Origin of the sequence: uncultured Mucilaginibacter sp., from assembly GCF_903893715.1 — a bacterium.
GTDB lineage: Bacteria > Bacteroidota > Bacteroidia > Sphingobacteriales > Sphingobacteriaceae > Mucilaginibacter.
Window position 1 is genome coordinate 1 of the sequence record NZ_CAITNG010000023.1, and the last position, 50,756, is coordinate 50,756.

Here is a 50,756-nt window from a genome sequence, read left to right on the forward strand (position 1 = left end):
GCTTACACCTAAACAAATGCACATGCAAAAAAACATCAAAATAAAAACTTATAAAAGAGAAGTAAAACCTTTAATAAATAGTCAACTTAATTAACAATAATTGTATCACCAAATCAGTCAACTTTTTTCAGGACGTGACATGATCGTTGCTTGCGAGGCTATCGCACTGCGATTTAATTGCAACCGACATAGCGGGATGGGATGGGATTAACGGCCGCGCTTTGAAACGCGGAAGCGTTTGGGGCTGGTGGTTTGTTCTTTTGAGTCGTCGGGTTCGTATTGGCGGGCCATTTTGGCAACGCGTTCTTCGAGGGTTTCGGTAGTGAGCCTTTCGCGGCCCATACTGTCGACGAGGATGGGGAAGGCAAATGGTGAGGGTTTGTCGATCTGTTTGATGACGAGTTTTTGGCCACTGATGCGTTGCAGGGCCTCCCGCAGCCTGAACTCTTCCAACTGGTAAGCCAGGGCTTCGTTATAAGCCTGCCGAACGAGGAGGTTATTGGGTTCGTACTCGGTAAACACATCGAACAAGAGCGATGACGAGGCTTGCAAATGCCGGCTTTTTACCGGTGCGCCGGGATAGCCCGTAAAGATGAGTCCGCCGATATGGGCGATATCGCGGAAGCGGCGCCGGGCCATCTCGTTGGCGTTGAGGCTCTGCTGGATATCGGAAAGCAGGTTATCGATGGTAAAGAGGTTGTTTTGGAGGGCTTCAAGCAGGGGGATATCGTCCTCGGTAAGCAGTTCGAAACCGTAATCGTTCATGGCGATGGAGAAACTGGCGCTCCTGATCCTGGCGATACGGTAGGCCAGCAAGGATGCCATGCCTTCGTGCACCAAACGGCCTTCGAAGGGGTAAAACAACAGGTGGTGCCCTTCGCGGGAATGGAGCGACTCGATGAGGAACTCGTTGCTGCGCGGCAGGTGGGACCCTTCAGCCTGAATGTTGAACAGGGGTTGTAATGCCTTTACTTCGACATCGGTAGCGGCGTTCCTCGCCACTTCGTCGAGCTTTTGGCGCAAGACAGCGGAGAGTTGAGACGAGAGGGGCATACGGCCGCCCATCCAACTGGGGATGAGGCCCTTTTTCTTGTTGGACTTTTTGACATAGGCCGACATCTCTTTCATCTGGATGAACTCGAGGCTGCGGCCCGCAAACCAGAAGTTGTCGCCCGGCTTTAGTTTGGAGATGAAGGACTCTTCGATGGTGCCCAGGCTGCCGCCGCTTAACCAGCGTACGCGGATGCTGACATCGCTGGTGATGGTACCGATACTGAGACGGTGGCGCATAGCCACGCGACGATTGTTCACCTTGTAGAGACCGTCGACGATCTCGACCTTGAGGAACTCATCATAGCTGGCCAATGTTTTGCCGCCATGGGTGATGAAGTCGAGCAGTTCGTTAAACTCGGGCAGGGTCAAATCCGCGTAGGCGAAGGTGGTTTTTACCTCCTTAAACAGTTGGGCGGGATAGAAGCCATCGGATACCGCGAGGGTAACCATATACTGGATGAGTACGTCGAGCGCCAGCAGCACCGGGTCGCGGCTTTCGTATATACCGGCCTTCATGGCTTGTTTAAGGGCCGCGCCTTCCAATAGCTCCAGCGAATGGGTAGGCACAAAGTAAGCCTTAGATACGGCTCCCGGATGGTGGCCGCTACGCCCGGCACGCTGCATAAAGCGGGCCACGCCTTTGGGGCTGCCAATTTGCACCACAGTATCGACGGGGCGGAAATCGACACCGAGGTCGAGGCTGGAGGTGCAGACTACTACTTTGAGAGAGCCGTTGTGCAGGGCCTGCTCCACCCAGGCACGCAGGTCGTTGTCCAACGAGCCGTGATGCATGGCCATGATACCGGCGTATTCGGGGTACTTGTCGAGTATGGCATGGTACCAAATTTCGGACATGGAGCGGGTATTGGTGAAGATGAGGGTGGTTTTGCTGCGGGCCACAATATCCATTACCTGCGGCAGCAGCTTGATGCCGATATGGCCTGCCCATGAATAGGTTTCGACGCTTTCGGGGATGACGGATTCGATGACGATCTTCTTCTCCACGTCGGCAAGTATCATCCGGGTTTGGGATGGTGGGGTATCCAAACCTAAGAGTACCTGCGCGGCTTGTTCCAGGTTACCGATGGTGGCGCTGATGCCCCAGATTTTGAGCCGTAAGTCTTGGGTTTGAAGTCCTAAGTCGGAGGATGAGGAGATATGTTCTTTGACATATTGTTGTTTGAGCGCCTTGAGACGGGACAGGCCCAGTTCGACCTGTACGCCGCGTTTGGTGCCTAAGAGTTCGTGCCACTCGTCGGTAACCAGTACCTGCAGGTTTTGGAACAGTTTAGGGTATTCTTTTTGGGCCAGCATGAGGTGCAGGCTTTCGGGGGTGGTGAGCAGTACCTCGGGCAGCTTTTTGCGCAGCGCTTGTTTCTCGGATGCGGGGGTGTCACCGGTGCGGGTGGCTATTTTCCAGGGTAGTTCGAGGTCGTCGCAAACCTGTTGCATGGCTTTGCGGATGTCGTTGGTAAGTGCCCGCAACGGGGTTATCCAGAGCATCATCAGGCCGTTGTTTTGACGGGTTTTGTAATCGGTTGGGTAGCGGTTGATGTATTCGGCCAGGAATGGCAAAAACATGGCAAAGGTTTTACCGCTGCCGGTAGGTGCATTGAGCAAACCCGAATATCCCGAAAGGTAGGCCTCTTCCATTTGCAACTGAAAAGCGAATTGCTCCCAGTTTTTGGTTTGGAACCATTGCCTTATGATTTGTTGCCCGGGTGTTTGCATTTGGTTTACGAAGGTGGTTTAAAAAGTATAAGGTACAAAAAAAGTCCTGCCGATGAGGGCAGGACTTCTATATTTTAAATTTGTATTTGCTACAAATTATTTTTTGAACTCAACGCGACGGTTTAATTCGCGACCAGCTTCAGTAGAGTTATCAGCTACAGGGTTAGTTTCGCCGTAACCTTTAACTTTAATGTGTTTAGCTTCAACACCAGAGTTAACCAAGTAAGTTTTTACTGCGTTAGCACGGTCTTTAGATAAACGTAAGTTGTGAGCAGCAGTACCTTCTGAAGAAGCATAACCAGCTACGGTGATAGTCTTTTTAGAAGACCTCAAATCAGCTGAAGTAGCATCCAAAATAGGGAATGCAGTTGGACGTAAGCCCGAGCTATCAAATTCAAATTGGATGTTAGCATAAGCAGTTGGAACGGCAGCGCCTTGAACCACAGCACCTTTCCTCATGAACACTGAAGTATCAATAGGAGCAGGTATTTTCAACGGGCAACCTGAACCATCAACTACAGTACCTGCAGGAGTGTTAGGGCATTTGTCGAATTGATCGGCAACGCCATCACCGTCAGAATCTTTCTTCAGGTCATCAACTGCTTTTTCAACATTGCTTACACGGCCTTTTAATGCTTGAACTTCCTGACGTAAAGTTGGATCGTTCAATTCATCATACATCATGGCAACAGGGTTAACCCAATCTAAGTTAGGTTTAGCAGATGAGCCTAAAGAAACCTCTAAACCACCATATGCATAGGAATATTTATCCTTGTGTAATGGAGTCGCCGGGTTTTTAATACCGTCGAAGTAATCACCGTCAACAAAATTTTCAGTATACCCAAAGTTAAGAGCAACGCGGTCGGATAAACGAAACTTAACACCTAAGCCTACTGGTACAAACATTTCTTTGGCATAAGTATTGCTACCATTGTGTTTGTTTTTGTTGTCAATAGTTGTACCATTTGCCAGGGTAAGAACAGGATTATAAGCAACTAAGCCTAAACCACCTGTAAAGTAAAAATTAATTGCATTTTTACGACGTAAGTAATCAATAGTAGCAACGTTTACAACTGCATCCAAAGAGCCTGCATAGGCAATAGTTGTTGTGAAAGATGATACGCCGGCACGAGGTGTAGAATTAGTACCACCTACCTGGCTACCATAACCCATGATGTCGGCTTGTAAACCAAATGAATGAGCAAGTTGCTTCCTGATAGTTAAATCATAACCAAAGTTAGCAGTGTAATCAGTAGTACCGTTGGTACCGCCAGTTGCCAAAAACGGAGAAGTTACACCAGCATTGATACCAATGTTCCAAGTCCTGTACTGTGCCCTGCCACCAAATATCTTGGCAGCAGTTGTAGACGCATGTGATGTATCAGACGACGATTGTGCAATTGCTGCACCTGCTGCCACCAAAGATACAAATGACAAAGCGACTGTTTTCTTTAATGTAGAATAATTCATAATTTTAAGATTAAACAATTTAATTGTGATTTTTTTTTCAAATTTAGTTAATATGTTTGAAACGTTTACCAAACACCGTTCCAAATTTTATTATTATTTGTAAAAAAAAATAAAAAAAAAGGTACGGATTAATTTTAAATACCCCCCAAATAATGAAATACTTACTTATTAGTCCTGATTTATTTACAAATAATAGAAATAATTTCTCAGAACGATTAAAGCCCCAATCTATCGCCATTTTCAATTCAAGTGATGAATTTCCAAGAAGTGGCGATCAGGCCTTCATTTTTAAGCAAAATGCCGACTTTTTTTACCTAACGGGTATCGATCAGGAGCAATGTGCCCTCATTTTATTCCCGGATTGTCCTAATCCGCTGTACAAACAAGTACTATTTTTAAGACAAACCAACGAAAACATCGCCGTTTGGGAAGGACATAAGTATACCAAAGAGGAAGCTACTGCCACGTCAGGCATTACTGCCGTTTATTGGATCGACGATTTTGACAATATCCTCCACAGTATCATCCATTACGCCACCAATATCTACCTCAATACCAACGAGAACGACCGCTATACCCATACCGTTGTATACAAAGACCTACGCTTTGTAAAACAAATGCAGGAACAATACCCTTTGCATACCTACCTCCGTTCGGCGACAATTTTACGTGAACTCCGTGCCATAAAGTCAGCCACCGAGGTGGAGTTGACCCAAAAGGCCTGTTCTATCACCCGCGACGCCTTTATCCGTGTCCTCAAATTCGTTAAGCCCGGCGTTGGCGAGTGGGAGATCGAGGCCGAGATCATCCACGAGTTCATCAAACAACGGGCTACCGGCCATGCTTATACCCCAATTATCGCATCCGGGCCTAACGCCATTGTGCTCCACTACATCGAGAACAACGCCGTTTGTAAGGATGGCGACGTTATCCTGTTCGACTTTGGCGCCGAATACGCCAACTACAACGCCGACATGAGCCGCTCCGTACCCGTTAACGGCCGCTTTACCAAACGCCAGCGCGACGTGTACAATGCTGTGCTGCGCGTAATGAACGAGGCCAAAAAGATGCTCGTTGCAGGCACCATCTGGAACGAATACCACGACGAAGTAGGCAAGATCATGACCTCCGAACTCATAGGTCTCGGTTTACTCACCAAACACGACGTCGAAAAGCAGGACCCTTTGCTGCCCGCCTATAAAAAGTACTTCATGCATGGCACCTCGCACCATTTAGGTATCGACGTGCACGACTTTGCCAGCCGCTACCAGCCCTTTGCTGAAGGCAACATCTTGACCTGCGAACCCGGCATCTATATCCCGGCCGAAGGTTTGGGCATCCGCCTCGAAAACGATATCCTTATCACCAGGGGCGGCAATATCGACCTGATGGCCAATATCCCCATCGAAGCCAACGAGATTGAGCATATCATGAACTCATAGCGTTATAGGTATCGGCAAAACTGTAGATGTTGAACCCCTCTTTATCCAAAGCTCCGGCAATTGTTTGTTGGAGCTTTGCTTTATCTACCGTAGCCATTCTCTTTTGTTGTATCCGTCTGTATACTTTTTCAGACAGTAGGAAAACCTTCTTGTCGTTCGGCCCGGTTTTGCCTGCCAGCAGGTAAGCCGCCACATCGGCAACGCCCGTATTGTTCAGGGCGCTGGTTTTGAATACCGGTATATCGGCATGTTTTTGGCTCACCATCTTCTTCACATTGGCGGCAAAGGCATCAGCCCCCTCGCGGTCGGCTTTGTTGATGACGAAGGCATCCGCAATCTCCATCAGGCCCGATTTAATATGCTGTATCTCGTCCCCCGCCTCCGGCACCAGCACCACAATGCACCTGTCGGCCAGGCCGGCAATATCGATCTCGCTCTGGCCCACCCCTACCGTCTCCACAAACACATAGTCAAAGCCGCTTGCCCGCAGCACATCCGCCATCTCGATGGTCTTTACGCTCAGGCCCCCAACCGCACCTCGGGTAGCTATCGACCGGATAAAAATGTCCGGGTGGTTAAAATGCGCCGACATCCTGATCCTGTCGCCCAACAGCGAACCTAAGTTAAAGGGCGAAGTCGGGTCCACCGCCAGCACGGCTATCTTTTTGCCATGCTGCAGCAGCTCGGCTATCAGGGCGTTCACCAGCGTGCTCTTGCCCGCCCCGGGCGGCCCGGTTACCCCCACAACAGGCACCTCCCGCTCAAACCGCAGGCCCTTCAATATGGCCTCCGCCCCCGGCAGGTCGTTCTCCACCACCGTCAGCAGCCTGGCCACCCGCTTAAAATCAATCCTATCTGCTAAAATCATCCAATCGATACCTTATATATAGCACTATTCCTCTTTATCCTTTCACCCGCCAACCCAATGACTAATGACCCTTTTAACCGCCGAAGCTTTAGCGTAGGAGGTAATGACCAATGACCACATAGGGGGGAAAAAGTAGGAAATATTTCAGACCTCTCCTCTTCCTGCCACTTATTACCCCGCCAAACAATGACCCAATGACCAATGACGGAACAAAGGGGGGAAAAAGTAGGATTTAAAAATATATTTTCCATTACTGCCACTCGCCACTGCAACTGCCACTCTTCCCACAGGGGGGAAAAAGTAAGAAATATTTCAACTTTCATTTCTCCCTGTTCTTTCATCATTGTTCCTTGCTCTAAACCCTACAAGATACGAGTTTTTAATGACTTCTACAAAAAACAATGTTTTATATAGCTAAAACTGTTAGTAACTTTTGTTGCCTTTATCCATTGACTTTTTCAGCGACATAGTTATTTTTGACATAATTTGTCAACAACCACTATGTCAACCTATTCATTTGGCGAAAAACTACGGCAATTGCGCGAAGATGGTGCTTTGCCATTGCGTAAGGTTGCCGTTTTGGCTGATATCGACCCCGCCATTTTAAGCAAGATAGAACGCGGCCAGCGCCGTGCCACCCGCGAACAGGTTACAAAACTGAGCGAAGTTTTTAATGTTATGGATAACGACCTGGTGATAGCCTGGCTGTCGGACAAAATAGTTTACGAGGTTGAGGACGAGGACACGGCTTTAACGGCCTTGCTGGTTGCCGAAGAAAAAGTACGATACATCACTAAAAACAAGGCGAAATAATATGCCCACTTTATACTTTAAAGGTAAAACATTTGTGCAAAACCACCACTTAGCGGTTAAGTACCATCAATTGGTGCCTAAAAAGGAGCTGAGTTTAACCGACAAGGTGTCCCTGCACGATAACCTGATCATACAGGGCGATAACCTCAAGGCACTTAAAGCTTTGTTGCCTACCTACGCAGGCAAAATAAAGTGCATCTATATCGATCCTCCGTACAATACCGGAAACGAGAATTGGGTCTACAACGACAATGTGAATAGCCCGATGTTACAAGAATGGTTGGGTACTGTAGTGGATAAAGAAGACCTAACGCGGCACGACAAATGGCTGTGTATGATGATGCCACGTTTGAAGCTTTTAAAAGAATTGATGAGTGAGTACGGTGCAATCTTTATATCTATTGATGATAATGCGTTGGGGAATCTACTTAATATTTGCAATGAAATATTGGAGAAGAAAACTTTATAGCCACACTACCAAGAATAACAAAGAAGGCTGGTAAAACAACTGGTAGTATCGCAAAAAATACAGATTATGTTGTGGCGTACAAGGGATATGCAAACATTGAGTTGGCTCCAAATATTTTGGATGTAGAAGATTATGAAGAAGAAGATGAATTTGTCGACGAAAGAGGGAAATATAAATTAAGTCAAACACTTGATTATGGTTCTATTCAGTACAGTCGTTCATTGGACTATGAAATAACTTTAGGGGGCCATATTTTCAGACCGGGGTCAGTTTCCAAAGCTGAAATGGAAAAGAGAATCCAGGAAAATCCCAAAAGCGATTTTTGCTGGCGATGGAGTAAAGATTTATTTGAATTTGGGTTGGAAAATAAATTCGTTGTCGTTAAGGAGTCGAAGAATGGCAAACGGATTTATACAAAGACTTATGCTAATGCCACTATTAAGAAAAGAGATAGCAGCTACTATATTGATATAATTCAAAGAACAAAGAAGGTAACAACTTTAGAATTTATAGAAAATGAATATTCCAATGATAACTCAAGAAAAGAGATAGAGTCTATTTTTGGCCGTAGAGCGTTTGAATATTCAAAACCTACGTCACTGATAAAAAAGATATTCTCAATAGCAACGGACAGAGATTCAATAGTCCTTGATAGTTTTTCTGGGTCAGGCTCTTCAGCCCATGCCTTATTAGCACTTAACAAAGAGGATGGTGGAAATCGGAAATTTATTTTAGTAGAACAGGAAGACTATGCCAATACGGTTACTGCTGAACGCGTTCGACGAGTAATCAAAGGTACGGGCGCATCAAAGAATGAAAACTTAAAAAATGGATTAGGAGGCACATTTAGCTATTTTGAGTTAGGCGACCCTATTGAAATGGAAAGCCTGCTAAAAGGTAATAACCTGCCAACTTATACCGAGTTTGCACGTTATATATTTTATACTGCCACCGGTTACGAATTTGAGCAGGATAAAATAAACCCCGAAACAGGTTTTATAGGCGAAACAAAAAATTACGAAGTGTACATGTTTTACAAGCCCGATATTGAATGGCTTAAACGTAATGCCCTAACGTTAGATACCATAGAAAAGATGCCAAAATATAAAGGCAAAAAGCGTTTGGTTTTTGCCCCGGCTAAATATGTTGACGATACTACTTGTGACCATAACCATTTGGATTTTTGCCAGCTACCTTACGAAATTTACCGTATCCAGCAATGAAGCTTAAACACTACCAGGAAAAAGTTTTAACGCAACTCAAAGAATATTTGAGCGAATTGGGCATGGCCAAAAAATCGGTAAATGATATCGCTCTTATCAATCCTGATCTGGCCAAAAGCTTCGATTTTCCAAAACTTGCCTGGGAAAAAGCGACACGCAAACCATTTTATCATTCACAAAAAGATGGTATATGCAACTATCTACCCGATATTTACTTAAAAGTGCCTACCGGCGGTGGTAAAACCCTGTTGGCTTGCCATTCTATAGACCTTATACAAAAAACCTACCTCAACAAACAAACAGGTTTGGTATTATGGATAGTACCGTCCACCCAAATTTATCGCCAAACCATATTGGCGTTAAAGGACCGCAACCACCCATACAGGCAGATATTGGATATTTCGAGCGGTGGTCGTACTTCAATTAAAGAAAAAGGGGAGCTTTTTAACCGGCTTGATATTGAAGAAAATTTAGTGGTGTTGATGTTAATGCTGCCATCGGCAAACCGCCAAAATAAAGAGACGCTTAAGGTATTCCGCGATTCGGGCGGCTATACAGATTTCTTCCCTAACGAAGATAATTACAACGCGCAAAAGGCATTACTGCAAAAAGTGCCCAATTTGGACTGCTTCACCACCGCCGATGAAATATTCGGCGCGCAGGTTAAAACTTCATTAGGTAATGCCTTAAAATTGCTTAACCCGTTGGTCATCATAGACGAAGGCCACAAAGCATATAGCGACAATGCCCGCAAAACAATTCAAAGTTTTAACCCTTCCTTTGTATTGGAGCTTTCGGCCACGCCGCCTTCAAACAGTAACGAACTGGTAAAAATATCCGGCCGCGAACTGCACGAAGAGGAAATGATCAAGCTTGATATTCACTTAATAAATAAAGCAAGCCAAGATTGGCATGACGCAATTGTGGCCACGCTGGAAAAATTGGAAGTATTAGAAAGGCATGCTAAAACTTACGAGGCCAATACAGGCAAGTATATCCGCCCGGCCTGCCTGATACAAGTCGAACGTACAGGCAAGGACCAACGGGATAACAAATTTATACACGCAGAGCAGGTTAAGGAATATCTAATCCAAAAATGCAATATCCCCGAAAATCAGATTGCTATAAAAAGCAGTGAAAAAGACGATATAGAAGGTATAGATCTTTTTGCAAATGATTGTGAGATCAAGTTTATAATTACAAAATCGGCATTACAAGAGGGTTGGGATTTTTCATTTGCCTATGTTTTAACCATATTGACCAACCCAAGTTCGGCAACAGGCATAACACAATTGGTTGGCCGCATATTGCGACAGCCATTCGCAAAAAAAACAGGGATCAGGCAACTGGATGAATGTTATGTGTACACATTCAAGCAAAACGCTTCAAAGCTTGTACGCGAAATTAAACTCGGTTTGGAAAGCGAAGGTCTGGGTGACATAGCGGGGCGCATTGTAATCGGTGAAGAAAATGTAGAGGGCCACCTGTTTAAAGATGTTGAAGCCCAATATCGCCCTGGTTTCAAAAAATTCGAAGGGAAAATATTTTTGCCACGGTTTGTCATTCAAGAAGAACAATCATGGCGTGATGTAAATTTCGAGGCCGATATTTTAAGCGCTATAAATTTCGAAGATATTAAACTGGATGGCTTAGACAATATCGCCTTAAACCCCGACCAAACTATTGGCGAATTGGATGTAACAATGGGTTATCACGATGGCCACTTTGACGAAATTATGGCACTGGGTGTTATCCAAAATAAAGGCACACTTAAAATTGATGAAGCTTTTCTTGCGCGCCAAATTGGCGACTTGATACCTAATCCATGGATAGCCTATGAAAAAGGTGTTGAAGCGATAAATCTGGTCAGGGCCAAATTTAAAGACCATGAAAACGAAAGCATCGTCGAATCCAACTTTGTTTTTATCATCGAATACTTAAAGAAAGTTATCGACAAGCAGATCGATGCATTGGCTGAATCCGTTTTCAAAAAACTAATTGACGATAAAAAGCTCTTTTTTTTCCTTACCACCGAAGAAGGTGCCTATATGCTGCCATCACGGATAAAAACCAGTGGCAACCGCCAACTCGTACGCGATGATAATTCGCCCGTCCAAAGGTCAATTTTCGACCCTGTTTTTGAGGAGGAGTTTAATGAAACTGAACATAGCGTTGCCATATATTTAGACCGGCAGGAAAAACTACTTTGGTGGTACCGTAACCGTGCCCGACAAGACTATCATATACAGGGATGGAGAAAAAACAAGATCTATCCTGATTTTATAGCTGCCGAAGCAGACACGTCGGATAAATCAGAGTACGACAAAGTATTTGTTTTAGAAACAAAGGGAATACACCTAAAAGGCAATGACGATACCCGTTACAAAGAAAATGTATTTGACCTATGTAACCGCCTTGGTGCAAAAACAGAATGGAAAGAACTATCCAACAAATTCCCCGGTCACGACCTTGAATTTCAAGTCATTTTTGAAGACGAGTGGCAAAATAAGATCAATCAGTTGTTTCATTCATAGCTACATTGACACATTCCACAATCTCCCCGTTGGTCGGGATTTATAATCCTCGGCCCATGAAACAGGGGATTTGTAATCCCCGAACAGCACACAGCCCCGCAAATTATAAGTCCCGACTAAATGCTATTTTAAGAAATTGTTCTTTTAGCGTAGGAAGGTTTAGGGTAGCTGTGTGATAAATGGTATTGGCGGATACCCCAAAATATTCATGTATCAACTTATTGCGCATCGCTTTCATCAACCGCCATTCCACATCGGGGTGTGCCAGTTTGAGCGCGTCGGATATTTTTGATGAGGCCTCACCAATTATCTCAAACCGCCTGATCACGGCATCCTGCAAAAGCGTTTCGTTTACAAAATCGAACTCCGTTTTATTTTGTAGATAAGCAAAAACAATGTCGATCGACTGAACAATGTCTTGTAAGTAAACAGAGTCGGAGCGGCTCATAATATGGGGATAGCGCTTTGCAAAACCTCGTTTTTTATAGATTGCTTTATAGCGCCAAACTCCACAAGGTCAATATTCCTGTTGGTCAGTTCCTTTAATTCTTCCTCTAACAGCAATAAATTAAAAAGCGTAAAGTTGTCCCCGGGTTCGATCAACATATCCACATCGCTGTCGCTTGTGTTTGTCCCTTTCGAAAAAGAACCAAATATAGAAGCATGCCTGATGCCGTACCGTTTTAAAACGGCGGTCATTTCATTAAGATATTGGTCTATCTCCTGCATACACAAATATACGCATTGCTTTCTAAACAAAAAAAAGGGGGCGATTGTCCGAACCCCCAAAGATTTGACAACTTTTAAATTTGTCAAATCTAACTCGGCATTAATTGTTGCCCCCGCTATCCGAAGTTTATAAATCGGACGATTATGCTGGTTTCTCCGACTACCGTCCCCAAAAAATCCGAAATCGAAAATCCCTGTCTGCCGACAGGCAGGCGAAATTCGAAATCATTATTTAGAACATCTCCAAATTAAACTTCTCAAAATATCCCTACACATTTAATCCCAATTTTTGTAAATTAGCCCCGACGCTAAAAAGCGGCCATATAAGCCGCTTTTTTATATTCTTTTCACCTCATAAGATCCAACAACATGGCTTTTGATTTAGATATGATCAAAAAGGTTTACGCAAGCTTGGGCAGCCGCATCGAAGCAGCACGTAAAGCTACCGGTAAACCCCTTACTTTAACCGAGAAAATTTTATACACCCACCTGAGCGAAGGCAATGCCGTGCACGCCTACAAACGTGGCGTCGATTATGTCGACTTTGCACCCGATCGCGTGGCCATGCAGGATGCTACCGCCCAAATGGCGCTGTTGCAATTTATGCAAGCCGGTCGCCCGCAGGTTGCCGTACCTTCAACCGTACATTGCGATCACCTGATCCAGGCAAAAATAGGTGCCGATATCGACTTAACTACAGCTAAAGACCAGAACAAGGAAGTGTACGATTTCCTTGCCTCTGTATCCGATAAATATGGCATCGGTTTCTGGAAACCCGGTGCAGGTATCATCCACCAGGTAGTGTTGGAGAACTACGCTTTCCCCGGCGGTATGATGATCGGTACCGACTCGCACACCCCTAACGCGGGTGGTTTGGGTATGGTTGCCATAGGTGTTGGCGGTGCCGATGCCTGCGACGTAATGGCCGGCTTACCATGGGAGCTAAAATTCCCTAAACTGATCGGTGTAAAACTGACAGGCAAATTATCGGGCTGGGCATCTGCTAAGGATGTGATCCTGGTAGTAGCAGGTATCCTCACCGTAAAAGGTGGTACAGGAGCTATTGTTGAATATTTTGGCGAGGGCGCACGTTCGCTTTCGGCAACCGGTAAGGGTACCATCTGTAACATGGGTGCCGAAATTGGCGCGACCACTTCTATTTTTGGATACGATACTAAATCCGAAGCTTACCTTCGCGGGACGGAGCGCGCCGAAATTGCCGACCTGGCCAACACCGTTAAAGAACACCTTACCGGCGACCCTGAAGTTTACGCCAACCCCGAATTATATTTCGACGAAGTGATCGAAATTAACCTGTCGACTTTGGAGCCGCATGTTAACGGTCCCTTCACTCCCGACTTGGCATGGCCTATCTCAAAATTCGCCAACGCGGTTCGCGAGAACAACTGGCCAACCAAACTCGAAGTAGGTTTGATTGGAAGCTGCACCAACTCATCATACGAAGATATTACCCGCGCGGCATCAATCGCTGGCCAGGCAGTAAGCAAAAACTTAAAAACTGCAGCCGAGTTTACCATCACTCCGGGTTCGGAACTGGTACGTTATACCGTTGAGCGCGATGGTTACTTAGGTACCTTCGAGAGCATGGGCGGTGTGGTATTGGCAAACGCCTGCGGTCCGTGTATAGGCCAGTGGGCACGTCATACCGACGACCCTACCCGCAAAAACTCCATCATCACCTCGTTTAACCGTAACTTTGCAAAACGTCAGGATGGGAACCCTAATACACACGCTTTCGTGGCGTCGCCCGAAATTGTCACAGCGTTTGTAATTGCCGGCGACCTTACCTTTAACCCCCTGACAGACAGTCTGACCAATAAAGACGGCGTACAAGTTAAATTCGACGAGCCAATGGGCATTGAGTTGCCGGTAAAAGGTTTTGCTGTGGAAGATGCAGGCTATCAGGCCCCTGCCGAAGATGGCAGCAAGGTGGAAGTAAAGGTTGACCCAAAATCATCACGCTTACAACTACTCGATCCGTTCGCGGCTTGGGAAGGCACCGACATCAAAGCTTTAAAACTATTGATAAAAGCCAAAGGCAAGTGTACTACCGACCATATTTCGATGGCAGGCCCATGGTTAAAGTTCCGTGGCCACCTCGATAATATATCCAACAATATGCTCATCGGTGCCATCAATTACTTTAACGATAAAGCCGACACAGTTAAAAATGAACTGACCGGCGAGTACGGACCTGTACCTGCCACCCAGCGCGATTATAAAGCCAACGGCATTGGTTCAATTGTTGTTGGTGATGAAAACTATGGTGAAGGTTCATCGCGCGAGCACGCCGCTATGGAGCCGCGCCACTTAGGTGTACGCGCTATATTGGTAAAATCCTTCGCACGTATCCACGAAACCAATCTCAAAAAACAGGGTATGCTGGCATTAACATTTGCCAACCCTGCCGATTACGATAAAATTTTGGAAGACGATACTTTCGATATCACTGGTTTGCAAAGCTTTACCCCCGGTAAACCATTACAGGTAGTTATCCACCACAAAGACGGCACAACCGAAACCATCGATGTGAACCATACCTACAACGCCCAGCAAATTGAATGGTTCAAAGCAGGTGGTGCGCTGAACATCATCCGCAAGCAAATGGCAGGATAAGCCGAAAACGAAAGGCATAAAGCTGAAAGCTCTCCGATCTACCGGGGAGCTTTTTTGTTTGGGTCATTTCGCTTTGGGCTTTTAGCTTTATGCTTTCAGCTTTTTTCCTTTTTAATTTTGATTTTTGAATTATTATTGCTAATTTTATTAGTAATTAATCAACAACAAATGGAAACACTATCACCAAACTTGTTCGTGAATGACATGAACACGACTATTGAGTTTTATAAAATTTTAGGCTTTAATACTGTGATGACGGTGCCCGAAGAAGGCGATTACGACTGGGCGATGATGATGAACGACGAAGTCACCTTCATGTTCCAAACCTTTGCCAGCCTGGGGGAAGAAATACCTGCCATTAACCGTACAGACGGCGGCTCATTGCTCTTTTACATCAAACTAAAAGGCATCCGTAAATTTTTTGAGGAGATAGAAGATAAGGTAACCGTGCTAAAAGGCCTCGATAAAACCTTTTACGGCGCCACCGAGTTTTCTATACAGGACAATAACGGTTACGTGCTTACCTTTGCCGAAGACGAGTAATTTATCGAAGAGAACATTGCACGTAAAGTCGCGAAGACGCAAAGTTCAGTGGCACACACTTAGCGTCTTATACGGCTTTGCGCGAGCTTTAATTACAAGCCCCGTGTCTTCAAATACATATACACAATACCTACCACAACAATCACAGCTAAGATGAGCAATCCTGATCTGCGGTGGCGCTTGTCCTGCCACATGATCCAGCCGAGGCCGGCTACAAGGGGTATCACAAAAATGAGCCAGAATATTAAGGAAGGTCCGCTAAAATACATTGTCGATAAAATATAAAGTTTTGGCCATATTTGGATAGTCAAACCAGCCGGGCGCAAAGATACAATGAATGAACTGGAAAACTACATCCACCACTATTTTAGCATCAGTATTGATGATTGTAAAAAAATAGCCAGCCTGTTTAAAACCGAAAGTATTGCTAAAGGCGATTTTTATTTAAAAACCGACAGGCAATGCAACAGGTTAAGTTTCATTCGCGATGGGCTAATGCGGATATATGTCAACCTTCCCGATGCTGAGGTAACCCAATGGATAGGTACGCCGGGCTATTTTATCACCGACCTGTCGGCTTTCCTGTTCCGTAATCCCGCCCGTTGGAATATACAGGCCTTAACCGATGTAAACCTCTATACCATTAGCTATGACGATTATATCCAAATCGGCAAAATACTACCCAAATGGAACGAGCTTGAAAAACTCTTCATCGGTAAGTGTTTTATAACCCTCGAAAACCGGGTTTTCGACCATCTGTCACTATCAGCTGAAGAACGTTATAAACGACTCTTTGAGCAAAATCGCGAACTTTTTAACCAAGTACCGCTACAATATATTGCTTCTATGCTCGGCATGACACCCGAAACCTTTAGTCGCATCCGCCGCAAACTCATTTCTTGATTTTTGTCAAGCGCAAACCACGCTTTCGTAACGCAACTTTGTCATAACAAAACATCAAAAACAAATTGTTATGAAAACGATAATCAAATTAGAAGAAGCAGCGATGACTGCTGTCGGCATTTATTTTTTAACACAATACAACCTGGGTATCCCGGTATGGCTGTGGGTCCTGTTATTTTTTACCCCCGATATTGGTATGCTCGGCTACCTCGTCAACACGCAAGTGGGCGCATTTTGTTATAACCTTTTCCATCATAAAGGTATAGCGCTGTGCATAGCCGCCTTAGGTTTCTTTACCCATCATGATGTTGCTACGGCCATCGGCATCCTGCTGTTCGCGCATTCCTCTTTCGATAGGATGATGGATTACGGGTTGAAATATAGCGATGCCTTTAAGCATACACACCTGGGCTGGTTGCCCGATAAGAAACAAGCGGCTTAAAATGGCATACGTGCCAATGGTGCAATATCCTGCCCAACAAAATCTTTGTCGAGGTATTTATAGTAGCCGGCTATGGCGATCATTGCGGCATTATCGGTACAGTACTCAAATTTAGGGATAAAACTTTCCCAACCTTTTTGTGCGCACAGATCGGTCAATCCCTGCCGCAAGCCTGTATTGGCCGATACCCCGCCCGCTAAAGCCAGTTGGGTAATGCCATATTTTTCGGCAGCTTTCCTGAATTTATTTAGTAAAATGGTCACCACACGTTTCTCAACCGAAGCGCAAATATCGGCCATGTTCTTTTCCAAAAATTGCGGGTCGGTAGCAACGTTATCTCGTATAAAATATAGTATCGAAGTCTTTAATCCGCTAAAGCTAAAATCAAACCCGGGTATGTTCGGTTCGGGGAAGGGGTAAGCATCCGCATTGCCCAAACGGGCGTATTTATCTATCAGCGGTCCGCCGGGATAAGGCAATCCTAATATCTTGCTCGTCTTGTCCAAAGCCTCGCCGGCCGCATCATCCAATGTTTGGCCAATGATTTCCATATCAAAATAGTTTTTCACCAAAACTATTTGCGTATGCCCGCCCGAAACCGTGAGGCATAAAAAAGGGAATTTCGGTTTTGTCTCACCAATAAAATGTGCCAATACATGCGCCTGCATGTGGTTTACCTCGATAAGCGGCAGGTTTTTGGCCAGCGCGAACGACTTGGCAAACGATACCCCAACTAATAATGAGCCTAAAAGCCCCGGACCGCGCGTAAATGCTACGGCATCAATATCATTTTTGCTTACTTTTGCGTTTACTATTGCCTGCTGTACAGCGGGAATGATATTTTGCTGATGTACGCGCGATGCCAGTTCGGGCACAACGCCGCCATAAGCCGCATGGATTGTTTGATTGGCAATAATATTGCTTAGTATTTTACCATCAACACAAACAGAGGCACTGGTTTCATCGCACGAAGATTCAATTCCTAGTATAACAGCCACAGCAGTAATTTAAATAGGGGACAAAGTTATTAAAAAACTACTCAAAATAGCGTTATGGATAGTATTGGTGCTGATAGTTCTCTTCAGTTCAATCATATTAGCGTTCAGATTAAAATCCGTACAAACATGGGCCGCAAAAAAGGCTGCTATTTACCTGTCCAAAAAACTAAACACCACCGTAGGTATTTCAAGTTTGTATATCAAACCATTCTCGTCGGTAACGCTCGATAGTTTGTATGTGCTCGACCAGCAAAAAGACACCCTGCTCAGCACACCCGAACTCACTGTCGATTTGTTCAATTTTTCCATTTTTAGCAGCATACAAAACCGCACCATTGTTTTAAGCAATATACAATTGGATAACGGGTCTATATACATCAAACGGCAAAAAGATAGTACCAGCAATTTCAAATTTATCCTGGATTCCCTCAGATCCAAGGATACGGTAAAAACTCCGGGCAAGCCATGGAACATCAGCTTCGAAAAAATCACTTTAAACAACCTGCGTTTCAGGTACAAAAACCAACTGAGCAACGAAGTCAATATCGACCATGTAAACTTTAACGATATCGATGTAAAACGTTTCTCCACAGTGCTGACCAACCTCGACTTGAAGCACCACCTGTTTAAAGCAGATATACAAAATCTGCGGCTCAACGAAAAAAGCGGATTCGACATCAAAAAACTTACTACTACGGCTATCATTGATAGTAACCAGATCACGTTAAAAAACCTCGACCTGGTTACCAACCGCTCAACCGTGAAAAACTATTTCAGGATGAAGTTCAAATCGTACGACGATTTCTCGGACTTTGAAAACAAAGTAGTGATGGATGCCGATTTTAAATCCGCGCGTATTTCATCGCTGGACATAGGGTATTTTACCGTCAACCTGCAACACACCTATTTCGACTTAGGTGTTACCGGCCGTATTAAAGGTTTGGTTAATAATTTACAAGCCAAAAACCTGATGGTAACCGCCGGCCAGGCCACCTATATTAAAGGCGATTTTAACCTGAAAGGACTGCCCAATTGGGACAAAACCTTCCTCGAATTAAAATTCGATCAGATAGCCTCTAATAAAAAGGATATCGATTTACTGTACAGTCGGTTCACAGGGCACCCAAACAGCCGCGTGCCGGATGTTATAGCAAAATTCGGCAACTTCAATTTCTCGGGCCAGTTTAGCGGCTTTCAAAACGATTTTGTGGCCTATGGCGATTTCAAGACCAAACTGGGCCGTTTTAGTTCAGATATCCACCTTAAATTTGATAAGGCCGGGGTACCAAGCTACAGCGGCAAAGCAAGCACTTTCGATTTTGACTTGGGCACATTGGTGGATAACGACTTGCTGGGCCGCACAACATTTAATGCAAATGTCAACGGCCACGGCTTCGATATCAATAACTTATCGAGCAAGGTAGATGGTAAATTAGCTTATTTTGATTTTAAAGGCTACCGTTATAATAACTTGACTGTGAACGGCACCTTCAATAAAAAGAAGTTTGAAGGGGCGCTCTTGGTTGACGACAAAAACCTTAACCTCAATTTTTCGGGCGACGTGGATCTGAGCGAAAAACTGCCCAAATACAGTTTTTATGCCGAAATAAAAGGCGCGAAATTGAATGAGCTTAAATTGATGAAAGATACCGTAGCCGTTGATGCCCAACTCACCACCAACTTCTCCGGCACCAACATCAATAACATCGATGGCAGCATCCTGTTAAAAGCCATTAAACTACAAAAACCTGCGAAAGGCTACACTATCGATTCGGTATACTTCATCGCATCAGGAAAAGAAAATGCCAGGCAAGTATTGCTCGAATCGGATTTGGCCCAAGGCAGTATAAAAGGAAGTTATGATTTGGGCTCACTACCCGATTATTTCAAAACCATCGCCAATAAATACATCCCTTCGCTAAAAATGGAAATCGGCGATATAAAGCCACAAAACTTTTCGCTCGATTTCAAGATCAGGAAAATCGACCCGCTCGCACAGTTTTTTGCACCATCCCTCAGCTTTCCCGACCAAGGCAGCATTGCAGGCAAATTTAACTCAATAGATAGGACAGCCGTATTAACCGGTTCGGTAAAAACCATTAAATACAACGGGCTTGTTTTTCACGATTTGGTTATTGACGAAAGCACCAATGACAAAACCATGGACCTTAACCTGGCCCTAACCAAGATAAACTTTAGCGATAGCCTTTTTGTTAAAGACATTAACATCACCAATTTTTTACAGCGCGACAGTTTAAACTTCAACGTTAAACTATCCGACAAAAACGCGGTCAACCAACTCGACTTATACGGCCTTTTTAAGTTTAACGGCGATACTACTGCAGCCCTGCAACTGCTGCCGTCCGACATTATTTTGGAGCATAAAACATGGCGCCTAAAAGAAAATGTACAGATAAAGATTGCACAGGATAAAGTTCAGATAGATGGGTTTGAGATGTCATATGGTCCTCAAAAAATCAAGATCAATGGCATCATATCGCCCGACCCCGCCGATATCCTGGCACTCAGTTTCGAGCGGTTCAACATGAATACCCTGGATCAGCTAAGCAAGGCCAGTGGTGTGTTTCTAAACGGCACCATGAACGGCGATATTAAGCTTTCGTCGCTACGCCATAAGCCTGCTTTCGAATCAAACCTTGCCATCGACTCGCTGGCGCTCAACGGAACCGTATTGGGCGACGTTAAATTTATTACCAAACTGGCCGAGCCTGATAACGTACTGAACACCAAGTTGAGCATATTCAACAAAGCGCTCGAAACCTTAACTGCTACCGGCACTTACGACCTTAGCCCTACTGATAACACGTTAGACTTTGCTTTAAAAATGAACCAAACACAGGCCATTGTTTTGCAGCCATTTGTAAAAAGCCTGGTATCAAATTTAAAAGGCGCGCTTTCATCCGATCTTACACTGCGCGGCACCCTTTCCAAACCGCTTATCAATGGAACGCTTACCTTCGAAAATACAGGGCTAACCGTGAACTATTTAAAAACGCCCTATATCATCAACGATAAGGTAACCGTCGACAATAGCCTCATCAAACTCGACAACTTAAACATAACCGACGGCCGGGGCGGTGTTGGCATAGCCAACGGCACGGTCGATTTGAGCGGCGCGCTTTCCAATCCGGTATTGAATGTTGACATTGATGTAAAAAACCTCCTCACGCTCAATACCACTTTTAAAGACAACCGACTGTACTACGGAACCGCCTTTGGCTCGGGTAAGTTTTCCTTTGCGGGACCGATTGACAACATGCGTATCAACATAAAAGCAAGAACCGAAGCGGGTACCATATTCAATATACCGCTAAATACTTCAAGTACCGCTTCCGACTATGACTTTATCCAATACGTAAACCCAACTGATACCACCAAAACGCAAAAAAAAGGGAACTCCTTTAAAGGGGTTACCCTAAACTTCGACCTTTCGGCTGACGAAAAAACGACAGTTAAAATATATACCGACTATGGTGTGTTGACAGGCAACGGCATAGCCAATAACCTTAGCTTGAACATCAGCAGTCTGGGCGATTTTAGTATGTACGGCTCCTACCTTATTTCCACGGGTAAGTTTGAGTTTACTGCAAAAAGTGTGATCAGTAAGTTGTTCCAGGTTAGCCAGGGTGGTACTATCAGCTGGGCCGGCGACCCGCTTAATGCCACCATCGACCTAAAAACAATTTATGAGGTGAGGGCAAACGTAGGCGACCTGTATGCTGCGGCGGGTCTCGCCCCTTCAAACGGTAACAATACCAAATACGAATTGGTACAGGCCCAACTTAATTTAAGTGGCGCGCTAATAAAACCACACATCGATTTTGATTTTAGTTTTCCAAACGATCCTAACGTAAAAGACGATTTAGGCACATATTTAGCTGATAATACCAACCGCAATACACAAGCGTTAAGCTTGATTGTAAGGCAGCAATTTGCCACATCATCAAACAACAATGTAGGCACCACTGCGCAAGGCGTTGTTACCGAGTATGTTTTTAACCAGTTCAACAGCCTTTTCGCGCAATCAAACATTAAGTATTTCGATTTCAACATCCGCAGCACGCAAAATGCAAGCGCCACCCTGCATTTTTTTGGCGATCGCTTGTTGCTAAACGGTAGTTTGTTTAGTAGCCAGGGCAATAGCGAGTTGTTTGGCAACTCAACAACCAGCCTGTTTAACCAAAGCTTAAACAGCAACAACATTACTAAAGATTTTGGCGTACAATACCTCATCCGCAAAGATGGTAACCTGTTAGGCACCTACTCATACCGGGTACTAAACAGTACATCGGTCAATACATTCAACAGTCAGATAGACCTGCAATACGTAAATGGCGTGGGTTTAGTTTACCGCCGCGATTTCGACACCTTCGGCGAATTTTTCAAAAATATTTTGGGCGGTAAAAAACCAGCCAAAAAGGACACAGCTAAAGCTGTAGGCCCGGCAATACCGGCAAAAGACGAAGACGATAATCCGTAAACGTTTTAGTGTTTCAACAAAATGGAATGGCCCATTTTATCGCGTTTGGTTTTTAAATAAGTTTCGTTATGCGGGTTAGGTTTAATTTCCATCGCAACGTTTTCAACTACCTCTAAACCATAACCAACCAAGCCGGCACGTTTTTTAGGATTATTGGTCATTAACCTCATTTTAGTCACATTAAGGCTGCGTAATATCTGGGCACCTACGCCATAGTCGCGCTGATCCATTTTAAATCCAAGCTTTAAATTGGCCTCAACTGTATCAAACCCGTTTTCCTGCAGGTTATATGCTTTTAGTTTATTGATGAGCCCTATGCCACGGCCCTCCTGGTTCATATACAAAATAACGCCCTTGCCTTCCTTTTCTATCATTTCCATGGCTTTGTGCAACTGCGGGCCGCAATCGCACCTGCACGATCCGAATATATCGCCCGTAACGCACGAACTATGCACCCGCACCAAAACAGGTTCATCATCCGCCCAGGTACCTTTTACCAATGCCAGGTGGCTCTCGCCTGTATCAAGCTGCGTATAGGCAACCATATCAAAAACACCATATTCGGTTGGCAGCTTAACCGATACTTCTTTACGGATCAGCGTTTCGTGCTCCAATCGGTACGATATCAGGTCCTTTACCGAAACAACCTTCATGTCAAACTCTTTTGCAAACACCAAAAGATCATCCAGGCGCGCCATCTCGCCATCCTCTTTCATTATCTCGCAAATTACGCCCGCAGGTTCAAAACCTGCCATTACGGCAAGGTCAACAGCCGCTTCGGTATGGCCTGCACGACGCAGCACACCGCCATCTTTGGCTATGAGCGGGAATATATGCCCAGGCCTGCCCAAATCTTCTGGCTTGGTGGCGGGGTCAATTAGTGCAAGGGTAGTTTTGGAACGGTCTGTAGCCGATATGCCGGTGGTACAACCGTTGCCTATCAAATCCACCGATACAGTAAAGTTTGTCTCGTGCGAGGAGGTGTTATGCCCAACCATAGGCTCAAGCCCAAGCTCAGTGGCGCGTGCCTGTGTTATTGGGGTACATATCAGGCCGCGGCCATAACGGGCCATAAAATTAATGGCCTCGGGGCTTGCAAAACGTGCGGCAGTTAAAAAATCACCCTCGTTCTCACGGTCATCATCATCAACAACAATTACTATCTTGCCTGCCTTTATATCCTCTATCGCTTCGCTTATGGTATTTAACATCTCAATATAATTTAATGCTATTAATAAAAGCCGCTTGACAACTTAGTCAATATTGGTGCAAAGGTAATCAACTATAATACTTATGGCAGTCGGTTTAATGTAAAATCAACGGCGGTGCAGTTTCTGTTTCAGCTGCCTAAACAGGTCGGTAAAAAAACGTTTATAAATCTCGGCATCAAACAAAACCGAATCGTTGGCTGCTTTGTACGATAAAAACAGCCCGACAGGTGTCATGAAAATAATAGCTATCCAGGTGCCGAATATAGGTGGCAACGACCCTCCCTGCGCCGATTTTTCTCCAATGCTCGTGATAATAAAATAAATCAGGAAGAATATCACCGATATAACCACCGGCAAGCCAAGGCCCCCTTTGCGTATAATGGCCCCAAGCGGTGCGCCGATAAAAAACAACATCAAACATGCAGCCGATAAGGTGAATTTCTTTTGGTACTCCACCAAATACCTGCGCAAAATACTTTGTTTTTCCATATATTCTGCTGTTTTATCTGCCACCATGCTCTTTATTGTCTTTGCTTCCGCGTTTGCGTTTTGCACTGTCGTTAATTGCAAATCGGCCCGAATAGCATCGATAACCCGCCCATGTGGAACTACTGTTTTATAGCCCGGCACCGGTTTATGTGGCACGGTAAAGTACTTTATATTGGGGATCATGATGGCAAAATTCGCTTCATCAACCTTGTCAACTTGTTTTTTTACAATTTTAAACGTATCGGCCAGTTGCTTTGAACTCAACATTGGAAACGAGCCTTTGAAAAGCGATTCGGGGGTTCGTTTCGGTGTAAATGCCGACAGGTCAAGCTTTTCCTCGGTCTCTTTAAAATAGAAACGTGTAAACCTCTGCCTCGGGTTATAAGACTGGTCGGGGCTCGACTCTTCGTACCGCACACCATCTTTCAGCTTTAATAAAAGGTACGTATTGTCGGGCGATTTAGTCATTACCCCTTCTTTCGCGAAAATAACATTGTTGCCTGATGACGTCCCGATCCGCTGATAGATCATAATATCATATAACCGCCGGCCGTCAGGGTCTTTTCTCCCTACACGTATAGTGTAGCCTGGGAAACTATTGTTAAAAACACCAACATTGATCAGCTTAGCCGATTTTTGCTCGCGCACACTATACAACAACGCAAAAAACTTGTAATTTGCTATCGGCAGCATATAATCCGAAAAAGCGAAAGCTGCCACGCTAAGTATGCTTACTACAATAACCATGGGGTAAAGCGCGCGGGTTAACGATATACCTGCCGACTTTATAGCTACCAGTTCGTAGTTTTCGCCTAAAGTGCCATACGTCATGATGGAGGATAACAGCACAGACAAGGGTAGTGCCATAGCCACATTGGTTGCCGAAGCATACAACATTAATTCACCAATGGTGTACCATTCAAAACCTTTTCCCACCATATCGTCGATGTATTTCCACAGAAACAACATCAGCAACACAAACATTACAATGAAAAAGGTGACTAAAAACGGCCTTATGAAGGCCTTTAAAATTAAGAGATGTATCTTTTTCACAAAACAAAAATAAGGAATTAATTATCCTTATTACGCACCCAAAACGCTTATCAGGTAATCTATCTGGTTATCCCATATCAGTTTGCGCTCGGCTATGTTTTCTTCGGGAGCAAAATCGGTAACACTTAAAGCCACATCGTTGGTCAGCTCATCCTGTATAATTTCCATCTCAAAAAAACATTGCGGCTCATCGTCCAACCATTTAAACTTCACCGATTTATATTCCTTTAAACCCAGCAACTTTGCCTTCTGCTCTTCGCCGTCCCAGGTAAAAGTATATATCTGATCCCTAACATTTACGTCGTCGGCAAACCATTGGGCAAGGCCGTTGGGTTCGTTTAAAAAGCCATATAGTATTCTGGGTGATGATTTGATTTCGTATTCGATGTTAAATTTCTTCTTTTCCGACATGATTAAGCTACAATACTGGTCTATTAAATTACTTAGGCGTAAATGTTAACAATTTTTCTAAAGGAAACGAATTTCTGCTATATTTGCAAACCTTTTTTTAAGGGGCATTGTTATTGATAAACAGTTGCTGCTGTTTATCAATAAAATACAATCCGGCGGGGTAGCTCAGATGGTTAGAGCGTAGGATTCATAACCCTAAGGTCGGCAGTTCGATCCTGCTCCCCGCTACAAAGGCCCCTTTTAGGGGCCTTTCTTGTAAAAGCGAAATCCATGTTTATGGTATACGTTTTATACTCCCAATCTTTTAACAAAATCTACATCGGTTACACATCCGACCTTGACAACCGTTTTCTCTCCCATAACGAATTGGCAACAAAAGGATATTCTTTAAGGTACCGTCCTTGGGTTATTGCTTATACTGAAGAATTTGAAAACAAAAAGAAGCTATTGTAAGAGAAAGACAATTTAAATCACAACAGGGCAGAAAATTCATTTGGGAGTTAATTCATGAAAAATTTAATAGTTCAGATGGTTAAAGCGTAGGATTCATATCCGTTAGCTAACGGTCGGCAGTTCGATCCTGCTCCCCGCTACTTCTAATAGACTAAGCCTTTAACTGAAAAGTTAAAGGCTTTTTTTGCGATGAACAGATTCGACTGCGTACTTGGCTTTGAAACATCCAGATACAGTCGGTATTGGGTGGGCGCTCTGTTTTTATATTGCTTTTTTATATAAACAAGCAAACAAATTTTCCGCTTCCGTTTAGCATACAGTAGCATTTTATTACAGCGCTTTTACATCGCTCACTAATTGGTGCAAAACACCCTTTGCGTCCCCGAAAATCATCGAGGTATTTGGCTGGAAAAAGAGTTGGTTTTCGATACCTGCATAACCCGGGCGCATACTCCTTTTGTTTACGATAACCGTTTTGGCTTTCCCAACTTCCAAAATAGGCATACCATAAATCGGGCTCGATGGGTCGTTCTCTGCCGCAAGGTTAACCACATCGTTTGCACCGAGGATGAGCACTACGTCGGTATCGGCAAATTGTTCATTCGCGTCTTCCAACTCCAGCAATTCATCGTACGATACATCAGCTTCGGCAAGCAAAACATTCATTTGCCCCGGCATACGGCCTGCTACCGGGTGTATGGCATAACTTACCTCAACACCTTTTTCGCGCAGTAATTTTTCCAGATCGTGGCAGGCATGTTGTGCCTGGGCAACGGCTAAACCAAACCCGGGCACAATCATCACTTTGTGCGCGTAACCCATAACCATTGCCGCATCAGCCGAACTGATTTCCTTATAATCGCCTTGCTCGCCGCCTGCTGCCGGGCCTTCACCGGTTTTGGCCTCGCCGAACGAGCCGATAAGCACATTTTTGATAGAGCGGTTCATTGCCTTGCACATCAGGATGGTTAGTATAGCACCCGCAGATCCAACCAGGATACCGCCGGTAAGCATTACCGGATTATTATACAAAAAGCCGCCACAGGCCGTTGCTATGCCTGTAAATGAGTTCAATAACGAAATAACTACCGGCATATCAGCGCCTCCAATCGGCATCACAAATAAAATACCATAGACAATGGATAAGGCAAGAATGGTATAGAAAAGCACTGCAGGTTCAGCAAAGTTTCCGCTGATCAGTAAACCGCCAAGTACAACAATTACGGCCAGTACCACGAGGTTAAAAATATGCTGCCCGGGGAATGAATGATCTTTCAATTTACCACTCAATTTGCCATAAGCCACAATGCTTCCTGTAAAAGAAACACTACCGATAACCATCCCGGCTACAATGGCCAGTTCGCGCAGCGCCTGCAACTCGGTGGTTAGCCTGCCAAATTCGATGATAGAAATAAGCGCGGCACACAAACCACCCATCCCGTTAAAAATGCTCACCATTTCGGGCATGGCTGTCATATGTACTTTACGTGCCGCTATGGATCCGATTACGGTGCCGATGATCAGCGCGATAACTATCCATCCGTAATTATGAAGATGCGCCCCGTCCGACTGGTAAAAAAGGATAGTGCCCAGGATGGCAATCGTCATGCCGGCGGCTGATACCAAGTTGCCTTTGCGCGCGGTCGCCGGGTGCGACAACATTTTTAAGCCCAGGATAAATGATACGGACCCTATCAGATAGCATATCGACAATATATTAGTTTCCATGTTATTTACCTTTAGTTTGTTTAGATGGCTGTTCCTTACCGAGCTTAAACATTTCCAACATCCTATCAGTAACTACGAAGCCGCCTACCACATTGATGGTACCCACTATAACAGCGATAAAACCTAAGCTTAACGCGACGTAATTATCAGGCGATGCTTCGCCCATTACGATGATAGAACCGATGATGATTACTCCGTGGATGGCATTGGCACCGCTCATCAAAGGCGTATGTAACACCGATGGCACGCGCGAAATCACCTCTATCCCTAAAAAAACAGACAGGATAACAATATAAAATTGCTCAAGGTTGCTCTCAATGAAGTTGAGTAATGTTTCCATGATTTGGGTTTATTGTTGATAGTTTGTTGTTTACCATTTGGGAAATCACTTTTCCATCATGGGTAATACAGGTGTTGTTTACAATGCTGTCGGCAAAATCGATGGTCAGGCTACCTTCTTTATCAATCAAAGTTTTCAGAAAATTCAGCACGTTTTTACCATATAGCTTACTGGCATCTGATGGTGCCGCCGATGCCAGGTTCCCTGCACCAATTATAGTTACATTGCCATGGGTAATGGTTACATTATCTGCGGTTACTTCGGTATTGCCACCAGTTGCTGCGGCAAGGTCGATAATGACCGATCCGGGCCTCATGGTTGATATCATATCCGCGGTTACCAATATCGGCGCCTTTTTGCCAAATATCTGTGCAGTGGTAATTACTACATCTGCCTTTTTGATACTTTCGGCAATCCTCATTTTTTGCCTTTCTTTAAACTCCTCGCTTTGGTCAACCGCATAACCGCCGGCCTTTGAGGCATCTGCCGTACCTTCAACCTCCACAAATTTTGCACCCAGGCTCAATACATCCTGTTTGGCTTCGTTGCGGGTATCAAACACCTCCACCACTGCACCTAAACGCCGGGAGGTAGCAACCGCCTGTAGGCCTGCCACACCTGCCCCGAGTACCAATACTTTGGCCGGCGAACAACTGCCGGCCGCGGTCATCATCATGGGGAAATAGCGCGGGTATACCGATGCGGCCAAAATAGCGGCTTTGTACCCCGCTATGCTCGATTGTGAACTCAACACATCCATGCTTTGCGCTTTGGTGGTGCGCGGCAACATATCCAGGCTAAATACGGTAAGCAACTGGTTGTTCCAGTCTTCCACCTGATCTATATTGATAAGTGGCTGGTACACCCCAATCAGTACCTTATTTTTTAAATAAAACGGAATTTCGTTATAGTGAATGCACAACAATATGTCGGCGCCCTCAAAAATATCGGTCCTTGTTTTTATCGCGGCGCCGCTGGCGATGTATTCATCATCCATGCAAAAAGCCTTCAACCCGGCATCGGCTTCTACCCAAACCTGGATTCCATTTTTGGTCAGTGCGGCCACTTCGCCTGCCAACAGCGAAACCCTCGATTCAAATAACGGTTCTTTTAAAATTCCTATGGTCATAACATAAATAGATTAATAATGGTCGGATGTAATGGCATGATGGTCAGCAATATGTAAATCTACGCATTTGTCCCACCTGCCGCAAAGCTTGGTTTTGCACTTCTTAACTATTTTCTTCATTTACGTATTTTTTTTAAAAATGTTTATATCACCGGCGCGAACGATTCTGCTTTCCATTCCGCCATTTCTTCATAGGTCTTCCAACGAAGGTTGACTATCTCCTGGGCTATGGCCTGCAAACGCGTTGCTTCTTTTGGATTTGCAACCATCAGGCCTTTATAACGTAATTCGTTATTGGCATATTGACCAAATGGCATAGTTGGCCGCGGCGAATCGAGCACAAATGGGTTCTTTCCGGCCGAGCGCAACGCAGGGTTGTACCTAATCAAAGGCCAATAACCACTGGCAACGGCCAGGTGTTGTTGGTTTAAACCGTTTTCCATATTTATACCATGGGCAATACAATGACTGTACGCCAATATAAGCGATGGCCCGTTGTATGCCTGCGCTTCACGCATGGCCAGCAAAGTTTGCTGCGGGTTTGCACCCATAGCCACCTGAGCCACATAAACATTTCCATAAGAGATGGCTTGTAGCGCCAAATCCTTTTTGCCTACTTTTTTACCTGCTGCTGCAAATTTGGCCGTAGCCGCAGTTGGTGTAGCTTTCGACATTTGCCCGCCCGTGTTCGAATACACTTCGGTATCCAGCACCAGTATGTTCACATTGCGCCCTGTGGATAATACATGGTCCAAGCCAGATGACCCGATATCGTAAGCCCATCCATCGCCGCCGATCAGCCAAACGGTCCTTTCCACCAATTGGTCGGCTACCGACAATAGTTTGGCCGCTAACGGCTCGTTCATCTGGGCCAATTTTTCTTTTAATGCTGCTACGCGTTTGCGTTGCAATGCTATCTCCGACTCGAGTTGCTGCGGTGCATTCAACAAAGCATCTGTCATTTCGGCACCCAATTCGGGTTTTAATTCTTCGAGCAACATTCTTGCTATCGACAGTTGTTTATCTGTAGAAACGCGCATACCCAAGCCAAATTCCGCATTGTCTTCAAAGAGTGAATTTGACCAGGCCGGCCCTTTGTTGTCTTTATTTACCGACCATGGCGTAGTTGGCAAATTGCCGCCATATATTGATGAACAACCTGTGGCATTTGCCACCAACAAGCGATCGCCAAATAACTGGGTAAGCGTTTTGATATAAGGGGTTTCGCCACAACCGGCACAGGCACCCGAAAATTCGAACAAAGGTTCAAGGAACTGCGCGCCCCTTATCGACGAAAAATCGACGGTCGCCCTATCGTTAACCGGAATGCTCTCAAAAAAGCGGATATTTTCCCTTTCTGTTACTGCATCAGGCTTTTGGCCCATGTTGATTGCCTTACGGCTTGGATCCTTCAAATCAATAACCGGGCATACCTGGGCGCAAAGGTTGCAGCCGGTGCAATCTTCAAAATATACCTGTAATGTATACCTCGTTTCCGGAAAACCGCGCGCATTGATGGGTGCCGAATTGAATTGTACCGGGGCGGTATCGATATAGTCTTTATGATAAAATTTCGACCGGATTACACTATGCGGGCAAACAAAACTGCAATTGCCGCATTGTATACAAGAGTCGGATTCCCAAACGGCAATTTCTTCTGCAATATTCCTTTTTTCCCACTTGGTTGTGCCACTCGGATAGGTCCCGTCAACCGGTAACATGCTTACGGGCAACAAATCGCCGTCGCCGGCCAACATCATGGCGGTTATTTTTTGTACAAAATCAGGCGCCTCGGCGGGTACGGTAGCCAAAAGCTTTGTGGTGCTGGTAGCATTGGCCGGAATTTTCACCTCGAACAGGTTTTCAAGAGTATCGTCAACCCCCTTGAAATTTTTGAGCACTACCGCTTCACCTTTGGATTTATATGATTTGCGGATGGCTTTTTTGATTTGGTTGATAGCTTCTTCAAAAGGCAATACGCCCGATAGTGCAAAGAAACAAGTCTGCATTACTGTATTGATACGCTGACCAAGCCCGGCCACTTCGGCAACTTTTGTTGCATCGATGACATGAAACTTCAGCTTCTTTTCGATGATCTGTTCCTGCATGGTGCGGGGCAATTTGTCCCAAACTTCATCTGTACCGTAGTGGCTGTTGAGTAAAAAAACGCCCCCCGGTTTTGCAAATTTGAGCATGTCGGTTGTGCCGGTGAAGTTGTATTTATGGCAGGCGATAAAATCCGCTTGTTCGATAAGATAAGGTGCATGGATAGGGTCCTTACCAAAACGCAGGTGCGAAACCGTTTGTGCGCCCGATTTCCTTGAATCGTATACAAAATATCCTTGCGCGTGCATATCGGTTTCTTCGCCGATTATTTTGATACTGTTTTTATTGGCGCCTACGGTTCCATCGGCCCCAAGGCCATAAAAAAGCGCGCAAACCCGGTCGGCCGGTTCAATGCTGAACGAAGGGTCGAAATGAAGGCTGGTGTACGTTACATCGTCGTTAATGCCTATGGTAAACCCGTTACGAGGCCGTGGCGATTTCAAAGCCTCAAAAACACCCTTTACCATGGCCGGGGTAAATTCTTTTGACGACAGCCCATATCGGCCGCCTACTACTTTGGGTAAGTGGGATATACTGCTGTCGCTAAAGGCGTTAAACAAACCAGTTACGATATCCTGATATAAGGGCTCGCCGCCTGCGCCCGGTTCTTTCGTACGATCGAGTACAGCAATTTTTTCAACACTTGCCGGAAGTGCTTTCAATAAAAGCGACAGGGAGAACGGCCTGTAAAGCCGTACCTGGATTACGCCTACTTTTTCGCCGGTTGCATATAGCCTTTTAACGGTTTCTTTTACGGTTTCGGCACCCGACCCCATGATAACGATCAATCTTTCGGCATCCGGAGCGCCTGTATAGTCAAAGGTGTGGTAAGCCCGGCCCGTAAGCGTTTCAAATTTATCCATCGTCTCTTGTACGATGCCGGGCGTTGCGTCATAAAAAGGATTTGCGGTTTCGCGCGCCTGGAAATAAATATCCGGGTTTTGGGCAGTGCCCCTGATAAACGGCCGGTCGGGATTTAAAGCACGCGAGCGGTGGGCAAAAACCAGGTCCTCGTCTATCATCGTCCTGATCTGCTCATCCGACAACATGTTGATCTTGTTGATTTCGTGGGATGTACGGAAACCGTCAAAAAAATGCATAAAGGGTATGCGGGTTTTCAATGTTGCCGCGTGGCTGATCAAAGCCATGTCGTGCGCTTCCTGTACAGAGGCTGAAGATAGCATGGCAAAACCCGTTGTGCGGGCCGACATCACATCGCTATGGTCACCAAAAATCGACAAACCTTGTGTAGCGAGCGAACGGGCGGCCACATGAAAAACTGTCGAAGTAAGCTCTCCCGCAATTTTGAACATATTGGGCAGCATCAGCAACAAGCCCTGCGATGCCGTAAATGTTGTGGTGAGCGCACCGGTTTGCAACGACCCATGCACCACGCCGGCGGCCCCGCCTTCGCTTTGCATTTCAATTACTTCGGGCACATTGCCCCATATGTTCAATTTGCCTGCTGCGCTCCATTCATCGGCAAACTCAGCCATGGTTGAGGCCGGAGTGATCGGATAAATGGCGCAAACTTCGTTTACGCGGTAGGCTATATATGCCACGGCTTCGTTTCCGTCGAGCGTAGCTATTACTGGAAGGGTATCTGACATCGTATTATTTGTTTTAAGAAACCGGGATTATATTAGGCCCCTGGTATCATTTCTATTGCGTGGCAAGGGCATTGCTCAAAACATACAGCACAGCCCGTGCACAAATCATAATTAAATTCATAACGTTTACCTGCGCCCAGCTTAATTATTGCATTTTGGGGGCATGCACCAAAACAGCCATCACATTCAAAGCAATTACCGCACGACAGGCATCGCTGTGCTTCAAAAAGCGCTTGTTGCTCGGTAAGGCCTGCTTTTACTTCATCAAAGTTTCCTACCCTCAGGTCGGCTGGTAAATCGGTTTGTTGTATGCGTGGTGCCTGTGTAGTGTACCAGCGGTGCAGTCGTTCAAAACCCACCACCTGGTGTTTGGCCGGTATTTGATAAGGTTGTCCGCTCAAAAATCCATTGATGTAGCGTGCAGCTTTTTTGCCATGCCCAATGGCTACGGTAACACTTCGGTCGCCGGGCACCATATCGCCACCTGCAAATATGCCGCTGCTGCCTATCATCATATCTCCGCCAATCACCACCGTTCCGTCGGATTTGAACGTAATGCCCGGTATATTTTTTAAAAATCCGGTATCGGCTTCTTGACCCAATGCCAAAATCAGGTTATCTGCTTCCAGTGTCTCAAAACGTCCGGTTGGTACGGGCTTGCCATCAACCAGTTCCATTACTTCAACGGTAAAGTTGCTTCCGTCTATCTCCTTAATTGTACGCAGCCAGTTGATTTTTACGCCTTCATCCAAAGCTTCCTGAGCCTCGAAATCGTGGGCGGCCATATTTTCCCTGTCGCGGCGGTATATGATCATCGCCTCAGGCACGCCGAGGCGTTTAACGGTACGCGCCGCATCCATGGCCGTGTTACCGCCACCGTAAATAGCTACCCTGCGGCCAAGTTTAGGGGCGTTTCCTTCTTCAACCTGCTTTAACAAGGTTACGGCATCCAATATCTTTCCGGCATCCCTGCCGGGTATGTCTATTTTACGCGAAAGCTGGGTGCCTATCGCCACAAACACGGCATCAAAACCACCTTCCTCCTTTTCCTTTAATATATCCGAAACTTTATGGTTATAAACGATGTGAACACCCATGTCCACTATCCGTTGCACCTCCTGGTCCAGTTCCCGGCGCGGAAGCCGATAGGCCGGGATACCAAAATGCATCATACCGCCTGCAACAGGTCCGGCGTCGTGAATTTCAATATAATGCCCCATCGCCGAAAGGTGATAAGCAGCAGATAATCCGCTTGGGCCTGCGCCTATGATCAATATACGTTTGCCCGTGGCAGTTTCCGATGGTTGAATCTTCCAGCCGTTTTTCAATGCCTCATCGCCCAAAAACCGCTCAACCGCGTGGATACTTACCGTGCTGTCCAATTGTCCCCGGTTGCATTGGTCTTCGCAGGTGTGGTAACAAACCCTGCCGCATACCGCAGGCATGGGGTTATCTGCCATTAAAACACGCCAGGCAGCTTCAAATTTACCCTCCTGCGCCAACGATAGCCATGCCTGTATGTTTTCGCCGGCAGGGCATGCCTGGTTACATGGAGGCAACATATCTGCATATTCGGGATGTTGTTTTCTTACGGAACCCGTCCCTTCGCTATGGCTCCTCAGATCGGGTGGGAAAGTAATATCATTCATGCAGTAAAAGTACTTGGCCCTCCGAACACATTACGTGCAGCCCCTCATGAATATAAGTGATATCGATCACTCTCCTCTTTTTTATAACCGGGTTTAAGGTGTTCAAGGTCACATTTTTAAAAACGGGTTTGCTGAGCAACAATGATTGTCAACATTCTTGAAAACGTGAATGATTTGAGGCTTCTGTGTCAGGCCACTATACCGGCTATCCGTTTTTCACTCTGATTTGGCACACGATTATTTCTCTATGTAATAAAAAAAATACCCTATTGGCCGACTAATATCAAATTTTATTATTTTTACAACATAGTCTTCGTTCCCCACAATTAAGGACTATAGCAACGCTAATTAATTATTTAACGAATTTTTAAACTGGCATAGGTGCCATGGCAGGTACTGTTATGTAATTTACCCGTCATTTGTAACTTTTATGCTACAAAGTCAAATTTTATCACAATATTAGAGGAGTAAATCAAGCAACTTCTATGAGCTGATTTACGTATCACTTGCTATATGAATAAACGTCTGCCGAAGTTTATTTTATTTATGGTGTTAATCCTTTTCGGGCATCATCTTTTTGCCGGGTCACTATCGCATTCACTTTACTCTAACCCCGGCGATACCATTACCACATCCACAGGTAAAACGGTCATCTGCTCGGGCACCCCGGTAACACTTACCGCAAGTACGGGCCCGACAGGCACAACCTACCAATGGTATTTAAACAGCACGTTGATTGTTGGCGCAACTACTACAACCTATGTTGCCACATTGCCCGGCTTTTACAACATGGTAGCAACCTCGAGTTTGGGTGTACCCGATTTGTACCCTACACTGATTATGTCGGCTTCTACAACACCAAACGTATCGTATACCCACACTCAGGCAACAAGTTGCGGTAATAGCCCCGTTACTTATGCAAGTACTGTGGACCAACCCTTTTTAACCTATTTGTGGGATTTTGGCGATGGTACAACATCCACTCTGGTGAATCCTGTGCATACCTTCAAAACAGCAAATGGCGGTGGCACGCAAAATTTTACGGTAGCGCTTACGGTTACTAACCCTGCCGGTTGTAGTGCTACCACATCGCAGATCGTAACCATCGGCTTACCCAGCTCTTTATTGGCGGGCAATAATTCCACCAATGCCTACAATAACGACGGGCGCACCTATTTCAGGTCATGCTCCAACGCGCCGTTTAACTTTACCATTATTAATCAGTCGACAACACAGGCAACCAATACCAATTATTACTTAGACTGGGGCGATGGCAGCCCGGTATATAATTCGGCCACATTTAGCAGCAACTTAAACCATACGTATGGCATTGGCACCTGGAAAATAACCTACATTGTCACGGGTGCAAGTGGTTGTGTGGATACCGCCTATTATTATCCATTTGTAGGCAGTAACCCGGCCATCGGGTTGGCAACGCCGGGCAATACCCAAATATGTACCGGCAGCGATATCAGCTTTTCAACATCAAGTTTTGCCGGCAACCCGCCGGGCACTGTCTATACAGTAGCATTTAGTGATGGCAGCCCATCGATAGTATACACAGTACCGCCTCCGGCTACCATTGTCCATACTTTTAATAAAAGCTCGTGCGGTGTTACCAGTTCAGGTTATTCCAATGCGTTTTCGGTAACCATAACGGCATCTAACCCTTGTAGCAGTTCATCGGCAATTGTAGCTCCAATTTACGTTTCGCAGGCAGCTACCGCTACTTTTAATTTAGGAAGCGATACCGCCTGCGTTAATACACCCATCACTTTTACCAGCGCGGGCTTGCCCACCAACAGTGTTTCGGCAACGGGCTGTATTCCGGGAAAGATTGTTTGGAAGATAACACCGGCTGCCGGCTGGGTATTAACCAGCGGCACCCTGGGCAGTGATGCCGGTCAGGCCGATCCCAGCTTCTGGATAACCGGAACAGTTAGCGTCGGCGTTAGGTTTACCGCTCCGGGCAATTATTCGTTACAATTGGAAACGGGTAACAACACCTGCGGTACGGCAACAGCTACGCAAAACGTGTGCGTAAATGCACAGCCAACGGCAACCTTTACGCTCGACAAAACATCGGGCTGTAACCCGCTTACGGTGCAGGCTACCAATACATCAAACCTGCCGGTTTGCGGCAATAACAAATATGTATGGTCGGTAACGTACACCAACACGGGCTGCGTGCCCAATACTTCGGCCTATGCTTATATCAACGGCACCAGTTTAACATCCATCAACCCTGAGTTCCAGTTTACCAGCCCCGGCCAGTACAGCATTACGCTGCTTACCATTAACCCCGGCGGGGTGTGCCAAACTACCTCTGCTCCGCAGATAGTAACCGTAAAAGATAAGCCCATTGTAGCGGCATTAACCACCCCGGCTACCATTTGCCAGTTTGGTAGCATTACGCCAACCACACCTGCCGTGCAAAATTGTTATTCATCAACCGCGGCTACTTATTTGTGGACTTTTACAGGAGGGACGCCGGCTACCTCAACATCGGCAAGCCCGGGTACCATCACCTATAATACCAACGGTACTTATACCGTGCAGTTGGCCGTAACGAATGAATGCGGGACTACTACCGTCACCAAATCCATCAATGTTACAGTCTCGCCGGTAGCGACTGTACCGGCAAATCTGGTACTCTGTAACGGCGACCCAACCGGATTGCTCAGTTTTACAAGCAGCCTGCCAAGTACAAACTTTACATGGACAAACAGCAATACCTCCATTGGTTTAGCAGCATCTGGCTCTGGTAGTTCGATCAGCAGCTTTACTGCAAAAAACATCAGTGCAACACAACAAGTAGCAACCATTACTGTTACGCCAAATAACGGTTGCCCGGGATTACCGGTTCAGTTTACTATCACGGTTAACCCGCGACCGGCGGCACCAACCGTAACACCCAATATTACCTATTGCCTTAACGACGTGGCATCGCCTTTAACGGCCACGGCCGCAGGCGGAAATACCTTGAATTGGTACACAAGCGCGCCGCCGGGGGTAAGCTCGGCAACGGCGCCAACACCGTCTACCGCTGTTGCAGGTTCAACTACATATTATGTTACCCAAACCAATGCATCAGGCTGCGAAAGCCCTGCGGCAACCATCACCGTAAAGGTAAACCCGCTTATCGCGAACAATGCCGTGGGCAGCGACCAAATCATCTGTTCCGGCTCGGCGCCGGCCACTTTAACCGCAACAGCGGTGATAAGCGGAGGCAGCGGCACCTACACTTACCAATGGCAGGTATCGGTGGATAATGGCACTACCTGGAACAATATTGTAGGCGCGACGAGTGCCACCTATTCGCCCGGTACGCTAACCGCCAACACGCTTTATCGACGTTTGGTGAACAGCCTTACCTGTAGTAATACCTCGAATACGGTAACTATCAGCGTACAAGGAACGCTCACCAATTATGATATCGCCGCTTTGCAAACTATATGTAAAGGTGGTACACCGGCGTTAATAGCCGGGCAAGTTCCTGTTGGGGGCAATGGCACCTTCACTTTTCAATGGCAAAGCTCGCCCGATAATGCAACCTGGACCAATATCGGTTCTGCTACTGCAAACGATTATCAGCCACCTGCCCTAAACGCGACTACCTACTACCGCAGGTTAACAGCAAGCGGCACCTGTAATGCCATATCATCGGTAGTAACTATAACGGTTAACCCGGTTTCAGTTGTTAACGCTATTACGGATAAAAACTATTGCAACGGCTCATCGGCTCCGGCAATCACTTTTAGCGCCAATACCGCCGCAGGAAACACCACATACACATGGGCAAACAACAATACCGCTATAGGTCTTGCAGCATCAGGAACAGGAAACTTGCCTGCATTTACCACAAGCAATGCTACCAAAGCGCCCATAACCGGGCAAATTACGGTTACGCCAACTTATACTTCGGGCGGCACAAGTTGCCCCGGCACACCATTGAACTTTAACATCAATGTGCTGCCTAATATTACCATCACCCAAAATTCAAACGGAGCCTATTGCGCCGGCGCTGTTGTTCCGGCATATATCCCGGTAAATGATGCCGCCGCTTTCGCGGGAAGTTCGGTAACCTATACCTGGACATCAGCCCCTGCTATCGGTCTGGCCGCGACAGGTGGCGGCAGTCAAATACCGTCATTTACAGCTATCAATGCCGGCACCACCAATATCGTCTCGACCATTACCGTTACACCTATTTACAATTATAACGGCCAAGGTTGCAGCGGCACGCCGATGCAATATACTATCACCATCAGCCCGCAGCCAAGTGTTGCATCTGCCGGGCCAAACGCCAAAATCTGCGGCACGGCATCGTATCAACTTGCTGGTAATGCACCTGTAGTGGGCACAGGTTTATGGACGGTATCCACAGGTCCGGCCGTAACATTTTCTTCGGCAAATTCGCCAACTTCAATGGCAACGGGCTTGGCTAAAGGCACACGCTACGGCCTGACATGGACTATATCCAACGCCAGTTGTACAGCCAGCGCTTCGACTGTAACGGTAGATGTGTTATCTGATATTGTGAACACCATCAAGTCGGATGTTACGGCTACTTGTCCCGGTCAACCGGTCAATTTCAGTACACTGGCCTTATCAGGAGGAGATGTACCGGCAACCGTCGCGGCAAGCTATACTTACTTCTGGGAATCATCACTTGATGCTGTTACCTGGACAACTATCTCAGGCCAAACATCGGCAACTCTTTTAGCCAATCCTACAACAAACACCTACTATCGCCGCACGGTAAGCAGCTATAACCTCTGTCCCGTTGTGAGTAATGTGATCGAAGTCATCATGAACTCGGTTGCACCCGTCGCGGTGGCAGGAAGCCCCATCACGCTTTGCGCGCAAACGCAAACACCATTGGCAGGCAATAACCCGGGCGCTTTTGTAGGCACATGGACGGATACCGCGCCCGGCAGTACTTTGGTTTTTACGCCAAGCGCCAACACTTACAATGCCACCGTTTCGGGATTGGTGCCCGGTACAACTTATCATTTGATATGGTCCATCGCCAGTCCGAGTTGCGGTGCCACTACCTCCCCATTGACGATTACCGATTTGGCGCCTATTACCAATACAGTCAGTCCGTTAGTATCCACTATTTGTGCCGGGCAATCTATCACTTTAACAGGAAGCGTGCCAACCGGCGGAACCGGCACCTATACCTACACTTGGGAAAGCAGTCCCGACCAGGTTACCTGGACGGTGATAGCAGGGCAAACAGGTCAAAACATTGTCTTTACGCCACCGACTACCATCTATGTGCGCCGCAACGTCACATCGGGCATTTGTAATCTGGAAAGTAATTCGGTAAACATCATTGTTCAGCCATCCATCAGCAGCAACAGCATCAGCGCCGACCAGCAGGTATGCAGCGGCAGCCCCGTAAATCAGTTGAATGGCTCGGTACCAACGGGCGGTAACGGCACCTACGCATACCAATGGCAAAATAGCAGCGACCAGATAACATGGTCCAATATTGCGGGTGCGACATCCATCAATTATCAGCCCCCCGCGGCGCCAAACGCGGTTACTTATTTCCGCAGGATAGTTACTACCTTGCTCTGTACCGGCCCGCAACAAAGCGTTAGCAACACGGTTAAAGTAGCCATTAACCCGGTCGCCTTTGCGGACTTTACAGCATCGGCTTTGTCGAGTTGTACACCGTTTAATTTGAGTACCGTTATTACCAGCACCGCACATAATGCTGTGGATGCCAGTTACACCTGGTATGCCAATGGGGTGCAAATCGGTACAGGTTCGGCCTTCCCGGGATACATCATGACGGTTGACGGGCAAAGCGTTACCATCCAGTTGGTAGTTACCAGCGTGTATGGCTGCGTTAATGACAGCAAATCGCTCACCTTCACTACCACAAAAAATGTAACCACCTCGTTTACTAAAGACCAGGTAAAAGGCTGCGGCCCGCTGACGGTCAGCTTCACCAATACCTCCGCACCAATAGCCAGCGCTACCTATAAATGGGATTTCGGCAACGGGCAAACATCGACAGCAACACAGCCCACAGCCATCACATTTTTACCAAATCCGTTTAACCGCGATACCACTTACGTCATCAAGCTGACAGCAACCGCAAGTTGCGGAATAAGTACCTATAAAGATTCGGTTACCGTACGCCCTAAACCGGTCGCCATTTTCACGCCTGATAAAACCATTGGCTGCTCGCCGATGACGGTAAACTTCAGCAACCAATCGCGCGGGGCACCCAATACCTATACCTTCGATTTTGGCGATGGGACAAAACAAACCGTGTCTACCAATCAAACCGTTCAGCATGTTTATACCACTTTGGTGAGGGATACGGTTACTGTAAAAATGGTCGCTCAAAACGAATGCGGTAAAGATTCATCAACCTACAAAATTGTTGTATACCCTAATCAGGTAGTGGCCAACCTTACGGTTAACGGCAATAACCAGGCGGGTTGCGCGCCGCTTACCGTGGCGTTCAATAATACATCGGTGGGTGCCAATGTGTTCAACTACAATTTTGGTGATGGTACTACTGTAGCGGGCGCGGCATCCCCCGAAACGGTTTTCCATACTTTTACGCAACCCGGCGTTTATAACGTGACCCTCGCGGCATCAAACGGCTGCTCTGCGCAAACGGCAACGCAAACCATTACGGTTGTGCCTGCGCCCGTAGTTAAATTTTCGATCGGTAAATTAGCCTATTGCGTTAAAGATTCTGTTGTGTTGACCAACCAAACCGCATCGGTCGGCTCATTTAGTTATGTTTGGAACTTTGGCGACGGCACTACCAGCAATCAACTTAACCCTAAACATAGCTATGCCGCGCCAGGTACTTATACCGTTACATTGACGGCGACTCAAAATGCCGCCGGTACCAATTGCGGCACCAACACCAGCCAAACGGTAACTATTTTACCTATCCCTATAGCCGCGTTTACAAGCAATGCCGGCAGTGTAAATTGCGTGCCCTACCAGCTTTCGGTTTCAACATCTACAGCAAACGCCAGTGGCTTTACCTGGGATTTCGGCGACCCTGCAGGCACCATCGTAGTAGGTTCAACAGCGCAACATTTGTATACCCAACCAGGCATTTATCGGGTTAAGCTAACCGCTTACAGTTTTTTTTGGGGGGGGGTGTTTGGATTCGATTATTCAAATTGTCAAAATAACCGATATACCCCGGGCTGCCTTTACACCGGGCGACACGATTATATGTTCGAACAATGCCACCATCAACTTAAAAAATACCACTACCTATACCGGTGTAGACCCGGTTGGCTACCAGTGGATTGTCAACAACGCCATTGTCTCCACCCAAAAGAATTTAACCTACGCGTTCAATGCGCCGGGCGGGGTTTTGCCTTATACTTTCCAGGTTAAACTGGTAGCGCAGAGCACAATCGGATGCCCCGATACGGTCATTCACAATTTTCATTTTAACCCCGTGCCGGTAGCGTCTTTTACAGTCGCCGCTACACAAAGTTGCGCGCCTTTTGCCGTCAAAATCACAAACAATACCACATACGCGAGCAGCTATAAATGGTATATCAATAACCAACTGGTGTCTACCGCGCAAACACCAACCAATATTATATTAACGCAAGGCAATACAGCATATAACCTGAAACTCGTAGCCTCCAACACCTTTGGCTGCCGGGCGGATAGTATCACGATGGGCTTAGGCACCTATCCAAAACCTGTCGCATCGTTTTCTGTGCCCGATTCTGTATCCTGCAGCGGGCAATTGGTTTTAAATGTAAACAACACGACTACCGGCGCATCAAGCTATACCTGGATATTCGGCGATGGCAGTCCGAATGGCTCCGGTGCGATACCGGTACACACGTATACTTTGCCCGGCACGTATACCTTGCAGCTTATCGCATCCAATGGAACTTGCCCCGATACAGCTAAACATATCGTAAAAGTGGCCAACGTACCTAAAGCATCGTTTGCCGCAAATGTTACCAATGGCTGTACCATCCTCACCACGACTTTCGTGAACGCGTCGGTTAATGCCAGCAGCTACCTGTGGGATTTTGGCGACGGGACAGTATCTGTATTAAAAACCCCAACACATACGTTCAGTTACGTGAACGCGCCATACACAATTAAGTTGATAGCCTACGGAGAATTTGGTTGTAGCGATACCATTAAAGTGGTGAAATATATAACGGTAGCCGCACCGCCAACTGCCAACTTCATCGTTGTTCCGGATAGTGTGATCGCTATCCCGAACCACTCTTTCCAGTTTAATAAAATAACAACCGGTGCAGGCATCACCAACTACAACTGGGATTTTGGTGATGGAAAAACATCGACAGACTCCATGCCGTCGCATGTTTATGTGGATACCGGAAAATATAAAGTAAAACTCACCGTTACAAACGTGGCCGGTTGCCAGGCTGTAAGGATACGCACAGTTCAAATAACAGGCATTCCATTATACCTGTACGTACCGAATGCGTTTGAGCCAAGCAGCACGAAAAGCGAGTTACAAACGTTTAATGTACGTGCTTTTGGCCTGGCAGATTATACATTGAAGGTGTTTAACAAATGGGGGCAGGTTATTTTCCAAACCAATGTATTGGATGCAAACGGCATACCAACGCAGGGATGGGACGGCATGATGGCCGGGGCACCGGCACCGCAGGGCGTATACGTATGGGAAATCAGCGCTCATTTTATAGATGGTACCCAGTGGAAAGGGATGAAGTATAATGACGGAAGGCCGCAATCGACAGTCGGTATCATACATTTGATAAGATAAGTAATGAGGATAGTTTTTGTTGCCCTTTTATTCTTCGCTGTCTTCACCAACCAAAGCCTTTATGCTCAGGGCCATTTGTATTCCCAGTTTTACGATGCGCCTATCTATCTTAACCCCGCCCTGAACGGACAGTTTGATGGCGATTTCCGTGTCAACCTTATCTATCGTAACCAATGGACGGCATTGCCCGGCCCGTTAAATTATTATACGATTTCGTCGGACCTGAACCTGCCGATGTATAACAGCGGTGTGGGCTTGATGATTACGAAATCGACTGAGGGTACGGCTTATCTTGATAAGATTAATATTTCGAGTATCTACTCTTACCATGTCGAGTTCGAGAATGCTCAACTGTCCTTCGGCTTACAAGCCGGTGCGACAAACCGAAAAGTGGATGAAGACAAGCTGGTGTTCTTAGACCAGCTGAATGGCTCAGGCATTATCCCAAACGGCTCCTCTTCAAGCTTGGGATTGCCCTTTAACAACCGTTTCTTTTTTGACAGCGGCGCGGGCGTGAACCTTGTGTTGGGTGATTTTATGGTGGGTGTATCGGGCCAGCATCTTAACCGGCCTAACGAGTCCTTATCGGGCGGCACTTCAATTTTGCCACAGCGTTACAACGGTTATGCCAGCTATAAGATATTAACCGACCCTTCGTTTGAAGACAGCCCATCCTTTATCCCTTCGTTGTTTTCTCAACGCAAGCGGGCGTAGCTACCTTTAGTACGGGCGTTCAATACAAGCATGGCGCCATCAATGTGGGGCTTTGGTACCGGGGCGATGGCGCGCAAAACGACGCTGTTGTGGTATCGCTCATCTTCGACATTTTTGGCAGGGATAGTGGCAAAACACGATTTGGCCTCAGTCATGATGTTACCACCTCGAAACTGAATTATGCCAATACCGCTGGCACAACCGAGGCGGCCATGAGTTACGAAACGACGATACCCGGCTGGGGCGAATACGAATACAAAATGAATACGCACGCTACCAAGTGCTATAGCTTTTATTAACCATGATGCCAAATCCGGTAACGCAGTGCCGATTTTATATTTAAAACACTTGTTCCAGTTTCCTGTTAGGCCAATCCAGTTTTTCGCTTTTACGCACGCCGTTTACCGTGATGTGCACGATGTTGATCTGGTCTTCGTACAGGTTGTGCAGCAGGTTGATGTCCACATCGATTTTTTTGAACGGTGATACTTTTTCGGATTCGAGGTAAACATTTACCGCCGCGTCTTTAATTTCGTAGCCAATGTAGTTCAGGTTTGCGGGTATTTGGTTAGGTTTTATCTGCACATGCCCGGTAATATATTTCTTTATAAGCACCTCAGCCGCAGCGTGCGCTTCCGGTTTTATCAGGTCGGCCTGTGTATGGTACTCTTTGTTTATGGCTGTTTCGAAGTCGTCCGTAAAAATGGTGCATATTACCTCAAGCTTATTGTCCTGGGCATTGTAGCTCACATCGGTAGTGCTGATATGCAGCGGGTGAAAAGCAGCAGGCACAGGTTTTGCATGCCCTATTGCCGACAGCAGTATGTAACAATATAATAGCGGTTTATAAATTAATGCGTACATAGCCTGTCGCGATTTTTTAACTGTAAAATAAAGTCTAAATTTACTACAAACACACTTCATTATTCCGGATGACCGATTTTATTTTTTATTTTAAGCTGGGCTGGGAGCATATCATCAGCGCCGATGCGATCGATCATCAACTGTTCATTTTAGCCCTGGCCTCGGTTTATACCTTTAAAAATATAAAGCAGGTATTGATTATGGTTACCGCTTTTACCCTTGGCCACTCGCTAACGTTAGTTTTGAGTGTGCTCGACATCATCCGCTTCCAAAGTAAATGGGTGGAGTTTTTAATACCCTGCACCATTTTTATCACGGCCTTCAACAACCTGTTGCGTATCGACACCAAAAACGGCAGCGCACGCATCAACTACTATTTAGCCATGGGTTTTGGTTTGATACACGGCATGGGCTTTGCCAACGCCATACGCATTATGCTGGCTAAAGACCAAACATTGGGTTGGGGGCTATTTGGATTTAACGTTGGCCTTGAAGCCGGGCAAATTTTTGTCGTGGCCATTATTTTGACTTTAGCCATCTTTTTTTTAAATTTCGTGAAAATTAAGCAGCGCGACTGGGTGTTTTTCTTGTCTTCGGGGGTTTTCGCGTTAGCTTTAAAAATGGCCATTGAACGATTGCCATTCTGAATATCTTGAACATTAACTGAACTCATATAACAATCGGGCGCAAGCCCACAACTTACTGACAATGAAAAAACTGATTAGCGGCGTATTGGTTACGCTCAGCGTATGTAGTATTGCCCTTGCCCAGGACATCCAGAACAACCCGGGCAGCAACCACGGCAACAAGTTCGAACAATTAGGTACCATTTTACCAACCCCTAACGAGCAACGTACCGCCAGCGGTGCCCCGGGTGGTAAGTACTGGCAGCAACGTGCCGATTACAACATTAAGTGCGAATTGGACGAAAAGAACCTGAAACTAACGGGTAGCGAAACTATCACCTATTACAACAACTCGCCCGACCCATTAGATTATATATGGCTGCAATTGGACGAGAACCAACACAGCAATATCAATAACGCCAATTACCAAAGCAGCAGCACCATGCCGGTTTTTGGTAACCCACAATTGCTCGACCGTACAGCTGAAGCTACCGGTCCGAACAACGGTTATGGCGATATCATCACCAAACTAACCACGGCTTTGGGGGTTAAGCTGCACTACGTTATCAACAAAACCATGATGCGGATAGACCTGCCGGCTCCATTGAAGCCAGGTGCAACTTTTGTGTTCAATGTAGATTGGAACTATAAGATAAGCGACAGGCTGACCGTGGGTGGTCGCGGCGGTTATGAATATTTCCCCGGTGACGGCAACTACTTGTTCACCATGACGCAATGGTATCCGCGTCTGTGCGTTTACAGCGATTTCCAGGGATGGCAAAACCACCAGTTTACCGGCCGCGGCGAGTTCGCCCTGACCTTTGGTAACTTCCATGTGCAAATGACCGTTCCGGCCGACCACGTAGTTGGTGGCACCGGCGAATGTATCAATTATGCCGCCGTATTGAGCCCGGCAAAAATGGCGCGCTACATTAAGGCCAAAACATCAAAAGTGCCCGTAGAGATTGTTACGCTTGACGAAGCCAAGAAAGCCGAGTCTGCGCCAAGCACCACTAAAAAGACCTGGGTTTTCCAGGCCAACGATGTACGCGATTTTGCATGGACTTCCTCGCGCAAGTTTGTTTGGGACGGCATGGGCCAGCAATTGGGCAGCAAAAACGTAATGTGTATGAGCTATTATGGTAAAGAGGCTTACGCTTTATGGGCCAAATACTCAACCCGTTTGGTGGCGCACACCGTAAAAACTTACTCGCATTTTACGTTTGATTACCCATACCCTGTTGCGCAAAGCGTTGAGGCATCAAACGGTATGGAATACCCGATGATCTGCTTTAATAACGGCCGTACTAATAAGGACGGCACTTATAGCGAGGCCACCAAAAACTCCATGATTGGCGTGGTAATTCACGAAGTTGGGCACAATTTTTTCCCGATGATTGTAAACAGCGACGAGCGCCAGTGGACCTGGATGGATGAAGGTTTAAACTCCTTTGTTGAATACCTCACCGAAGAACTTTGGGACAACAAATATCCCGTTAAACGTGGTGCGGCTTATACCATTGTTGATTACATGAAACTGCCAAAAAACGAGTTGGAGCCGATAATGACCAACTCGGAAAACATTGTACGTTTTGGGCCGAATGCTTATAGCAAGCCATCCGTAGGTTTGAACATACTACGCGAAACCATTATGGGCCGCGAGCTGTTCGATTATTCCTTTAAAGAGTACGCCAAGCGTTGGGCATTTAAACACCCAACCCCGGCCGACTTTTTCCGCACCATGGGCGATGCCAGCGGCGAAAACCTCGATTGGTTTTGGAGAGGTTGGTTTTATGGAACCGACCCTGTAGATATCTCGCTCGACTCGGTAAAAGTGGCTAAAGCTAACCTTGCGGCAATGCCAGCCGGTGGTGGTCGTGGCGGACGCGGAAACTTTGCCGGACAGGCACCTGCTGCCAACCCGCTTTCGAGTCCGACAAACCCAATGTTGCCTGCTGTGAACGCCTTCGACGATATATCGAAAGTGCGTAACCGCGAAGACAAGAACATCCATTTCTATACAGATCTGGACACTGCCACCCATGATTTTTATTGGAAATATGACCGTGGTTTGGTAAAAATAGATACCAACAAGATACGTGCGATTATGGCGCAAAACCCGCCGACCCGCCAAAGCTCGCCGGAGCCTTTTACCGATGCTGAAAAGGAAAAATATGGTAATAAGTATTTTTACGAGTTATCGTTTAGCAACAAGGGCGGATTGGTGATGCCTATCATCGTGCAGTTTACCTTTAAGGATGGCACCACCTGGACCGACCGGATACCTGCGCAGATATGGCGTTTAAATGAAAAGAACGTATCCAAATTTTATATGCAGGATAAGGAAGTGGCTTCGATCCGCATCGATCCGATGCGTGAAACTGCCGATATTGACGAAAGCAATAACTACTGGGGCAAAGCACCGGAGCCGTCGAAGTTCCAGGTGTTTAAACAGAACGCCGGTGGGGCAGGCGCACGTGGCCAGTCGGTTGGTGTAAACCCGATGCAGATACAAACAGGCGGAGAGAAATAAGAAAGAAAGTTTCCCAAGATAATTTGAGGCTCCCGGTATAAACCGTGAGCCTTTTTTATTTGTTTTCTTTATCGTTTCTTTAAAATTTAACATCCTGATAATGTGTCCGAAGTATTTCAGTTACTACCTTTAGTCATAAATCAAACACCAAATTATTCATCTTAAAAAAAACAGGCTATGGAAAGTAATGCAAACGCGCTTAACTGGTTCGAGATACCGGCAAGCGACATTGAACGTGCACAGGAGTTTTATGAGGCTATTTTTGACATCGAAATGGAGCCGATGCCTGAAATGATGGGCATGAAAATGGTATCGTTCCCTGCCGAAATGGGCAATGGCAAGGTGTCGGGCGCATTGGCCAGCAGTCCGTACCATATGCCATCAGCCGAAGGTACAGTGGTTTATTTGAATGCCAACCCCTCCATCCAGGATGTGCTCGACCGCATTGAAGAGTGCGATGGCCAGATACAAATGCCAAGGACATTAATCAGTCCCGAAATTGGCTATATGGCTTTCTTTATCGATACCGAAGGCAACAGGGTAGGCTTGCACGCGCAGAATTGATTCAACATTTTTCAGCATAAAGCATATCCCCTAACGCTTTGTTAGGGGATTTTTTGTTTTTTAGCTTATATTCAACACAATTATCTAAACCAATGAATGACAGCATCACCTCCGCCATCGGCAACACGCCACTTGTAAAGCTCAAAAAGGTAACGCCGCCCAATTGCGCCGAGATTTATGTAAAATTGGAGTACTATAATCCCACAGGTTCGTATAAAGACCGCATGGCTTTGGCTATTATTGAGAATGCCGAAAAGCGGGGCGATTTGAAACCGGGTATCGGCGTGGTTGAATGTACCGGCGGCAGCACCGGCTGTTCACTGGCGTTTGTTTGCGCGGTTAAAGGTTATCCGTTTATAGTGGTCTCGTCGGATGCTTTTGCGAAAGAGAAGCTAAAAACCATGCAACTTTTTGGCGCTAAACTGGAGTTGATACCCAGCGATGGCGGCAAAATAACACCCAACCTTATCCCAAGTATGATAGCGCGTACCAACGAAATAGGCACGCAACCCAATACTTATCTCACCAAACAGTTCGAAAATAAAGACGCGATAGATGGCTACAAGGTATTGGGCGAAGAAATATTACAGCATTTTGGTAGCCGGAAAATTGATGCGTTTTGCGGCGCGGTGGGTACAGGTGGGATGATGGCAGGTGTATCGCAAGCGCTTAAAGCGGCTAATGCAGCTAACCGTGTAGTGATACTGGAACCGGCATCGGCACCATTGGTAACACAGGGCGTAAAAGGCACGCATAAGGTGGAAGGTATTGGCGTGGGCTTTATTTCGCCTTTATTTAACGAAATTGTTTACGACGAAGCCCGCACCGTTGATGAAGCCGAAGCCCGCCAAACGGTAAAACGCTTAGCTGCCGAAGAAGGTATATTTTGCGGCACATCGAGCGGCTTAAATGTGGCGGCCGCCATTAAATTGGGCATGGAACTCGGCCCGGGCCATACCGTAGTTACGGTAGCCTGCGATTCGGGCATGAAATATCTGAACGGCGATTTGTTTGACTAAGGTAGGACGTTATTTCAACGATATAAAAAAGCTAAATATCTCATCCTCGGCCTTAAAATCGCGGCATACCTTGCCGATGATAAACTTAGGTAAATATTGGGGTCCGCCGGCCCAGGTATGCCCGCCGCCGGTTATTTTGATGAATATTACGTCGGCATTGGGCCCGGTATAGCTGTATTTGGCAGCCGTGCAACCGTCGGATGGATCTGCATCGGGTATATTGTATACTGTTGCCTGTGCATTGCAGCCATTTAGGCCCACAATCTTTTTAACCAGCTGCTCGGTGGGCAACATATTAAACTGGACGCCATTGTTATCGGGTGTAAACCGCCCTTCGCCGCCGTTGTATAATATCAGCGGGTCGGCAGTTCCGTTTATCATCAATACCGGCATGGGGTGTCCGAAACTGTAGTTATCGCTAATTGATAACGGAATGCTTGCGCAAACCGGTGCGATGGCCTTGATACGATTTGACAGGTGTTGGGCCAAATAGAGAGAGAATATGCCTCCTCGTGATATGCCCGTACAAAAAAACCGTTTATCGTCCGCTTTATAATACCTAACCAGGGTATCCATCAACACGCTGATAAAATGTACATCGTCAATATCCTCGCTGCCTCCGCCGCGTACACGGCTGCTTACGCCTTTCATGCTCCAGCTTTTGTTTAAAGCATTGGGGTAAACGATTATAAAGTTAAACTTGTCGGCGGGTGCATTCAGGTTGTATTGCTTTGGTGTGCCTTTGTACTCACCGCCGCCGCCATGCAAGGCAAATATTACCGGTAGCTGTTTGGCAGCAGTATAACCCGGCGGCAGGTGCACCAGATATTGGCGTTTCAGGCCATCAACAATAATGGTTTTATCAATATCTGTTGCTTGCGCGCTGAATGCAAACAAGATGAACAGGATTACTATCGGGACGTTTTTCCAATACATTGCCATGGATATGAGCTGCAATATAACTAAAGTGGGAGCATTTTGCACAAAAAAGCCCCCCGATATTGCTAAAGGGGGGCTGATTTAAGATTGGGCACCGACCTACTCTCCCACGTATTACCGCAGTACCATCGGCTCTGGCGGGCTTGACTTCTCTGTTCGGAATGGGAAGAGGTAGACACC

The 50,756-nt window shown here is 46.2% G+C and carries 37 protein-coding genes, 1 tRNA gene and 1 rRNA gene; 20 read left to right on the forward strand and 19 right to left on the reverse strand.

The window, feature by feature from the left end:
- Positions 1-207: 207 nt before the first annotated feature.
- Together QZX97_RS02395 and QZX97_RS02400 are read right to left on the reverse strand one after the other, a co-directional pair.
- The gene (locus QZX97_RS02395; protein ID WP_295650070.1) at positions 208-2,784 is read right to left on the reverse strand and encodes a ligase-associated DNA damage response DEXH box helicase; all 2,577 of its coding nucleotides are present in this window, start codon (positions 2,782-2,784) and stop codon (positions 208-210) included.
- A 96-nt stretch (positions 2,785-2,880) separates the two neighbouring features.
- A complete protein-coding gene (locus tag QZX97_RS02400; RefSeq protein WP_363151769.1) occupies positions 2,881-4,326 on the reverse strand; it encodes an OmpA family protein in 1,446 nt (481 codons plus the stop codon).
- 80 nt (positions 4,327-4,406) lie between these two features.
- Between QZX97_RS02400 and QZX97_RS02405 the strand changes: the two genes are divergently transcribed.
- Positions 4,407-5,696: an aminopeptidase P N-terminal domain-containing protein gene (locus tag QZX97_RS02405; protein ID WP_295650069.1), complete on the forward strand. Its 1,290-nt coding sequence runs from the start codon at positions 4,407-4,409 to the stop codon at positions 5,694-5,696.
- On the opposite strand, the gene meaB is transcribed toward QZX97_RS02405, so the two are convergent.
- On the reverse strand, positions 5,683-6,564 hold the full coding sequence (gene meaB, locus QZX97_RS02410) for a methylmalonyl Co-A mutase-associated GTPase MeaB (protein WP_295650068.1): 882 nt from the start codon (positions 6,562-6,564) through the stop codon (positions 5,683-5,685). The genes QZX97_RS02405 and meaB overlap by 14 nt on opposite strands.
- Positions 6,561-6,908: a hypothetical protein gene (locus QZX97_RS02415; RefSeq protein WP_295650067.1), complete on the reverse strand. Its 348-nt coding sequence runs from the start codon at positions 6,906-6,908 to the stop codon at positions 6,561-6,563. The genes meaB and QZX97_RS02415 overlap by 4 nt, the downstream gene beginning before the upstream one ends.
- A gap of 157 nt (positions 6,909-7,065) precedes the next feature.
- Here QZX97_RS02415 and QZX97_RS02420 point away from each other — a divergent pair, with 157 nt between their 5' ends.
- From QZX97_RS02420 to QZX97_RS02435, 4 genes are all read left to right on the forward strand, one after another.
- The gene (locus QZX97_RS02420) at positions 7,066-7,377 is read left to right on the forward strand and encodes a helix-turn-helix transcriptional regulator (RefSeq protein WP_295650066.1); all 312 of its coding nucleotides are present in this window, start codon (positions 7,066-7,068) and stop codon (positions 7,375-7,377) included.
- Between the two features lies 1 nt (position 7,378).
- The gene (locus QZX97_RS02425) at positions 7,379-7,846 is read left to right on the forward strand and encodes a DNA methyltransferase (RefSeq protein ID WP_295664127.1); all 468 of its coding nucleotides are present in this window, start codon (positions 7,379-7,381) and stop codon (positions 7,844-7,846) included.
- 116 nt (positions 7,847-7,962) lie between these two features.
- Positions 7,963-9,069 (forward strand): DNA methyltransferase, encoded by a 1,107-nt coding sequence (locus QZX97_RS02430; RefSeq protein ID WP_295664130.1) that lies wholly within the window; start codon positions 7,963-7,965, stop codon positions 9,067-9,069.
- Complete coding sequence (locus QZX97_RS02435; RefSeq protein ID WP_295664133.1) at positions 9,066-11,603, forward strand: DEAD/DEAH box helicase family protein; 2,538 nt, start codon at positions 9,066-9,068, stop codon at positions 11,601-11,603. The genes QZX97_RS02430 and QZX97_RS02435 overlap by 4 nt, the downstream gene beginning before the upstream one ends.
- Before the next feature lie 103 nt (positions 11,604-11,706).
- Here QZX97_RS02435 and QZX97_RS02440 read toward each other — a convergent pair whose 3' ends face one another.
- Together QZX97_RS02440 and QZX97_RS02445 are read right to left on the reverse strand one after the other, a co-directional pair.
- Complete coding sequence (locus tag QZX97_RS02440) at positions 11,707-12,051, reverse strand: DUF86 domain-containing protein (protein WP_295650060.1); 345 nt, start codon at positions 12,049-12,051, stop codon at positions 11,707-11,709.
- The gene (locus QZX97_RS02445) at positions 12,048-12,332 is read right to left on the reverse strand and encodes a nucleotidyltransferase domain-containing protein (RefSeq protein WP_295650058.1); all 285 of its coding nucleotides are present in this window, start codon (positions 12,330-12,332) and stop codon (positions 12,048-12,050) included. Before QZX97_RS02445 ends, QZX97_RS02440 begins: the two co-directional genes overlap by 4 nt.
- A gap of 369 nt (positions 12,333-12,701) precedes the next feature.
- Here QZX97_RS02445 and QZX97_RS02450 point away from each other — a divergent pair, with 369 nt between their 5' ends.
- Positions 12,702-14,969, forward strand: coding sequence for an aconitate hydratase (locus QZX97_RS02450; RefSeq protein ID WP_295650055.1), 2,268 nt, complete (start codon positions 12,702-12,704; stop codon positions 14,967-14,969).
- 168 nt (positions 14,970-15,137) lie between these two features.
- Positions 15,138-15,512 (forward strand): VOC family protein, encoded by a 375-nt coding sequence (locus QZX97_RS02455; protein WP_295650052.1) that lies wholly within the window; start codon positions 15,138-15,140, stop codon positions 15,510-15,512.
- Positions 15,513-15,604: 92 nt separating this feature from the next.
- Here QZX97_RS02455 and QZX97_RS02460 read toward each other — a convergent pair whose 3' ends face one another.
- Positions 15,605-15,739 carry a hypothetical protein gene (locus tag QZX97_RS02460; protein ID WP_295664136.1) on the reverse strand — a complete coding sequence of 45 codons (135 nt, stop codon included), beginning with the start codon at positions 15,737-15,739 and terminating at the stop codon, positions 15,605-15,607.
- A gap of 106 nt (positions 15,740-15,845) precedes the next feature.
- Between QZX97_RS02460 and QZX97_RS02465 the strand changes: the two genes are divergently transcribed.
- Both QZX97_RS02465 and QZX97_RS02470 read left to right on the forward strand, forming a co-directional pair.
- The gene (locus QZX97_RS02465) at positions 15,846-16,415 is read left to right on the forward strand and encodes a Crp/Fnr family transcriptional regulator (RefSeq protein WP_295650049.1); all 570 of its coding nucleotides are present in this window, start codon (positions 15,846-15,848) and stop codon (positions 16,413-16,415) included.
- 70 nt (positions 16,416-16,485) lie between these two features.
- Positions 16,486-16,857, forward strand: a complete 372-nt coding sequence (locus tag QZX97_RS02470; RefSeq protein ID WP_295650047.1) for a DUF4260 domain-containing protein — start codon at positions 16,486-16,488, stop codon at positions 16,855-16,857.
- Here QZX97_RS02470 and tsaD read toward each other — a convergent pair.
- Entirely contained in the window at positions 16,854-17,855 is a 1,002-nt protein-coding gene (gene tsaD, locus QZX97_RS02475) for a tRNA (adenosine(37)-N6)-threonylcarbamoyltransferase complex transferase subunit TsaD (protein WP_295650044.1), read from the reverse strand. The genes QZX97_RS02470 and tsaD overlap by 4 nt on opposite strands.
- A gap of 67 nt (positions 17,856-17,922) precedes the next feature.
- Here tsaD and QZX97_RS02480 point away from each other — a divergent pair, with 67 nt between their 5' ends.
- A complete protein-coding gene (locus QZX97_RS02480; RefSeq protein WP_295650043.1) occupies positions 17,923-22,356 on the forward strand; it encodes a translocation/assembly module TamB domain-containing protein in 4,434 nt (1,477 codons plus the stop codon).
- A 5-nt stretch (positions 22,357-22,361) separates the two neighbouring features.
- Here the strand turns inward: QZX97_RS02480 and QZX97_RS02485 are convergent, their stop codons facing one another.
- The 3 genes from QZX97_RS02485 to QZX97_RS02495 form a co-directional block, all read right to left on the reverse strand.
- Complete coding sequence (locus QZX97_RS02485) at positions 22,362-23,567, reverse strand: bifunctional 3,4-dihydroxy-2-butanone-4-phosphate synthase/GTP cyclohydrolase II (RefSeq protein ID WP_295650041.1); 1,206 nt, start codon at positions 23,565-23,567, stop codon at positions 22,362-22,364.
- A gap of 105 nt (positions 23,568-23,672) precedes the next feature.
- On the reverse strand, positions 23,673-25,109 hold the full coding sequence (locus QZX97_RS02490; protein WP_295650039.1) for an LptF/LptG family permease: 1,437 nt from the start codon (positions 25,107-25,109) through the stop codon (positions 23,673-23,675).
- A 30-nt stretch (positions 25,110-25,139) separates the two neighbouring features.
- On the reverse strand, positions 25,140-25,520 hold the full coding sequence (locus QZX97_RS02495; RefSeq protein ID WP_295650037.1) for an START-like domain-containing protein: 381 nt from the start codon (positions 25,518-25,520) through the stop codon (positions 25,140-25,142).
- Between the two features lie 154 nt (positions 25,521-25,674).
- Between QZX97_RS02495 and QZX97_RS02500 the strand changes: the two genes are divergently transcribed.
- Both QZX97_RS02500 and QZX97_RS02505 read left to right on the forward strand, forming a co-directional pair.
- Positions 25,675-25,748, forward strand: a tRNA-Met gene (locus QZX97_RS02500).
- Positions 25,749-25,796: 48 nt separating this feature from the next.
- Positions 25,797-25,973 carry a GIY-YIG nuclease family protein gene (locus tag QZX97_RS02505; protein ID WP_295650035.1) on the forward strand — a complete coding sequence of 59 codons (177 nt, stop codon included), beginning with the start codon at positions 25,797-25,799 and terminating at the stop codon, positions 25,971-25,973.
- Between the two features lie 330 nt (positions 25,974-26,303).
- Here the strand turns inward: QZX97_RS02505 and QZX97_RS02510 are convergent, their stop codons facing one another.
- From QZX97_RS02510 to QZX97_RS02530, 5 genes are all read right to left on the reverse strand, one after another.
- On the reverse strand, positions 26,304-27,701 hold the full coding sequence (locus tag QZX97_RS02510; RefSeq protein WP_295650033.1) for an NAD(P)(+) transhydrogenase (Re/Si-specific) subunit beta: 1,398 nt from the start codon (positions 27,699-27,701) through the stop codon (positions 26,304-26,306).
- 1 nt (position 27,702) lies between these two features.
- Entirely contained in the window at positions 27,703-28,041 is a 339-nt protein-coding gene (locus QZX97_RS02515; protein WP_295650031.1) for an NAD(P) transhydrogenase subunit alpha, read from the reverse strand.
- Positions 28,016-29,170, reverse strand: a complete 1,155-nt coding sequence (locus QZX97_RS02520) for an NAD(P) transhydrogenase subunit alpha (RefSeq protein WP_295650030.1) — start codon at positions 29,168-29,170, stop codon at positions 28,016-28,018. The genes QZX97_RS02515 and QZX97_RS02520 overlap by 26 nt, the downstream gene beginning before the upstream one ends.
- Positions 29,171-29,313: 143 nt before the next feature.
- Positions 29,314-32,886 carry a pyruvate:ferredoxin (flavodoxin) oxidoreductase gene (gene nifJ / locus QZX97_RS02525; protein WP_295650029.1) on the reverse strand — a complete coding sequence of 1,191 codons (3,573 nt, stop codon included), beginning with the start codon at positions 32,884-32,886 and terminating at the stop codon, positions 29,314-29,316.
- 32 nt (positions 32,887-32,918) lie between these two features.
- Positions 32,919-34,535, reverse strand: a complete 1,617-nt coding sequence (locus tag QZX97_RS02530; RefSeq protein WP_295650027.1) for an NAD(P)-binding protein — start codon at positions 34,533-34,535, stop codon at positions 32,919-32,921.
- A gap of 513 nt (positions 34,536-35,048) precedes the next feature.
- On the opposite strand from QZX97_RS02530, the gene QZX97_RS02535 reads away from it, so the two are divergent.
- The 4 genes from QZX97_RS02535 (at position 35,049) to QZX97_RS02550 (ending at position 44,330) form a co-directional block, all read left to right on the forward strand.
- On the forward strand, positions 35,049-41,927 hold the full coding sequence (locus QZX97_RS02535; protein ID WP_295650024.1) for a PKD domain-containing protein: 6,879 nt from the start codon (positions 35,049-35,051) through the stop codon (positions 41,925-41,927).
- Between the two features lie 292 nt (positions 41,928-42,219).
- Positions 42,220-43,317 carry a PKD domain-containing protein gene (locus QZX97_RS02540; protein ID WP_295650071.1) on the forward strand — a complete coding sequence of 366 codons (1,098 nt, stop codon included), beginning with the start codon at positions 42,220-42,222 and terminating at the stop codon, positions 43,315-43,317.
- 3 nt (positions 43,318-43,320) lie between these two features.
- Complete coding sequence (locus QZX97_RS02545; RefSeq protein WP_295650021.1) at positions 43,321-44,031, forward strand: PorP/SprF family type IX secretion system membrane protein; 711 nt, start codon at positions 43,321-43,323, stop codon at positions 44,029-44,031.
- A 44-nt stretch (positions 44,032-44,075) separates the two neighbouring features.
- Positions 44,076-44,330: a hypothetical protein gene (locus QZX97_RS02550; protein WP_295650020.1), complete on the forward strand. Its 255-nt coding sequence runs from the start codon at positions 44,076-44,078 to the stop codon at positions 44,328-44,330.
- 40 nt (positions 44,331-44,370) lie between these two features.
- On the opposite strand, the gene QZX97_RS02555 is transcribed toward QZX97_RS02550, so the two are convergent.
- Complete coding sequence (locus QZX97_RS02555; RefSeq protein ID WP_295650018.1) at positions 44,371-44,895, reverse strand: DUF6702 family protein; 525 nt, start codon at positions 44,893-44,895, stop codon at positions 44,371-44,373.
- 68 nt (positions 44,896-44,963) lie between these two features.
- On the opposite strand from QZX97_RS02555, the gene QZX97_RS02560 reads away from it, so the two are divergent.
- The 4 genes from QZX97_RS02560 (at position 44,964) to QZX97_RS02575 (ending at position 49,637) form a co-directional block, all read left to right on the forward strand.
- Positions 44,964-45,542 (forward strand): HupE/UreJ family protein, encoded by a 579-nt coding sequence (locus tag QZX97_RS02560; RefSeq protein ID WP_295650014.1) that lies wholly within the window; start codon positions 44,964-44,966, stop codon positions 45,540-45,542.
- 61 nt (positions 45,543-45,603) lie between these two features.
- Positions 45,604-48,054 (forward strand): M1 family metallopeptidase, encoded by a 2,451-nt coding sequence (locus tag QZX97_RS02565; protein ID WP_295650012.1) that lies wholly within the window; start codon positions 45,604-45,606, stop codon positions 48,052-48,054.
- 177 nt (positions 48,055-48,231) lie between these two features.
- Entirely contained in the window at positions 48,232-48,618 is a 387-nt protein-coding gene (locus QZX97_RS02570) for a VOC family protein (protein ID WP_295650009.1), read from the forward strand.
- A gap of 92 nt (positions 48,619-48,710) precedes the next feature.
- A complete protein-coding gene (locus QZX97_RS02575; RefSeq protein WP_295650006.1) occupies positions 48,711-49,637 on the forward strand; it encodes a cysteine synthase family protein in 927 nt (308 codons plus the stop codon).
- A 9-nt stretch (positions 49,638-49,646) separates the two neighbouring features.
- Here QZX97_RS02575 and QZX97_RS02580 read toward each other — a convergent pair whose 3' ends face one another.
- Positions 49,647-50,573 (reverse strand): PHB depolymerase family esterase, encoded by a 927-nt coding sequence (locus tag QZX97_RS02580; RefSeq protein ID WP_295650003.1) that lies wholly within the window; start codon positions 50,571-50,573, stop codon positions 49,647-49,649.
- 89 nt (positions 50,574-50,662) lie between these two features.
- A 5S ribosomal RNA gene (gene rrf / locus QZX97_RS02585) occupies positions 50,663-50,756 on the reverse strand; the annotation flags it as partial.

Excerpts from the sequence above, each read along its gene's own strand:
- QZX97_RS02505 (WP_295650035.1), top strand. The coding sequence starts at position 25,797 with ATGGTATACGTTTTATACTCCCAATCTTTTAACAAAATCTACATCGGT.
- QZX97_RS02535 (WP_295650024.1), top strand. The coding sequence starts at position 35,049 with ATGAATAAACGTCTGCCGAAGTTTATTTTATTTATGGTGTTAATCCTT.
- QZX97_RS02530 (WP_295650027.1), bottom strand. The coding sequence starts at position 34,535 with ATGAATGATATTACTTTCCCACCCGATCTGAGGAGCCATAGCGAAGGG.
- QZX97_RS02540 (WP_295650071.1), top strand. The coding sequence starts at position 42,220 with ATGGGCTTAGGCACCTATCCAAAACCTGTCGCATCGTTTTCTGTGCCC.
- QZX97_RS02455 (WP_295650052.1), top strand. The coding sequence starts at position 15,138 with ATGGAAACACTATCACCAAACTTGTTCGTGAATGACATGAACACGACT.
- QZX97_RS02560 (WP_295650014.1), top strand. The coding sequence starts at position 44,964 with ATGACCGATTTTATTTTTTATTTTAAGCTGGGCTGGGAGCATATCATC.
- QZX97_RS02470 (WP_295650047.1), top strand. The coding sequence starts at position 16,486 with ATGAAAACGATAATCAAATTAGAAGAAGCAGCGATGACTGCTGTCGGC.
- QZX97_RS02510 (WP_295650033.1), bottom strand. The coding sequence starts at position 27,701 with ATGGAAACTAATATATTGTCGATATGCTATCTGATAGGGTCCGTATCA.
- QZX97_RS02450 (WP_295650055.1), top strand. The coding sequence starts at position 12,702 with ATGGCTTTTGATTTAGATATGATCAAAAAGGTTTACGCAAGCTTGGGC.
- nifJ (WP_295650029.1), bottom strand. The coding sequence starts at position 32,886 with ATGTCAGATACCCTTCCAGTAATAGCTACGCTCGACGGAAACGAAGCC.
- QZX97_RS02415 (WP_295650067.1), bottom strand. The coding sequence starts at position 6,908 with ATGATGAAAGAACAGGGAGAAATGAAAGTTGAAATATTTCTTACTTTT.
- QZX97_RS02445 (WP_295650058.1), bottom strand. The coding sequence starts at position 12,332 with ATGCAGGAGATAGACCAATATCTTAATGAAATGACCGCCGTTTTAAAA.
- QZX97_RS02575 (WP_295650006.1), top strand. The coding sequence starts at position 48,711 with ATGAATGACAGCATCACCTCCGCCATCGGCAACACGCCACTTGTAAAG.
- QZX97_RS02465 (WP_295650049.1), top strand. The coding sequence starts at position 15,846 with ATGAATGAACTGGAAAACTACATCCACCACTATTTTAGCATCAGTATT.
- QZX97_RS02545 (WP_295650021.1), top strand. The coding sequence starts at position 43,321 with ATGAGGATAGTTTTTGTTGCCCTTTTATTCTTCGCTGTCTTCACCAAC.
- QZX97_RS02555 (WP_295650018.1), bottom strand. The coding sequence starts at position 44,895 with ATGTACGCATTAATTTATAAACCGCTATTATATTGTTACATACTGCTG.
- QZX97_RS02425 (WP_295664127.1), top strand. The coding sequence starts at position 7,379 with ATGCCCACTTTATACTTTAAAGGTAAAACATTTGTGCAAAACCACCAC.
- QZX97_RS02485 (WP_295650041.1), bottom strand. The coding sequence starts at position 23,567 with ATGTTAAATACCATAAGCGAAGCGATAGAGGATATAAAGGCAGGCAAG.
- QZX97_RS02520 (WP_295650030.1), bottom strand. The coding sequence starts at position 29,170 with ATGACCATAGGAATTTTAAAAGAACCGTTATTTGAATCGAGGGTTTCG.
- QZX97_RS02435 (WP_295664133.1), top strand. The coding sequence starts at position 9,066 with ATGAAGCTTAAACACTACCAGGAAAAAGTTTTAACGCAACTCAAAGAA.
- QZX97_RS02405 (WP_295650069.1), top strand. The coding sequence starts at position 4,407 with ATGAAATACTTACTTATTAGTCCTGATTTATTTACAAATAATAGAAAT.
- QZX97_RS02570 (WP_295650009.1), top strand. The coding sequence starts at position 48,232 with ATGGAAAGTAATGCAAACGCGCTTAACTGGTTCGAGATACCGGCAAGC.
- QZX97_RS02580 (WP_295650003.1), bottom strand. The coding sequence starts at position 50,573 with ATGTATTGGAAAAACGTCCCGATAGTAATCCTGTTCATCTTGTTTGCA.
- QZX97_RS02495 (WP_295650037.1), bottom strand. The coding sequence starts at position 25,520 with ATGTCGGAAAAGAAGAAATTTAACATCGAATACGAAATCAAATCATCA.
- QZX97_RS02420 (WP_295650066.1), top strand. The coding sequence starts at position 7,066 with ATGTCAACCTATTCATTTGGCGAAAAACTACGGCAATTGCGCGAAGAT.
- meaB (WP_295650068.1), bottom strand. The coding sequence starts at position 6,564 with ATGATTTTAGCAGATAGGATTGATTTTAAGCGGGTGGCCAGGCTGCTG.
- QZX97_RS02395 (WP_295650070.1), bottom strand. The coding sequence starts at position 2,784 with ATGCAAACACCCGGGCAACAAATCATAAGGCAATGGTTCCAAACCAAA.
- QZX97_RS02515 (WP_295650031.1), bottom strand. The coding sequence starts at position 28,041 with ATGGAAACATTACTCAACTTCATTGAGAGCAACCTTGAGCAATTTTAT.
- QZX97_RS02440 (WP_295650060.1), bottom strand. The coding sequence starts at position 12,051 with ATGAGCCGCTCCGACTCTGTTTACTTACAAGACATTGTTCAGTCGATC.
- QZX97_RS02565 (WP_295650012.1), top strand. The coding sequence starts at position 45,604 with ATGAAAAAACTGATTAGCGGCGTATTGGTTACGCTCAGCGTATGTAGT.